The organism is Neochlamydia sp. AcF65, assembly GCF_018342435.1.
Lineage (GTDB): Bacteria > Chlamydiota > Chlamydiia > Chlamydiales > Parachlamydiaceae > Neochlamydia.
Genome location: NZ_JAEMUE010000056.1, coordinates 1 through 57,671 on the forward strand (window position 1 = coordinate 1; position 57,671 = coordinate 57,671).

44 protein-coding genes and 1 tRNA gene (1 of these 45 running past the window's edge) are annotated in these 57,671 nt (G+C 36.2%); 24 read left to right on the forward strand and 21 right to left on the reverse strand.

From position 1 onward, the window contains the following. Positions 1–401 (forward strand): integrase core domain-containing protein (locus tag NEOC65_RS06720; protein WP_213156097.1); only part of this gene is annotated, 401 nt, incomplete at its 5' end. Between the two features lie 687 nt (positions 402–1,088). On the opposite strand, the gene NEOC65_RS06725 is transcribed toward NEOC65_RS06720, so the two are convergent. Continuing rightward, positions 1,089–6,803 (reverse strand): hypothetical protein, encoded by a 5,715-nt coding sequence (locus NEOC65_RS06725; protein ID WP_213156098.1) that lies wholly within the window; start codon positions 6,801–6,803, stop codon positions 1,089–1,091. A 745-nt stretch (positions 6,804–7,548) separates the two neighbouring features. Here NEOC65_RS06725 and NEOC65_RS06730 point away from each other — a divergent pair. Next, on the forward strand, positions 7,549–10,311 hold the full coding sequence (locus NEOC65_RS06730) for a hypothetical protein (protein WP_213156099.1): 2,763 nt from the start codon (positions 7,549–7,551) through the stop codon (positions 10,309–10,311). Between the two features lie 655 nt (positions 10,312–10,966). On the opposite strand, the gene leuS is transcribed toward NEOC65_RS06730, so the two are convergent. Further along, positions 10,967–13,483: a leucine--tRNA ligase gene (gene leuS, locus NEOC65_RS06735; protein WP_213152327.1), complete on the reverse strand. Its 2,517-nt coding sequence runs from the start codon at positions 13,481–13,483 to the stop codon at positions 10,967–10,969. 56 nt (positions 13,484–13,539) lie between these two features. Between leuS and rnr the strand changes: the two genes are divergently transcribed. From rnr to NEOC65_RS06760, 5 genes are all read left to right on the forward strand, one after another. Next, positions 13,540–15,852 carry a ribonuclease R gene (gene rnr, locus NEOC65_RS06740; RefSeq protein ID WP_213156100.1) on the forward strand — a complete coding sequence of 771 codons (2,313 nt, stop codon included), beginning with the start codon at positions 13,540–13,542 and terminating at the stop codon, positions 15,850–15,852. Continuing rightward, entirely contained in the window at positions 15,852–16,436 is a 585-nt protein-coding gene (locus tag NEOC65_RS06745; protein ID WP_166155804.1) for a DNA-3-methyladenine glycosylase, read from the forward strand. The genes rnr and NEOC65_RS06745 overlap by 1 nt, the downstream gene beginning before the upstream one ends. A 110-nt stretch (positions 16,437–16,546) precedes the next feature. Further along, a complete protein-coding gene (locus tag NEOC65_RS06750) occupies positions 16,547–17,218 on the forward strand; it encodes a DUF502 domain-containing protein (protein WP_213151663.1) in 672 nt (223 codons plus the stop codon). Then, on the forward strand, positions 17,215–17,874 hold the full coding sequence (locus NEOC65_RS06755; protein ID WP_166155798.1) for a DUF502 domain-containing protein: 660 nt from the start codon (positions 17,215–17,217) through the stop codon (positions 17,872–17,874). The genes NEOC65_RS06750 and NEOC65_RS06755 overlap by 4 nt, the downstream gene beginning before the upstream one ends. After that, positions 17,861–18,289: a DNA polymerase III subunit chi gene (locus tag NEOC65_RS06760; protein WP_213151661.1), complete on the forward strand. Its 429-nt coding sequence runs from the start codon at positions 17,861–17,863 to the stop codon at positions 18,287–18,289. Before NEOC65_RS06755 ends, NEOC65_RS06760 begins: the two co-directional genes overlap by 14 nt. Positions 18,290–18,351: 62 nt before the next feature. Here the strand turns inward: NEOC65_RS06760 and NEOC65_RS06765 are convergent, their stop codons facing one another. Further along, positions 18,352–18,828, reverse strand: a complete 477-nt coding sequence (locus NEOC65_RS06765) for a hypothetical protein (RefSeq protein ID WP_166155792.1) — start codon at positions 18,826–18,828, stop codon at positions 18,352–18,354. A 1,371-nt stretch (positions 18,829–20,199) separates the two neighbouring features. Between NEOC65_RS06765 and NEOC65_RS06770 the strand changes: the two genes are divergently transcribed. Further along, positions 20,200–20,727, forward strand: coding sequence for an NADH-quinone oxidoreductase subunit C (locus tag NEOC65_RS06770; protein ID WP_166155789.1), 528 nt, complete (start codon positions 20,200–20,202; stop codon positions 20,725–20,727). 187 nt (positions 20,728–20,914) lie between these two features. On the opposite strand, the gene NEOC65_RS06775 is transcribed toward NEOC65_RS06770, so the two are convergent. Both NEOC65_RS06775 and NEOC65_RS06780 read right to left on the reverse strand, forming a co-directional pair. Further along, entirely contained in the window at positions 20,915–22,501 is a 1,587-nt protein-coding gene (locus NEOC65_RS06775) for a gamma-glutamyl-gamma-aminobutyrate hydrolase family protein (RefSeq protein ID WP_213156101.1), read from the reverse strand. A 458-nt stretch (positions 22,502–22,959) separates the two neighbouring features. Next, a complete protein-coding gene (locus NEOC65_RS06780) occupies positions 22,960–23,700 on the reverse strand; it encodes a hypothetical protein (protein WP_213151655.1) in 741 nt (246 codons plus the stop codon). A 1,796-nt stretch (positions 23,701–25,496) separates the two neighbouring features. Here NEOC65_RS06780 and NEOC65_RS06785 point away from each other — a divergent pair. The 4 genes from NEOC65_RS06785 (at position 25,497) to NEOC65_RS06800 (ending at position 27,052) form a co-directional block, all read left to right on the forward strand. Next, on the forward strand, positions 25,497–25,799 hold the full coding sequence (locus NEOC65_RS06785) for a type II toxin-antitoxin system RelE/ParE family toxin (RefSeq protein WP_213156102.1): 303 nt from the start codon (positions 25,497–25,499) through the stop codon (positions 25,797–25,799). After that, positions 25,792–26,058, forward strand: coding sequence for a helix-turn-helix domain-containing transcriptional regulator (locus NEOC65_RS06790; protein WP_166155777.1), 267 nt, complete (start codon positions 25,792–25,794; stop codon positions 26,056–26,058). The genes NEOC65_RS06785 and NEOC65_RS06790 overlap by 8 nt, the downstream gene beginning before the upstream one ends. Before the next feature lie 11 nt (positions 26,059–26,069). Then, complete coding sequence (locus NEOC65_RS06795) at positions 26,070–26,264, forward strand: helix-turn-helix domain-containing transcriptional regulator (protein WP_242678193.1); 195 nt, start codon at positions 26,070–26,072, stop codon at positions 26,262–26,264. 431 nt (positions 26,265–26,695) lie between these two features. Further along, positions 26,696–27,052, forward strand: coding sequence for a hypothetical protein (locus tag NEOC65_RS06800; RefSeq protein WP_166155774.1), 357 nt, complete (start codon positions 26,696–26,698; stop codon positions 27,050–27,052). A gap of 487 nt (positions 27,053–27,539) precedes the next feature. Here NEOC65_RS06800 and NEOC65_RS06805 read toward each other — a convergent pair. The 7 genes from NEOC65_RS06805 to NEOC65_RS06835 all read right to left on the reverse strand — a co-directional run bounded on the left by NEOC65_RS06805 (position 27,540) and on the right by NEOC65_RS06835 (position 36,889). Then, positions 27,540–27,611: transfer RNA gene (locus tag NEOC65_RS06805), tRNA-Asn, on the reverse strand. Positions 27,612–27,688: 77 nt separating this feature from the next. After that, positions 27,689–29,314 (reverse strand): chaperonin GroEL, encoded by a 1,626-nt coding sequence (gene groL, locus NEOC65_RS06810; protein ID WP_166155771.1) that lies wholly within the window; start codon positions 29,312–29,314, stop codon positions 27,689–27,691. Between the two features lie 24 nt (positions 29,315–29,338). Further along, complete coding sequence (locus NEOC65_RS06815; RefSeq protein ID WP_213156103.1) at positions 29,339–29,665, reverse strand: co-chaperone GroES; 327 nt, start codon at positions 29,663–29,665, stop codon at positions 29,339–29,341. A 124-nt stretch (positions 29,666–29,789) separates the two neighbouring features. Continuing rightward, positions 29,790–31,634 (reverse strand): oligoendopeptidase F, encoded by a 1,845-nt coding sequence (gene pepF / locus NEOC65_RS06820; RefSeq protein WP_213156104.1) that lies wholly within the window; start codon positions 31,632–31,634, stop codon positions 29,790–29,792. A 1,073-nt stretch (positions 31,635–32,707) separates the two neighbouring features. Next, complete coding sequence (locus NEOC65_RS06825) at positions 32,708–34,357, reverse strand: hypothetical protein (protein WP_213156105.1); 1,650 nt, start codon at positions 34,355–34,357, stop codon at positions 32,708–32,710. Positions 34,358–34,929: 572 nt separating this feature from the next. After that, positions 34,930–36,534 (reverse strand): hypothetical protein, encoded by a 1,605-nt coding sequence (locus NEOC65_RS06830; protein WP_213156106.1) that lies wholly within the window; start codon positions 36,532–36,534, stop codon positions 34,930–34,932. A gap of 112 nt (positions 36,535–36,646) precedes the next feature. After that, on the reverse strand, positions 36,647–36,889 hold the full coding sequence (locus tag NEOC65_RS06835; protein WP_213156107.1) for a hypothetical protein: 243 nt from the start codon (positions 36,887–36,889) through the stop codon (positions 36,647–36,649). 410 nt (positions 36,890–37,299) lie between these two features. Between NEOC65_RS06835 and NEOC65_RS06840 the strand changes: the two genes are divergently transcribed. Continuing rightward, complete coding sequence (locus tag NEOC65_RS06840; protein ID WP_166155753.1) at positions 37,300–37,593, forward strand: HPr family phosphocarrier protein; 294 nt, start codon at positions 37,300–37,302, stop codon at positions 37,591–37,593. Positions 37,594–37,605: 12 nt separating this feature from the next. Here NEOC65_RS06840 and NEOC65_RS06845 read toward each other — a convergent pair whose 3' ends face one another. Together NEOC65_RS06845 and rpiA are read right to left on the reverse strand one after the other, a co-directional pair. Further along, entirely contained in the window at positions 37,606–38,022 is a 417-nt protein-coding gene (locus NEOC65_RS06845; protein ID WP_166155750.1) for a bifunctional nuclease family protein, read from the reverse strand. 224 nt (positions 38,023–38,246) lie between these two features. Then, entirely contained in the window at positions 38,247–38,954 is a 708-nt protein-coding gene (gene rpiA, locus NEOC65_RS06850) for a ribose 5-phosphate isomerase A (protein ID WP_166155747.1), read from the reverse strand. A gap of 41 nt (positions 38,955–38,995) precedes the next feature. Between rpiA and NEOC65_RS06855 the strand changes: the two genes are divergently transcribed. Continuing rightward, entirely contained in the window at positions 38,996–39,751 is a 756-nt protein-coding gene (locus NEOC65_RS06855) for a Nif3-like dinuclear metal center hexameric protein (protein ID WP_166155744.1), read from the forward strand. 271 nt (positions 39,752–40,022) lie between these two features. Here NEOC65_RS06855 and NEOC65_RS06860 read toward each other — a convergent pair whose 3' ends face one another. Further along, the gene (locus NEOC65_RS06860) at positions 40,023–40,235 is read right to left on the reverse strand and encodes a hypothetical protein (protein ID WP_213156108.1); all 213 of its coding nucleotides are present in this window, start codon (positions 40,233–40,235) and stop codon (positions 40,023–40,025) included. Between the two features lie 105 nt (positions 40,236–40,340). On the opposite strand from NEOC65_RS06860, the gene tyrS reads away from it, so the two are divergent. From tyrS to queC, 6 genes are all read left to right on the forward strand, one after another. Next, on the forward strand, positions 40,341–41,615 hold the full coding sequence (gene tyrS, locus NEOC65_RS06865; protein WP_166155738.1) for a tyrosine--tRNA ligase: 1,275 nt from the start codon (positions 40,341–40,343) through the stop codon (positions 41,613–41,615). Positions 41,616–41,847: 232 nt separating this feature from the next. Further along, a complete protein-coding gene (locus NEOC65_RS06870) occupies positions 41,848–42,165 on the forward strand; it encodes an HU family DNA-binding protein (RefSeq protein ID WP_197725083.1) in 318 nt (105 codons plus the stop codon). Positions 42,166–42,454: 289 nt separating this feature from the next. Next, a complete protein-coding gene (locus NEOC65_RS06875) occupies positions 42,455–43,540 on the forward strand; it encodes a L,D-transpeptidase (protein WP_213156109.1) in 1,086 nt (361 codons plus the stop codon). Positions 43,541–43,616: 76 nt separating this feature from the next. Beyond that, positions 43,617–44,576: an acetyl-CoA carboxylase carboxyltransferase subunit alpha gene (locus tag NEOC65_RS06880; RefSeq protein ID WP_166155732.1), complete on the forward strand. Its 960-nt coding sequence runs from the start codon at positions 43,617–43,619 to the stop codon at positions 44,574–44,576. Positions 44,577–44,765: 189 nt separating this feature from the next. Beyond that, a complete protein-coding gene (locus tag NEOC65_RS06885) occupies positions 44,766–46,685 on the forward strand; it encodes an ABC transporter transmembrane domain-containing protein (RefSeq protein WP_166155729.1) in 1,920 nt (639 codons plus the stop codon). Positions 46,686–46,692: 7 nt separating this feature from the next. Continuing rightward, the gene (queC, locus tag NEOC65_RS06890) at positions 46,693–47,382 is read left to right on the forward strand and encodes a 7-cyano-7-deazaguanine synthase QueC (protein WP_166155726.1); all 690 of its coding nucleotides are present in this window, start codon (positions 46,693–46,695) and stop codon (positions 47,380–47,382) included. A gap of 45 nt (positions 47,383–47,427) precedes the next feature. Here the strand turns inward: queC and NEOC65_RS06895 are convergent, their stop codons facing one another. Then, entirely contained in the window at positions 47,428–47,595 is a 168-nt protein-coding gene (locus tag NEOC65_RS06895; protein WP_213156110.1) for a hypothetical protein, read from the reverse strand. Positions 47,596–48,322: 727 nt separating this feature from the next. Here NEOC65_RS06895 and NEOC65_RS06900 point away from each other — a divergent pair. After that, positions 48,323–50,251 carry a hypothetical protein gene (locus NEOC65_RS06900; RefSeq protein WP_213156111.1) on the forward strand — a complete coding sequence of 643 codons (1,929 nt, stop codon included), beginning with the start codon at positions 48,323–48,325 and terminating at the stop codon, positions 50,249–50,251. Positions 50,252–50,355: 104 nt separating this feature from the next. Here the strand turns inward: NEOC65_RS06900 and NEOC65_RS06905 are convergent, their stop codons facing one another. The 4 genes from NEOC65_RS06905 to NEOC65_RS06920 form a co-directional block, all read right to left on the reverse strand. After that, a complete protein-coding gene (locus NEOC65_RS06905; RefSeq protein ID WP_213156112.1) occupies positions 50,356–51,177 on the reverse strand; it encodes an SDR family oxidoreductase in 822 nt (273 codons plus the stop codon). Positions 51,178–51,191: 14 nt separating this feature from the next. Next, a complete protein-coding gene (locus tag NEOC65_RS06910; RefSeq protein WP_213152534.1) occupies positions 51,192–51,884 on the reverse strand; it encodes a putative quorum-sensing-regulated virulence factor in 693 nt (230 codons plus the stop codon). Positions 51,885–52,165: 281 nt separating this feature from the next. Further along, positions 52,166–52,636 carry a YbjN domain-containing protein gene (locus NEOC65_RS06915; RefSeq protein WP_213156113.1) on the reverse strand — a complete coding sequence of 157 codons (471 nt, stop codon included), beginning with the start codon at positions 52,634–52,636 and terminating at the stop codon, positions 52,166–52,168. A gap of 461 nt (positions 52,637–53,097) precedes the next feature. Further along, positions 53,098–53,637: a FliO/MopB family protein gene (locus NEOC65_RS06920; RefSeq protein ID WP_166155702.1), complete on the reverse strand. Its 540-nt coding sequence runs from the start codon at positions 53,635–53,637 to the stop codon at positions 53,098–53,100. Between the two features lie 122 nt (positions 53,638–53,759). On the opposite strand from NEOC65_RS06920, the gene NEOC65_RS06925 reads away from it, so the two are divergent. From NEOC65_RS06925 to priA, 3 genes are read left to right on the forward strand one after another with little or no spacing between them, the layout of a single operon-like run. Then, the gene (locus tag NEOC65_RS06925; RefSeq protein WP_166155699.1) at positions 53,760–54,440 is read left to right on the forward strand and encodes a hypothetical protein; all 681 of its coding nucleotides are present in this window, start codon (positions 53,760–53,762) and stop codon (positions 54,438–54,440) included. A 1-nt stretch (position 54,441) separates the two neighbouring features. Next, entirely contained in the window at positions 54,442–55,227 is a 786-nt protein-coding gene (locus tag NEOC65_RS06930) for a hypothetical protein (protein ID WP_213156114.1), read from the forward strand. Between the two features lie 6 nt (positions 55,228–55,233). Beyond that, on the forward strand, positions 55,234–57,462 hold the full coding sequence (priA, locus tag NEOC65_RS06935; protein ID WP_213156115.1) for a primosomal protein N': 2,229 nt from the start codon (positions 55,234–55,236) through the stop codon (positions 57,460–57,462). An 89-nt stretch (positions 57,463–57,551) separates the two neighbouring features. On the opposite strand, the gene NEOC65_RS06940 is transcribed toward priA, so the two are convergent. Next, a protein-coding gene (locus NEOC65_RS06940; RefSeq protein ID WP_213156116.1) for a hypothetical protein crosses the window boundary here: on the reverse strand, positions 57,552–57,671 show its 3' end. Its footprint extends 1,422 nt past the window's final position; only the last 120 of its 1,542 coding nucleotides appear in the window; the start codon falls outside the window, past its right edge — the gene reads right to left on this strand; the stop codon is at positions 57,552–57,554.

Genomic DNA, 57,671 nt, shown 5'->3' on the forward strand with positions numbered 1-57,671 from the left:
AGCAAGATATTCGTATCTTAAGAATATTGACCGATCGTGGTACAGAGTACTGCGGAGCAAGAGAGCATCATGAGTATGAACTTTATCTGGCCATTGAAGACATTGACCATTCTCGCACTAAAGCCAGGCATCCTCAAACCAATGGAATCTGCGAAAGGTTTCATCAGACCATCCAGAACGAATTTTATGCCACAGCTTTTAGGAAGAAAGTGTTTAAAAATGTTGAAGAATTACAAGGGGATGTGGATAAATGGATGAATGAGTATAATAATGAGAGAACACATACAGGAAAGTATTGTTTTGGCAAGACGCCTTTACAAACATTCTTAGATGCCAAACATCTTGCACAAGAAAAGATGTTAGATAAGTTACAACTGACAGAAATAGTACCTGCCAGGTAACTCATGTTTGTCAGGTCAAGTACTGTCCAGGACAGGTAATCTTTAAATGTTCTATAGCCACTTTTATGAAACGATAACACTACTCATCGCCTCGCTTAATGATAATTTTGGCCCTCTATTTCTTTTATTGTTTTTCCCACTAGCGATTCTTAAATAGCTTTCAAACCATATTGTGTGCCATTAACCTCTGATTGCTTACAAAAATCATCCTTATCGCAAAAAATGGAGATTAATCAATGGACATCTTTTTCAAACATTTCGACCTTCTAGCTTTAAGTTTTTTAAGTGCAAAATACTTTTAAAACCTGTGAAGGCCTTTTTTCCAACTATTTCCTTATTCGATAACTCGTGTTAACTTACCAAAAATTTCTTTTCGACGTTTTTAGCAGGTGGAGTAGGTAGTAGATGCAAATACAAAAATCAAACAACTGAGGGCTAATTTAAAGGGATGAAAAAGTTAAAAAAAGAAGGAAAGCTTCTAAAGCTTGTACGAATACAGCCTAGCTTATTCTTACTTCTATTAAAAATAAAAATGATCAAAATTAATTGCCCTAAATGAAAAAATTTTACCCTCTAAAGCTTTTTTTCTATTTCTTTCTCTAGTATTTTCATGAGCAAGATTATTGGAATAGAATCTTATTACTTTCTCATCCAAGGGATACAGGTTTATTTTTCCTTTAGTAGGAATTACCTTTCTAGCGCAAGGGCGCTTTTTTCTTCTATCCGTTTTAGAAGCATTTGCATAATTTCTAAAAATAATCCCTCATTTAAATCATCATTATGAAAAAATTTATCGTAAAAAGTTCTTAATACTTCTTGGAGATGAATTTCATCCACGCTTGCCATCCACAAACCCCATTTACCCAATTGATTAGCCCAAAAGCTTTGATTTTCATTAACAAAGAAATTAATTAAATCGTACAAGATGGTGGCAGTCAGTGATAAACCCTGCTGAAATTTTCCTTCCATCTTAGCTTCATTCTCTTTTATTTTTTCTGCGGAGGTGCCCATTTTTTTAAACTTTACCGCTCGCCGAATTTCTTCTAATTCCTCTTTCAGTCTTATAATTTTTTTGTTGTGCTGCTCAGCTTTATGATTATCCTCTGCCGCCTTCAGTAGATTTCTTTTATCTTCAATCTGACGCTTTAATTGTTGTTTTTTAACCTTTAAGGTATTCAAAGTTTCAGGATTTAATAAATTTTTTATAAATTGATCATTTAGATAATTTTTATTAAGAGCTTGAGCCATTAAATCAGTAATTCCTAAAATAGAAGCTCGAACAGGATGCATGGCTGGTACTAAAACAGCTGTTAACGCATTTCTAACTCGAGAAGTCTGTGTAATGTGCTGTATAAACGTCTCTAGGAACGTAATCTTAGATGCGGTGGGATCGCCTCCTAGCTTACCCATTTTGATAATATTAGCAATCATGTCTACGTAAACCGTTTGTTTATCGTTGGCTCCTATGAAGAAGTTGTTTAAAGTAGTATCAATATCCACAGCTTCCAAGGTCGCATCAGGAGAGATTTTACGCAGCACTTTTTGCTTTTCTCTAAGTTCTGTAACTATTTTTTCTAATAGGGGATTAAGATAAATGAGAAAGTATTCATGGCTTGCAGGGTCTAATTCCATTTCAGGATGTTTTTCGTAGATTTTCTGCAGCAGGATCTCAGCAATCCTTTTTACAGCTGCTCCGCTAGTTGGATCTTCAATTAAGAGCCTTAGTTGGGAGTGAGAAATGTCTCCAATATGATACTTTGCTAAAAATGCTAGGGTAAAATCAATTAAAATATTAGGTAGATGGTTTTCTAGAAAATCCACCTCGCTAATTTTAAGCGCCTTCCACGAACATTTAAGTCTATTTGAACAAGACTCCCATAATTCCTCAACAAGCCTTCCTTTAAGCCGGGGCTGCAAATGACTCTCAAGCATCATGGCGAAAAAGTAGGTGGAGTGTTGTTCATTGATAGTCATAGTATAAGAAACAAAAGATCTTATTATTTCTTTATGAATAAGAGAAAAAGTTTCTGCCAGGAACTCCATCCGTTTTTTTTCTTCGGATAAAATTGTAAAAATTCCTTTCAATTGCTGAGCTAAGACTTTGGTGGCATTTTGTCTAACTACATTAAGAATAAATTTTTTGCTAATCTTAACAACCGTGGTGTTTATGGTATCAATTTTGCTAGCAAATTTTGGTGGAAGCAAAGATTTAAGAAATTGGTGAAGCTCTTTCCCCATATTTTGAATTTCAGGCTCGATAATGATGTTGTCTAGTAGCTCTTCAAAAGCATCTAGTACTATAACCTTCCCTTCCACAAGTTCTTGATGGCCTGTTGGTAAAGCATAATTAAGAAGCTTTTCAACAAGGGGTAAGAAAAATTTATTTTCTTCTACAGCCTTATACCCTTCTATATCTTCTTTTTTTATATGAGAAGGAATATCAATTAAAGCGCGTGCTAAAGCAGGTAGATTGTATCGAGGCTCTCCCGTCGTATCCTTAGCTATTAGCTCTCTCGCTATATGCTTGCGCCAAACAGCTTCATTTTCTTTTCCTTTAACTAGGGATAAGCTGCCGCCAACAATTTTTTCTGCTTTAATTAAATTAACTAACTGGTTATTAATCATTTGCGCTGAATTATCAAAAAGGTTTTTATAGTCTTCGTCAGTAATAAGATTAATTAAAGTAGCTATACGATTAAAAAGCAGCGAAGATAAGCGCTGCATATTATTAGTTAAATGGCGCTCTACCATACCAGAGAGCTTATTTTCTAAAAAGTATTGAAATTCATCTATGTGACTTTCCAATTTATATCTAATAAGCCACTGAACGGCCGCAACATAAAATTTAGAAACCATAATATCATATTTTACATCACGAGGACCGGTATATTCTGCTAAAGAATGAATTTCTTCCGAATGGTTATACTTTTGGCTTGCCCATTGGCGAATGGGCTCCAAATAAAGCTGTAAATCATCATTCGTTGTTACGAGATTCATTTTTCGCACATAAGCTTCCATCTTATCGAACACGCCTTCTTTGAGGGCCCCATCTTTATCTTTTAGCTCTTTAAGTAAAATATTAAAAAAGCTTTTGGTGGAGGTATCAAGCTCAAACTTATAACCGTGCTTTATAACTTTTTTAAGAATAGTATTGACCCACGGAGAAATGATTTTGGTTATCCAATCTAATACTTGAGGGATGCTCTGCGGAAGATTTTGAGCATTCCTTTCTACGGTATGGGTAAGGGGTCGTATTTTCTCCTGAAAGATTTCTTGGCTAATTCGTGACATGAAATCATCAACAAACTTGCCTACTTTTTGTAAAGAAGGATTTAAATCATGAATGTCTTCCTTAAAAAAGAAGTTGTAGTTTAGTTGTCCCGTCTCTGGTTCATTCTCCACTATTTTTATCTCTTGGATGGCACTGACTGCTTCTACCGAAGGCGTAGAGGGAACAGTTAGAGCGGGGGCAGGAGTTGCTTCTTTGTCCTTATTTATGTATTCCATCAGTTTAATTTGTTTACCGCTTAAGCTTATTTTCTTTGTTCTAAATAAGTTAAATAAACGGGCAAATATTCCAACTATAAAACGGCGAATTTTTCCCCATGTAGATAATCTTTCCCCTGTCAGGGGAATTTCAATCTTTAGGGGTGGAGTTTGGCGAGATTGTGCGGTCACAGGCACAGTGATATGATCAATTTTCAGCTGATTGTTGGGATGCAATAAAGGCTTTACTTCGCGGTTGAGCGCCGTGGTCATATGGATAGCTGATAATGAGGTTAAAAGAATTTTATTGAGCAAATGCTCATTAAATGACTGGCGGCCAATAGTCTTAGCAATGACTCTGAGAGCTGTTTGTCCAATCTTATCAGCAGTATTTCCTACCAGGTAACGAAAAATAAATTTGCCAATTAGAGGCATTTTTTTCTTTGCTTTGTAAAGCATCATGTCGTAACCCAGTCTTGCGACTTTATCTACTTCTACAGAAAGATTTTTCTGAGCTTGGATTACTTCTTTTTGATGCTTATTATCTTCTGCTAATATTTCCTCTTTTAACTTCAAGTTATGTTGTAAAAGTTTTTTCATGCTTAGCAACTGATTAAGCAATCTGTCATCATTGCTATTAAAGCCAACTTTTTCTTCTACTTGCTTTATTCGTTCTTCTATAGCCTGTATATCTAATTCAAGCTCTTCCAAGGAAGGATATTGCTTGATCAATTTCTTCATAACCTCTCGATCAAGATATTTTTCTTCCATCAAAGGAATTAGGCGATTAAGACCAGGCCTGTAGGATTGACGAAGATTATGCAAAGAGCTAGTAATCAGCTTACTGGACATATTGCGTATGGTTTTTAGGTTAAACAAACGCGGAAGAAAATTGCCAAATTGGCCTACACGCAAACCTACGTCAATAAAATTGGCAAAATGAGGGTTATTGCCTTTTGCATTTTCTTCTTTGTAATAGGCTTTGATAATTGCAACAACTGATCTTATTCCATCTTTCTTAGGATCTCTTTTCTTTACTTTTTGGATCAGTTTGACGATTTCATCTAGACGTATTTTAACAATATTAAAAAAGGCCTCTTCTTTTTCTTTAGAAAATCCGTAAAGTTTTCCTTCTTCGTTAGCCAATTGAAACAAAAGCTGCAAAAGTTTTTTCTCCACTGCTGCATGGGGAAGCTTGTAAAAATAAGGAGCAAGCTTATTAAGATTATGGTAAATGAGATCATCTGCAAAAGATTGCACCATCATATCTACCGTAGCCGGTAATATGCTGCTTGTCATTACAAGATTAAGCTCTTCAGGATTCGACGTTTGTTTAATAAGGAGCTCTAATGCTTCGTTAAAGCCTATTTTGATTAATTCAGAGCACCCATCTAAAGCTAGCTCTTTAAAATCACTGGCGGTTTTACCTAAGTCAACCAATTCAGTGTATTGTTCAGGAGTTAAAACCATTTGAGCTATCTCTTTAGCTTCATTGAACAGCTCAGTAAATTCTTCAGGAAGTTTTATGGTAGATAATAGGTTTTCTAAGCCCTTGACATGCTTACCATTTTCGATAACATCAGGTAAAAGAGTATTTAAAAAAAGCTTAGAAATTTCTTCTGTCGTGTTATTTTCTATTACAAATTCTTTGCTGCCATTAAGCGCGAGGAAGGTTTTAAATAAAACATCTTCCTCAATTGCAGGTACTCCCCCCATTTCGTGAAGTTTTTGTAAATATTTTTTACAAAGATTATAGTCTCTAATCTCTTTTTGAGTTTCAGGCTTGCATGTAATAACCCGTTGAGCATACTTTTCAAGTTTTGCATGCTCGCTAGCAGCTTTTTCTGCTTCTTCATAGCTATCAGCCACATTTGTAAGGTGATTGCTTATGACCTCGACTATCTTATCGAATAGCACAGTAAATTGCTCATCGCCCATATTGTCTAAAATTTCAGCTAGGCGCCCAGAGACCAAATCAGTTATATTTCTAGCATTCTCTTTTAGGGAAGCTTCAACAATGAGAGGGAGCCTGTTTTGGAGAATGTGATTGGCTTTATTTTTGTAAAAAATAATTTTCTTTTCCACTAGCAAATGTAAAGCTTGTTGGAAAACATAATTAATCATCTCTTCTGAAGGCTTGTAAGGCTCATCATTAAACAAGCTAAGAAGTGATTGTGTATGATTAGATTCAAAAAGCCAATCTACAATTTTAGCACTGCAAACCTCTAAGTGTTCTTTAATATTTTTTTGAGGTAAACTTTCAGAAGCAGGTGGAAGCACAAAATCAACTTTACTATCCATCTTATTTAACAATTCTGCCTCGAAGGCCAGATGAAACTCTTTACGCTCCTTAAAATCTAGAGGTTGAACATCCTGCACTGCCCAGCCCAGCAATTTATCAATTTGCTCTATAGCCTTTTGATTAACTTCAAATTTTTGAATTAATTCAAAAATAGGCTTTACGGAAAGACTGCCAATCTTAATAGCTTGTTGGGCTAGATCGCTGACAATACGAGGTACTTCTTCCGATTTCTCATTTACCCATTTTACAGGGGAAGCGATGTACTGTTCATGGATGCATTCCATCGCTAGTTGAGCGAGTTGGCGGGAAAAATCCCTCATACCCTCCAATGACTCATTAAAATGTGAGGGAGCTTCTTTATTAGAACAAGCAACAACTTCAAGCTTATGGGGAAATTTATAAAGTTGAGTGTGTTTAAATTTCTCAATTATCCTTAAATCTCTTTTAGTTAAAGGAACGTTATATAATTTTCCACAGCTTAAAAAGCGCGTAGTGTGGCGCCATACTCTAGCAATCCCCTGAGAAAAAGAAGGGTGAAGGCGATCTTTTTGAGGATTAGAACTTGGCGCAGGTACAGCTAGCTTAGCAGGCTTGATAGAAGGAAGAGGATGCATAAATTCACTTAAATTTAAATTATAGTTTTACCATTGTAGTATATTAGATTTAACCTTTAAAGTAAATTAACAGTAGATTAAGTTCTTATAAATTTATGCCCGATTAAATGCCAACTAAGCATTTTTTAATATTTTTTAGACTTTTTTATTTTTAGGGCGGGGGTGAGGATTGACAAATCCGTAGAATTTTTTTCTGAACATTCGTTTAATTTATAGAACCGTTCTAAATGGGGAGGTGACCAGGAGCATTGCCCTACTTAAATCATTACTGCCAAACAGGTAATGCAAACAAAAATATTACAGTAAAATGAGTTGGGTGCAAGCGTGTTTGGCTAGCTGCAGGCCTATAGAATCCTCCCTCTACAGGTTAGCATTTTTCTGTGGCAGCTTACTTGCGTACATCCTCCTATTAAAGCCTTTCTTCCAATTGCAAAATATCAAAAGCTTATTTCTATAATTTCCTTTTTAGCAATAGAAAAAATTAACAATTAAAAAATATTTATAACTATATTCATTAAAACTTAAAAATCGCTACCCTTACTGATCGAAGAAAAATTAAAAAAATCTGTAAACTACTAAATCGACCTTTAAGGCATCAAGCATAAAAATATCACTCTTAAGTCCTTGTTTTTCTATCTTGTTATCTTAAAACTAGTCTATTGCCTGTAATATTTTCTTTATTTGCGTCGGGCGAATCTATATAAGGAAAAATTACTATAAAATTTAATTTATAAGGCCATCCTATATGTTAACTACCCATTTTAAAGCAGCACAGGAAGGAGCCCTTGCCTCTTCTTACATTAGCTTTGAAGACTTACAAGATGATGATAAAACTCCTCTTCAATATCAACGGATTTTTTTAAGAAAAATGGAAGAGCTTGCTGCTATTATTGAGAGATTTAATAATTTGGATTTGGATGTAGTGGAAGCATGGGATGCCATCCGCGGACAGATCATTCGTTTAAATTTATCGGTTAAAAATGAAAATAAAATTTACGAATTGTTTAAAGAAAAGTTGTCATTACACGCTGAGTTGGAATTAAGAAAAGAGCGTTTAGAAGTACATTTCTCAGATTTGGAATGGAAATTTAGGTTTAAACCGCATAGTGCTGAAAACAGCTTTAAAATAGCTTTCAAAAGGTTAAAATTTTTTACCCATTACTACTCTTCGCCTAAAGAGCAGGAACACCCCTTCAATACCGAATGGTTATATCAACGGATCACTACAATTCATTGCAGCCACGAACATCAAAAAGAGCTGCTAAGGCTTATCTTTAATATCTGGTCTAACAGAGAAGGAGATCCCCCACTAATATACCAATTACGCATTCAAATGGCAGCCCTTGAAAGTTATGTCAATACCTTATCTTCTTTATCTATTGAAGAACAAAAAAGTGAAGAAACTCACACTTATAAGACGCTCTATGATAAGATTATCCTTACTTGCCAACAGCTAATCTTAAAATATAAGCAAAAAAGTTTAAGGGATGAGGAATGGGACTTATTTTGTAGCGAAATCTGTAAAGTTCCTCTTAAATATTCGGATGAAAAAGAACTATGGGAATTTATCTCCGAGCAATTGAAGATGAGTGTTGCCGAAATAAGGTATCAACGCTATCTGTGGCAATATAACGCTTATTCTAATGGTAAATGCTTTAGAAAAGAAAAATTTGAGACCCTACTTTTTACTCTTGAAGATCTTTCTAGTTGCTATGCTCAAGGAACTTTAGAAAAAGCCAAATGGGATTTGTTATGCGAAAAAATAGTTCAGGAAAGCTTATTACCGCTAGGACAAAAGCAAGAATTAATTGAAGTATTTTTAAGAACGTGGAAGACCCCTTCAGACTCATGGCTATCTACTTTTTGGCATATTCCTAATTTTTTAGCAAGCTATTGGAAAGAGGAAAAAGACGAGGGAAAAGTCATTTGGAGGGACGAAAAGATTTTTACTCTTTTAAAATCTATGCATGAATGGGTAGTAAATAACGAAGCTTTCATCCATGACAAGCTCTCTAATAGGCCTAATCACTCCCCTCTTATCCAAGAAAAAGTAGAAGAATTGATAAAACTTTTAACGGATTTGCGGCTGCCGCTTTCGAACGATATTGGATCTAAGATTTGTAAATCCCCTGTCTATAATCAGATGAGGAAAGAATCTCATATAGCTTGCCTATCCAAATTGCGAGAGATATTGAAAGACGCTAAAGATGATTTTGAATTATACAAATCGCTAGGTGAAGAATCAGCTAGTGGTTATGCCTTGGTGCTAAAGCAGCTGTGTGATCACATGTTTACAGAGATTAATGGCGTGGCATTAATGAGAAAGGCCTTGAAAGAAATAATGCCTATAGGATTGGAAGAGTTAATTAAAAAAGAGACGCGCTTTATAGTTTATAGGCAAAGCAATCTTTTATTGTTACCTATAGAAGTCCAACACGCCGCTATAGTAGCTTTACCCCCCCACTATAAGCTTCCATTGCTCGATTTATTAGGATGGAAAACACTGAAATATAAAGATCATCATCAGCAGTGTAAGATTCCCTACAAGATTTTAAACCTCAAAGTTAGCCAAAAAGATGGCTCAGAAAAAATAGTAAATTTTCATCGCTTTGCTAGACCTACTTCGAAAACAGGCTTAAACCCTGAATTTGATACTTTTTCAGCAGGTTCGCGCCGCTTATTATTAATCAATTTGCAAAGCAAAACTTTTAATAAACATGAATCAGAAAGAGCTAAAACTGATGCATTGATAAGCCTTAACCGTGAAAAATGGCTATCAACTTTTGTGGCTATTTTCCCCTTAAACCATTCGGCCCTATTCTATCCTAAGGAAGAATACATGGATCCGGCCCCTCACATTCCTCGTTATAAAACAACGCAAGCCTTTATGGCTGCCCTGATGGAGAAAATTATTTCTCCAGGAATAGCAGAAGAATCAAGTAATCGGGCTGACTATGTATTTCCCAAAGCGTGGAAGATCAGCTTGGAATTCAAGGAATTGGCCACTAAATGTATGTATGAAGTAAAGGAAATTTTTTTTAAAGATGTGGATCCCTTGATGCAAAGCCATCGACGTATTTTTGTTAAATTGTTTAATGCTCGCCTTATATTAGCCCTTCTACCCTTTATGAAAGCCGATGCTTTTGCTTGCTTCTCTTCTGATGCGACAGATCGAACAGATATTGTAGTGAGCCTCTTGCTTAAAATGGTATTAATCATGTGCGATCTAGAAGATAAACCGATTTATCAAGAAGAGAAAGAATCTCCTTTATGGAAAGAAGTGCTGGCAATTTTTGAGGCTTCTACCCTGGTAACGGCTCCACGCCAGCTTCATAAAAATATTTTAGGCTTAATGCAAGCATTCGAAATATTCGATAAGCCAGGAGTTAGAGAAAGACTTCGCCATGCAAAAGAGCTAATAGGTGTTAAGGGTGCTGAGTTTCCTTTTATTTACAATAAAGAGGAATGGCAAATTGAAACTCTGCCACATGAGAAAAGGGAAGATTAGCTAAACCCCGAAAAGTGATTTAACTAAACTGAGAATGAGAAGAAAAGTTATTTGTAAAAATTTAATTATACACTCTCAAGCTACTTCTCAAGCTACTTCTTATGTAATCTCATGCTTTATAAAATTGCTCTCATTAAATAAAGAGGCAATTTTTAAAGGATTAGGTATGCAGACTTGGTTTTTTCAAAGCGTATTATTTTCTTAAAAATTATAAATATATCATCTAAAAAAGGTTTCATTCGTGGGAAGCTAGCTTGCTCCTTAAAAAGATCGCTTTTATTAAATATAGCAGGGATTAAAGAGCTGCTGCAAAATATAGGAGCTGCATTACAACGATAAAATTATAATAATATGGACAATAAAATAATTGAAAAAAAAGATATCAAATAAAAAATGAAACAATGCTTTTAATAAAAACTTAACAGATTTAAGGCTTTGCCTTTAAATTTAAAAAAATAATAAGCCTAGCCGATAAGATAGGAGGAATGCTTACACATCTCCTACCCTCTTAAAGGCTTAGGCCATGGTCGAAACTCTTTAATTTTAAGCCTTCCCCTATTTAGCTATCCATGAAAGATAGCTATTTAACATACAAGAAAACTTAACTTTATTAAACTCACCTATTTAGATAGGTATCCAATAAGCCTTTAAATTTTCAACCTATTACAATGTTTAATAGTTTATTAGGAACAAAAATAATCTTTTGTACAGTTTGACCTTCTAAATGTTTAGTAACCAAAGGATTTTTTTCCGCGGCTTCAAGGATTGCTTCTTGGGATATATCAATAGGTAGCGTTAATCTAGCCCTAAGCTTACCGTTAATTTGGACGATGTAAGTAACATGCGAATCCACTAAATAATTTTCATTAATTTGGGGAAACGGGGCAAAAGATAGAGCTTCTTTACAATCTAGTAACTCCCAAATTTCCTCTGCAAGATGAGGAGCAAACGGCATTAAAGCTTGCGTAGCCATCTTAACGACTGAACGAGGATATAAAGGCAATCTTGTAAAGTCATTTATAAATTCCATCATTTTGGCAATAGCGGTATTGAATTGTAAAGCTTCAATATCCTTTTCTACTCCATGCACTAGGCGATGGCCTAATTTAAAAGCTTCTTCGGAATCTTCATAGGTTAGCTTATCTGAGGTAGCCATTTCATAAAAACGAACAAGAAAACGTCGGCAACCGCTCACCGCTTCTGAACTCCATACCTTCTCTTTATCTAAGGGTCCTAAAAACATTTCGTATAATCGCAATGCATCGGTACCATATTCCTCAATCACGTCATCCGGTGAGACACCATTAAGCTTAGATTTAGACATCTTATCAATCTGGCTTTTAAGCTCTTCTCCTGATTGCCGATGAAAGTAATGGCCTTCTCTTTCGATCACATCTTCAGGTGCCACATAAGCTCCTAAACTATTTTGATAGGAACGTGCTACCATTAAACCTTGATTGCGCAAAGCCTTAAAAGGCTCACAAAAGCTGACATATCCGCAATCGAAAAGTACTTTATGCCAAAAACGAGCATACAAAAGATGCAAGACAGCATGCTCTACTCCTCCTACATACATATCCACAGGACCCCAATATTTTTCTGCTTCTTGGCCCCAGGCTTGTTGATCATTATGCGGATCACAAAATCGTAGATAATACCAACAAGATCCTGCCCAATTAGGCATCGTATTTGTCTCTCGTCGAGCCTTTTTACCTGTTTTACTATCATGGATATTTATCCAGTCTTCTACTTTACCTAAGGGGCTTTGGCCATCGCCTAAGGGTTTATAGTTAGACACGGCTGGCAACGTTAAAGGAAGCTCGTCTATTTCCAGGACACGCTTTGTCCCATCTTCAAAATGCAAAATAGGAAAAGGTTCGCCCCAATACCTTTGGCGCGAAAATAACCAGTCGCGCAATTTATAAGTAACCGTACTTTTACCTATCCCTTTTCTTTCTAGCCACTCGATAATTTTTTTTGTAGCCTCAGCTTGCTTCAAGCCATTTAAGGAAATTTCCTCATTTTCACTATGAATACATACGCTCTCCTCCGTTACAGCTTGATAGACCATCGAATCTTCTGGATGAACGTTGTAGACATATACCAGTGGAAGATCAAATTTTTTAGCAAACTCAAAATCGCGCTCGTCATGGGCAGGAACAGACATGATAGCGCCGGTACCATACCCCGGGATAACATAATCCGAAATCCATACCGGAATGTCTTTGCCATTGGCAGGGTTAATGGCATAAGCACCTATAAAAACGCCACTTTTATTCTTATTTAGATCTGTTCTTTCCAAATCTGTTTTAGAAGCTGCTGTTTTTTGATACTCTGCTGTGCAAGCTTGCTGAGTTTTTGAAGTAATCTTTGAAACCAAAGGATGCTCAGGAGCTAAAACCAGATAAGTTACGCCAAAAAGTGTCTCAGGACGTGTAGTATAAACTTCTAGGCAACAATCGCTATTTTTTATCGGAAAACGTATAGAAGCCCCCTCACTTTTTCCGATCCAATTAATTTGTAATTTTTTTAAGCTTTCTGGCCAATCGACTAATTCTAAGTCTTTAATTAAGCGTTCAGCATAGGCAGTGATTTTTAGTATCCATTGGCGTAAGGGCCTGCGCTCAACAGGATGACCTCCTTCTTTACTAAAGCCATTTTCAATCTCTTCATTTGCTAGCACTGTTCCTAAGGCAGGGCAATAGTTCACCATCATCTCTGCTTCGTAAGCTAATCCTCTTTCATATAAAAGGGTGAAAATCCATTGCGTCCATTTAAAATAAGATGGATCGCTAGTAGAAATTTCCCGATCCCAATCGTAGGAATAACCTACACGCGAAAGCTGGCGCTTAAAATTAAGCACATTATATTTTGTGGTTTCGGCTGGATGTGTGCCAGTACGTATAGCATATTGCTCTGCAGGCAATCCAAAACTGTCCCACCCCATTGGGTGTAGTACATTATAGCCCTTTTGCCTTTTATAGCGTGCCAAAATATCTGTAGCTGTGTATCCTATAAGATGTCCTACATGTAAGCCTGCTCCCGAAGGATAAGGAAACATGTCTAAAATATAATACTTAGGCTTAGAGGGATCAATTTCTGCTTTAAAAGTTTTATTATCAGACCAAAATTTTTGCCATTTTGCTTCAATTTTTTTATGATCATATTTCATTCTTTTATCCAAAGTAGTATACGTATAAATTTATGAGAAAGAACCGTTAGAACTTTATGCGAAAGAACAACAAAAAGTCAAAAAAAAAGGAGCTCGGCTCCATCCAAAGAAGTAAAGAAGATCGTCTGTATGAAAACTTGCTAAAAATTACTCAAGAATTTATGGCTGGTAAAGGGTACTTAGCTATGAATGAATCCGAGCTTTTTGAACGGTTGCATCTGCCCGAGCAGTATCGCGAAATTTTCGGCAGAGTCCTCACCCATTTGCATCAATCAGGCTTAGCTAGCCTAGAGCATAAACGTTACGCCCTGAAAAGCTCGACAACCGAAATTGTTAAAGGCACTTTAAGCGTCCATCCAAGAGGATTTGGATTTCTAAAAGTTGAAAATCCATCCATTTATTCGGAGGACATCTTTATTCCCAAGCATTTAATTCAGAATGCGGTAGATGGAGATATAGTTGAAGTACGTGTGGAAGCTCCCCCTTTTAAAGAAAAAGGACCTGAAGGTAAAGTTATAGCCATTCTAGAACGAGCACGCACTCATGTAGCCGGAATAATAAGAAAAGTAGATCGGTATGGTGAAATTCTAGCTTATGTTCCTCTACTAGGCCTCTCTCAAAGAGTGATTGTTGAGCCTTCAAAAGAAAGGAGCCTTCAGGAAGGCGATAGAATAGTTATGCAAGTCACAGACTGGGGCAGCAAAGATACGGAAACATATTGTAAATATTCTCACTACCTTGGACATATCTCTGATCCTTCTTGTGATGTTAAAGCAGCAATCGAAGAGTTCGGCTTACGCTCTGATTTTTCTGCACAGACTATAGATGAGGCGAAAAAAATAGGGACGCGAGTTTCTGCCAAAGATCTTCAAGGAAGAGAGGATTTTCGTAAGATTGAATGCTTTACTATTGACCCCGATACGGCTAAAGATTTTGATGATGCCATCCACCTTTCCAAAGATCAGCAGGGGCATTATCATCTAGGAGTTCATATTGCAGATGTATCTTATTACGTGACGCCTGGGACAGCTTTAGATAGAGAGGCTGCTATGCGGTGCAACTCTACTTATTTTCCCGGAACCTGTCTTCCCATGCTTCCTTCCATCTTATCTGATAATTTATGCAGCCTTAAACCTCAAGTAAATAGACTGACCGTTTCTGTTTTAATTACTTTTGATCGTAATGGGAACGAAATTGACTATCGCATTACCCGCAGTGTAATCAAAAGCAAGAAACGTTTTACCTACAAAGAAGCTAAGCAAATTTTAGAAGGTAAAAAGCTTTCTCCCCACGCTCCTACTCTCCATCTTATGGTGGAGTTATGCAGCTTATTGAAGAAAAAACGCTTTGAGAGAGGAAGTATTGAATTTGCTTTGCCAGAGCTGGTCATTTTAGTGGATGAAAAAGGTATGCCTCAGGGTACAGATTATATTACCTATGATATAACCCATCAATTGGTGGAAGAATTTATGCTGAAAGCCAATGAAACAGTCGCCAGGCATTTGACAGCGATAGGTAAAAATTTGACCTACCGCGTTCACGATGAGCCTGCTGAAGAAAGCATGAAAGAATTTGCCGCGTTAGCTAGAGCTTTTGGCTATAATTTATCTGATACGCCTAGTAATGCAGAAATTCAAAAGCTTTTTGAAGAAGCTATGAATTCTTCCTATGGACAGTATCTAGCTACAAGTTATATACGCCGCATGCGTTTAGCTATTTATTCACCGAACAATATAGGTCACTTTGGTTTAGGCTTAACTCATTATTGTCATTTTACAAGCCCTATACGCCGTTATATTGACTTAGTGATTCATCGCTCGCTTTTCCATGAAGAAGAAGCTTATGAAGCTTTAGAAATTGTAGCTAATAATTGCTCAGAAAAAGAAAGACAAAGTGCTCGAGCAGAAGCTAGTGTAAAAACTCTCAAGAAATTGCGCTTGCTATATTCCCGCCAGCAAATAGAGCCCTACCAACAGTATGAAGCTGTGGTCACCCGTATAAAAAATTTTGGAATAATCTTTGAGGTTTTAGATGTAATGCTTGAAAGCTATTTACATGTATCGGAGCTAGATGGGGATTACTATATATATGATGAAGGCAATTTGGCTTTAAAAGGACGCCATACTCATAAAACTTTTGTAGCAGGAGACAAAATTACTATCATGCTAAAAAAAGTTGATTTTATTACCTTGGAATGCTCCTGGACACTTATACCTGAGGTAAAATCTACGCTGCTAAAGTCAAAGAAAATGAGGAAACCTTTACCCTCTCGTCCCGTTTCTAAACCCAGGTTAAAAGATTTTCTATATACTGCCTCAAAAAGAAAAAGCTCAAAAAAATTCCCAAGCAAGAAAAAATCAAAAAAATAATGGAAAAACTTCCTTTAGATTTTTATTTAAGAGACGATGTTTTGCAGATTAGCCAAGAGCTATTAGGCAAAGTATTGATGACCTGTATCAATGGTGTTTATACGGGAGGAATTATCACTGAAACGGAAGCTTACAGAGGTCCCGAAGATCGAGCTTCTCACGCATATGGCGGCCGCCGTACCAAACGTAATGAAGTGATGTATCATGCTGGTGGGCATGCTTATGTGTATCGCATCTATGGAATTCATGCCATGTTTAATATTGTTACTAACAGTATTGAAATTCCCCATGCTATTTTGATTCGCGCTATTAAACCTACTATTGGCGTTGAGCAAATGATTAAACGGCGCTATAAAACTAAAAATAAAGCTAGCCTTGCGGGCGGGCCAGGAACATTAACGCAAGCTTTAGGCATCGATACTATCCATAATGGTTTACTATTGACAGGGCCTCTTATCTGGCTAGAGGATCATCATATTTGTTGCGAAAAAAAGAATTTAATAATAGGACCACGTGTAGGCATCGACTATGCAGGTGAACATGCTCACCTCCCTTGGCGTTTCATCTATGCATTAGAAATGTAACTGAATTAAAAATTTTAATATTTGAGCTTTAAACCCTCTTTCTCTATTTACAAGAGCGCTTTATCATCACATCTTTTGAATAATTAATTCTCTTCTGTTATAGTGGCTTTATGAAAAAACATTTCATTACAGGTCTTGCCGTTCTTTTGCCTTTAACTTTGACTATCGTTATCGTAGTTTTTGTTTTTAATAAGCTCACTGACCCTTTTGCAGGCATCACTAAAGAAATCCTTCGACAAAACCATTTTCTTGAAAAAACTCCACCTCAACTGCAACATTTAATCAGCCAAGTTATTATTTTGGTCTTTATCTTTTTCTCTACTGTCTTCGTGGGAATGATTGGACGTTGGCTTATAGTGAGATATATTCTCCGATTTACAGAAAAAATTTTACGACGCATTCCTTTTATTCGCTCCGTTTACAATACTTGTAAAGATGTAATCAAAACATTATTTATTTCAGAAGGCAAATCTTTTAAGCAAGTTGTCATGGTGCCCTATCCAAATGCGACCACTTATTGTATAGGTCTGATTACCCGAGAGAATATGGTAGGTTTAGGCAGTCATTCAGATGAAGAGCTAATGGCTATTTTTGTTCCCTGCACTCCCAATCCGACTTCTGGTTTTTTAATGATGTTTAAAAAAAATGAACTTATTTATTTGGATATGAGTGTGGAAGAAGCTTTTAAATATATCATTTCTTGTGGAGTAATTTCTGTCCCATTTCATCCTTTATTACCCCCTACAGATATTTTATCTACATCCCCGAGCGTACCCTTATGAAAAAATATTTTTTAACGGGATTGGCACTCCTTTTGCCTGTTATCTTTACATTAGCTATCGTAGCTTTTATAGTAAATCTATTGACCGATCCCTTTATTCATCTCCTTAAAGAAGTTTTTCATTACTATCAACCTGCGGATGATTATCTGTGGAATTTAGACAAAACGCTAGGACTGCTCATCATTATTCGTCTATTTATTTTGATCATGGTCGTTATATTTATTATTTTTATAGGATTTTTAACTCGTACATTTTTTATGTATTCTCTCCTTAGCTTTACTGATAATTTGATTCGTCATATTCCAATTATCAATAAAGTGTATAAGTCTCTCCAAGATGTTATTCATCCTCTTTTTTCTTCTACCAGCTCATCTTTTAAACAAGTTGTGCTTGTCCCTTATCCTCATGAAAACTCTTTGTCTATTGGCTTTTTAACTTCAAATACCCTTAAGGAGACCTCTGAGAGCAAATTAAAAGGTAAAATAGCAATTTTTGTACCAGGGACCCCTAATCCTACTTTCGGGTTCATTCTGATGTTTCCTCCCGATAAAGTCAGGTTAATTGACATGAAAGTTGAGGACGCTTTCAAGCTTTTAGTGTCTTGCGGTATTATGCTTCCTTCCATGCCAGGGGTTTCTGATCATGCAAAAACCTAATATCATTTTCATTCCTGTAGGCTCTAACCAGCAAAAACTAAGAGCTATTTGTCATTATATCCAGCATCATTTTGAATTAGGAGATAACATTTTAATCGTCGCTCCCAATGAACAAGCTACACGTTATCTCGATGAATTGCTGTGGAAATTTTTCCCAGAGAGCTTTCTTCCTCATATAGCTTCGAATACTCCTTCATCAGAGAAAGTGGTTATCACTTCTGCTGCTCAAAATTTAAATCAGGCGCTTGTTTTGATAAATCTATGCGCCGAAGTAAGCCCTATTGCAGATCAATTTAATGTTGTTTATGAGCTGTATGATCAAACTCACCCTGAAAAGCTAGCGCAATCGCAACGCCGTCAGCAGATTTACACTTCCAAGCAGTTTACTATCGTCCAATCGGCAGCTTTGGAGTAAAGGGTAGATAAAAAGAAGAAATTAAAGAGTGTTTTTGCTAAGAAGTGAGTCAAACAGTTTTATTAAGAAATTCTTTCACTATTAGGGAAAATGAAAGCCACATTATCTTCTTTGTTTCTAATTTCTTCCATTAAATAGCGCGCTTGCCTAGCTTGGTCTTGATAAGCCTGTGATAATTTAGGAAGATTATTATTAGCCATAACATAAGCGATGAAAATAGTACCTACAGCAACTATCACGCTCCTAAGATAGGTAGAAGTAAGCAAAGTGAGGGAAGCGGCAGCATTAGGTAGAAAAAGACCACTTGCCACTATAACACTCGTTGTGGTGATTACTACTACTCGTTTAGTAAGAAAAGCTTTGATATTTGACTCTCTTTCAATATTCTTTAATGTTCTTACTGCAAGAGATTTCGTTACCGGTCGATCTACCACAATTTTAAGCTTCTCTTGAAGGGTATCTATCAGATTTAAACGAAATTTATACCCAAATATTTCAAAATTAGCCCTGGATTGGCTATACACATATGCATATTGCATAAAAAACCTCAGAATAAATTATCAAGTCATCAAGAGCAAATATATCAAAGAATTAATCATGCATTAATCAAAGCAAAAATTAATAGATGCTTTCTTTTATCAATGAAGAGGGGGAAATTTAAAAATTAAGATGGAAAAGCTCTCGTATAGATCTTATCTAGCAGCTTTGCATATTAACTAAAATAGCCTATGCCTATATTCTCTTAAGTTTCCATACTCTATTCCTTTCAAGATACCATGATCTTTAAACGTTTATAAAGCATCTTTTATGAAGGAAAAACCTAGAGCATAAAGAGCTAACATAGGGCGACAGCTAAGCGATAAAAAAATAAGGTCTAAAATTTTCTAGTTTATACAAATAAGCAAACTTAAAACTTTAGCTTGTTTCCGTTTTAAACTTTTATCCATTAGGATGAAGCTAATATTGTTTAAAAAGTTTATTGCTTTAAATTAAAAAATTGCTTGCTTTATCATGTCACTAATAATTTGCATTTTTATCTTATTTTTCACACTGTTTCTTTTTAAAGTTTTTCAAAATAATTTTCACACTTCTTCATCTTAGCTTAAAATTTTATTTAATATATAAAAATTTTTTATAATTTCTCCCTTTTTCTTATCATAATTATTAGCACGGGATTTTTTTTCAATAAATATTCGAGCTTCCTTGGATATTAAAAATTGTTATTTAATAATTAAATTATTTAGATCCTTATTTTAGCTCTCGAATAATGCCTAGCACTCCTCCACAATCGAAAACATTGACAAAATGCCGGGAGTGTTGATATGAAAATTTTCAGGTGAGGTTAAAGCGTTTATGAGGTTTCTAGGCTTTTTAGAGTCATGCTCTTTTCGTTGGCTGCAAAACAGCATCTAAAGGTTGAAGGATTTCTATAAAGAATTTTTCAACTTAAATATTTGACCGAAAAGGCCTAAAGGTAAAGGCCATTTTTTTAATGGATGCTTTTTTATCAAGTAACGTGTCCTAGCAATAATCTTGGTCATTGATCAAATTTTTAACTAAATCAATTATGTATTGCAAAACCGCAGGACTGCGTAGCTTTTCATATGGTGGCTGGCTTTTTAGTTTTCCCTTCAGTAAGTCTTGCTTCACCTGGCAAGATCTTAAAAAAAAAGCTGATCAAGCAGTAATGGGTCAATTTACAAACCTTAAGTAGAATAGCAGCCTATGAGAATAATGTTGAGCAATTTAAGAGTTTTACCCGGCCTGTGCTTAAGACAAAAAGCTTTTTTTTCTTTAAGATAGTTTTTACCCAACAAATCTAATTGCCTTATTTAAGATAAGCTTGGCGTGATAGGAAAGATAGGCGCACCCATTAGCCAAAAAGTCCATTTTAACAGGAGAGTAGCCCTATGAATATTTCTGAAACATTGGAAAATTTAAAAGTTCAGCTAGGAAAGGGAATTATTAATAAAACTTATTTCCTTGGAGAAGCAATCATAGAAGTAAGCAAAGAAGATATAAAAAAAACTCTTTCATTCTTAAAGCAGGTAGGTTACGAGGTCTTGATAGATCTCACAGCAGCCCACTATCTAGTGCCCACAAAAAGAATAAAAATTGCTTACTGGCTATATAACCCTATTCATTGTGAGCGTATGCGAATAATCAGCTATACCGAAGGTGACATGCTACTTCCTTCAGTAACCGATATATGGGAAGAGGCAAAGGGGTATGAGTGCCAGCTTTTTAATTTATTTAAAGTTCGATTTACGGAGCATTACACGCCTAACAGAATTTTGGTAGCCAAGGAACGGGAAAAGCCTCCTTCATCACAAGGATATGTACAACCTGAAGAGTTTATGGAATTTAAAACTCTCCTTAGCAACCAGAATCCTTCTGTAATCATCCCTTGTGTCCATGCTAATCCTCCTGTAAATTGAAGAATTTTAAATAATAGGATAAGATTTATAAACTTTAAGTGGGTAGAGGTAACGGCTTATTGACGAGCAGCTTCTCTTACATGATCTAGGCGAGGTTATCGATAAAAATATTTTTATTAAGTTTTTGATTTTTATATTTATCTATGCAAGCCTTAAAAGATAATGCTAACCTTGATATAATTCTATTTTATATCAACTGCTCCTTTACAATTTCCTTAATACATTCCACCCTCTTTTTTCTCTTCTTGATTAGTTTTACAGTTTCTAGGAAGGATTTAAATATTTTTTTGTTTTCTTTGGATATTTTTACTTTAGCAGCAGCCTCTACTTTTCTTTCAGCATCCACAAAATATTCAGGATGAAATTGAAGAAAAATTTTAGGACTTCCTCCCCCATCATTCTCTAAAGCTTTAGGAATTTCCTCTTTTTCGTTTGGATAAACAATGATTTCTTTTAAGTTATCACCGATCCTATCTAAAGCTTGATGATGGGCAGAAATACTACTAAATTTGCAATTGACCACTTTTCTTAATAGGCTGTGAGATTGATCCACAGAAAGTTCTTCCGTGTGGTATATTTGGCGGCTTACTTGCCCTTCAATATGCTGTTTTAGGGTGCCTCCATAAAAAACATTGCCTACATGCGCGCCTCTACAAATGCCCATTAATGGAATATCTTTTATTATGGCTTGTTGGACCAATGCAAACTCTAATAAGCTTCGTCTATAATCAGAGTCCGTATGGGTGTGAGGGCCTTTTTTATCTCCATAAAATTCTGGTTCTAGATCAGCTCCTCCAGGTAAAATGATAGCATCGACATAAGAAGAAAGCTTAACAGCTATCAAGTAGATCTTGTAAATTTCCGAATTTTCTATTTGCTTTAGTTGATCATCTCTTATCTCATTCAAAATTTGTTCTGGGATGCTTGTGCAGAGAGAGGCATTTTTCTGAATTAATCTAATTTGATTTTTTACCTGCCGATCTAAGAGGAGAAGATTAACATTATTCATCAAATAATTATACTTTATAGGGATACCATCTACCTTTTTTATAGCTAAGTTTACTTTAGTAGCGGTCAACCCAGGCTGATAAAAATTCCACGGCAGGAGAATGATAGGTTTAGTAACCTCATATTTTTTTCCTCCTATCCTATTAAATTTGTGTTTAGCATCAAATAGTAAGCAGTCCGTTAGCTCGCAATTTATAAAATTACAGCTGCGACTCTCGTCAATTTCAACTTCTAGGAAATTGCTACCGATCAAGATAGAAGAATTAAAATCCACCGATTTGAGATTGCTTTCATAAAAATCTGCATATTTTAAATCACAATTACTAAATTTTATGTTGTTTAAGCTACTACCATCCAAACACATCTCCCTCATTGTACAGCCCTCGAAAGATGTGTTTATCATTTTAATTTTAAGTCCCCCTGCATGATGGAGATTGCAATTTATGAAGCAACAATCTTTAAATAAAGAACCTGTTAAATTTATGTATTCAAAGTTACAATTTTTGAAGGTAATCCTGTTAAAATCTACGTGTGTTAAAATATCAGTGCCCCAATAAGGTTTTAATCCCATTCCTTCTATAGGATTTACAGTTATTCCAATTTCTTTTAAGTCAAGAGAGGCCACTTCTAAAGAAAAATTTCCTTTCTTTAAATAATCCGTAAAATTGATTGAGCAGGCCGGATCATTTTTTCTTCTATCTTTTATTTCTCTTAAGAGCTGTAAATACTGATTTTTATTAATATCCTCTCTATTGATATTACTCATTCTATCTCCCTACATTAGTTAAGCTGTAATATCTAAAAATATTATTAATGAGTACTCTTTAGCCTTCTTAAAGCTTAAGCGTTCACGAAAGATACCGAAATTTAAGTGCAATTATGTGGGCATCTGCAAAGCCAAAAGCAGGTGTAAATAGCTTTTATTTCCATTTGCTGTGCTTTTAGATCCCTATCATCCCCTCAGCCTCAGCAATTTAATCAACCATGCACGCTTACTTTTAGGAGATTTTCTCCTCCCTCTCAAAATTTTTAGGATAGCAAGCCAGTTAACAATCTATAGAGTTAATCTTGATGATTAATTAAATAAAAATTATTTAATATCGTAAGGATTAAATAAAAATATTCATTATAAATTCTACTTTATAACAGGTTCAAAAGACATTCATTCTTTAAAATTTCTTCCTTTTATAGAGGGCTTTTTCCACACCCCTTTCCCCGAGACTTTTATTTATTAAGTAGAAAAGGCCATTTCTTTTCCATTAAACGTGCAATCGGCCGACAATCACGAGCTATGGTATACAAGTTGGTCAGATCCTCATAAAGCATCCTATTTTCTTTTTTAGTAACATCTTGAGTAAAATTATGAGTAATTACATTGATAATATTTCTCGCATCACTGACTCGCCCTTGTTTGATTGCCTTATATACACATTCAAAAAGCTCTAGCCAGGTTTCTTCTGTCGATTCCTCTCCTTTAAGCTCCTTAATATGATTATAAACGACGTAAGGTTGGTAAAGATGTCGAATTACCCAACAATGGTGAAATATAATAGCAAAAATAATGGACACGGTCAGCGCCAAAAACAATTCACTTAAATACTTTTCTATAACGGGTATTTGCTGAAGAGCTATTACAAGAAAACAAATAATAGCTGAAGTGATCAAGATATATAAGCCAAAATGGGCTCTCGGATTACTGGAGATGCGTGAGAAAAAACCAGGTGATAGCCTTTCCTGTACTGCTTGAAAGGGAATCATGGTTAAAAATATGATAAGGCCGAAAATCGAGACTGAAAAAAAGCCAAGATCAAAAAACTTCTCTACCTTTATTTCGGCAAAAGGAAAGCCGGTATAAGCGAGCGCGATAAAAAAACACCATACTCCTCCTATAGTAAAAAGAGAAGATAGAGAAAGTTTAATAAAATTAGAAAATCTAAAACGCAACACTTTTTGAAAAGGCGACATTTTATCCTCCTTAAAGGGGGTGTTTATTTGGATATCTCTTATCTAAACAAGATAATTACTCACAAAATTATTTGCTATTTGGGAAGTAAAACGCTTAAGGTGTAAGCGAGATTCTTACCAGCAAGCCTTAAAAGAAAGCCTATTTAGCAAATAGACAACTTACCTAGTATAGTCTGCGCTAGTTCAAAACAAAAGCTTAAATCTCTATTAATAGGCATATTTACTCCTCAATAGCCCCTCCTTACAGAGGAAAAAAAGAAACCAACAACTTTTTTTAGAATTTCACTAGTTTTACTTCTCGCGGTTTGTAAATGTAAGCCGGCTTATCGGATTTACTCAGAATGACTTAGCATTATCAAAAAATTATGTCCTTCCCAAATATTCTAGCCTAATTTGAATGCCGATATTTCAAATCCTCAGTGCCCTATCTTTCGCTTTTTTAACAGACTCTCCCTCCCGATAATTTAAGATACATCCTCCTTCAGTAAATTGATTTCAATCATTAAAACTTTGAAATGAAGAAATATAGCTGTTTTAAGTCATTTCCTTAAGGTTGACATCGACCTTAAGGAATAGGCTGGCGTTTCTTATTCCATGGGTACTTTATAATACGCTTTATAAAAACTTCGTCTGCATACCCAATCCTCCGAAAGATGTCCCTCTGCTTAACAAAAGGGATTTTATAAATTACGTGATTGCGTAAGGAATAGACTAAAAGCGTATAATTTAATTCGTTTTTAAGAAATTTCTTTTTAAATTCTTAATCTATGAATATTTGCCAAGATAACACCGGCAAAAGGCTTTAATACTGATATCTGGAGGTCTTTAGTCAGCCAAGCGAAAGTCTTTGAATAGTTGCCCTCATTCTATGGATAACATAGAAAAATTTTCATAGTATAAATATCTCTCCCTCCTTTTTAAAACCATTCCATATCTCCGAATCAACTTTTTATCATTTAGGGGAAACTAAATATACAATGGTGAAAGGTTACCGAGCCCTTGATTCATACCTATTTCAATTCTCTTTCTTCAGTAAGCAACCTACTTTAAGACTATTCTGTTAAGACTGAGCACTCTCATACGGCGCTGTGTAAGACACCCTCATTCCATCAAAAGCTTTGCTTAGTGCGGATAATTTAATTTTTAAAAAATTGAAAATGAAATAAGGAACGTAAAGCTCTCAGCCCTACAGATTGTTCATGAAAGTTGAGCTTAATGCAAGATAGGTTGAATACCTTAATTTCTCCAAATTTCTTCGCTCTCTCGTTAGTAGCTCGTTTGAGAAATTGGCGATGCAGGATCTTCAATCTATTGTAGGCTATTTCGCAGCGAGGCAACATGACAAATATTACTCCTTGCAAAATTTTAACAGAAAAGAAGACGTAATGATAAGCTAGATTTTTAAGTAGGCTTCGCATTTTAAGCAAAAAATACAATCTTGCCAAGTCATTCTTAATTATTTAATGACTTTCTTGCTTGGCATTACCTAAAAAAGGTAGACCTTAAATTTTGACTTTTTGAATTTAAAATTGGATGAAAGCAAGATGCTTGTAAGACTGCTTGAGCCGTTTTTTTAAGTCACTTGCAGTTTATATACATTAACAAATCTCCAGGTACTGGGTACACTTCGAACTTTTGGCTGGATTGCTCTTAAAAAACCTTATCTCTTATTCATTTGTAGAAGCTTAGGATTTGCTTGAAAACAAAGGTATCTTAAAGGATACTTTTTTATTCAGAAAATGGAGAGAGTTGGAAGTAACTTTTCTTGGTAGATTAATTGTTCAATATATGGTACAATGAAGAGAAAATACAAAATACTCGTAACAGATGAGTTTGAAGAATGGCTTGAGGGTGAACCCGCAAAATCTCGAGTTCAAATTGCTAAACGAATCGATAATATCAAAGAAGAAGGGCATTTTGGAGATCACAAACAAGTAAGAGACCATGTTTGGGAACTTCGATGGGATAATGGACGAAGAATCTATTACTGTTTGATCCCAGTAAGCCAGGTATTACTACTGTTAGGAGGAAATAAAAATGGCCAAACTAAAGACATCAAACAGGCAGAAAAAATTTACAGAGAGTGGGTTTATGACTAAATTTAAGAAAACGCCTCGGGAATACAATCCAATGAAAGATCTTTTAGATGAAGAGCTTATTGCAAAAGCTGTTTGGGAGTGCTTAAAAGAAAATGATCCTGATGGTGTGATTGAAATTCTGGAAGCTCATATCAGTGCCAAGAATAAAAGCCAGCTTGCTAAAGAGCATGGTTTACCTAGAACGACCCTCTATCATGCCTTTAAAAGCAAAAATCCTACCCTTCACACACTGGCTAAACTGGTAAATGCAACCCTTTAAAAGAGCATTTTATGAGAAGAAATACGAAATATCAAGATTGGCTTCTTGAAAAGCTCAAAGATCATGAGGAAGCCGTTGCGTATCTAAACAATGCTTTGGAAGAGAGCCTTAAAGGCGATGAAGAGTCCCAGCAACTCTTTCTTATTGCTCTCCGCAATGTCGCAGAAGCTCAAGGTGGTATTGGTGCTCTCGCTAAAAAGGCTTAAAGTAGGGCGCGAAAGTTTTTATAAAACCCTTTCAAGCACAAGTAACCACTCAATGGCATAGTAAGGCGGCTTCGAGCATGCTTTCAATAGATAAGATCTTTTTTTGGATAGCTGAAACTTCAGTTAGATTTTGCTCATCAAGCAAGTATACCACTTTGAGAAAGCATTTCCTATTTCTTTAATCCTCTTTTTCTCAGTAACTTTATATTCTTTTTTGAATATTCCTTTTTTACTTATCCATTCTAGACATAGAGGTTCAAAGCGTACGAAAGGGTGAATGGATCACAAAGGCAACTTTTGGGTACAAGAACGTTACCCTACCTACCGGCAAGAAGATGATCGAGGTTGATCCTCAGAATACTACTTTCGTTATTAAAATTTTTGAACTTTATGTCACTCACATTCACTCGTTTTAAACAATTGCTGATGAAATGAATAAGCTAGGATTGCCAAACGCTCAAGGAAATCTGTTAGGATCTAGCCGAATTAAAATCACTCTTAAGAATCCTTTTTACTTTGGTGTTATGCGCATAAAAGGAGAGCTATATCCGCATCGATACCCGCTTTTAATATCTGAAGGCCTACTTGGCCAAGTACAGGATATTATGGCAGGTCACAATAAAGCTCCTATTCACTATGCAGGTCATCCCATTCTTTTTAGGGAATTGATTACGTGCGAGCCTAGTGGATGCGCTGCCACTGGAGATATAAAAAAGCAAAAATATATTTACTATAGCTGCAATAACTCCAAGCGAACATGCCAAAAGATTTGGGTTAGAGAGGAGTAAGCTTTAACTCCTCTAATGGAATATCTTGACCAGCTTCAGCTACCCGATGTAGCAATTGAAGAGATTGTAACCTATCTTAAAAAATCTTATGCGCATGAACAAGAATTTTTTAAACATTTCTAAGACACACTTTGCAAAGAGCTAGATCATATTCAAAGCCGTCTAAGCTCATTGATATGCATCTGGATAGAGCGCTTGATTCTGACACCTATCATTCCAAGCTCGAAGAATATAAGAGACAACAGTGCGAGATAATTTCAAAGATGAAAGTACATGCCAATACCCATAGAAGATGTCTAATCACGGCGAGAATAGAGTTGGATTTGGCAAAACGAGCAAAGAACCTCTTCAGGAGGTGGAAGATGAACAAAAACAACAATTGTTAAATTTAGTTTTTTCGAACTTGAAATTGAAAGAAAAAAGATTGCTTGTGACGCTGCGTGAGCCATTTTTGCTGCTCCTGGCAACATCACTTCAACCAAAGAATCTCCGGAAGTAGGATTCGAACCTACGACCAATGGATTAACAGTCCACTGCTCTACCGCTGAGCTATTCCGGATCAGAAAGCGGTATATTACATAATAAGCTTAATATTTGGCAAGAAAAAGCGGCAATTTATTTTGCCGCTTTTATTTTTTAGTAGTCCATCCCTCCAGGAGGCATGGCAGGAGCAGCTTTTTCATCTACAACATCGGCAATGAGAGCTTCTGTAGTAATTAACAAGCCAGCTACTGAGGCTGCATTCTCTAATGCGCATCGAGCAACTTTGGTAGGATCTAAAATTCCCGCTTTGATCATATCGGTAAATTCGCCCGTTAAAGCGTTATATCCTTGGGTATCCGATAATTTTTCTACTTGTTGAAGAATGATAGGACCCTCTTGGCCTGCATTCTCTGCTAGCTGGCGAAGTGGCGCACTTAATGCTTTGGCAATAATTTTAGCGCCAGTTTTTTCGTCACCCTCTAAACTTTCTGCTAAGCTTAGCACTGAAGGTACGCAGCGTATGTAAGCTACACCTCCACCAGGCAAGTAACCTTCCGCTACTGCAGCTGCAGTGGCATGATGAGCATCATCGACACGATCTTTCATTTCTTTCATTTCCACTTCAGTAGCCGCACCCACACGGATGACAGCAACGCCACCAGATATCTTAGCTAATCGTTCTTGTAGCTTTTCACGATCGTAATCAGAATCCGTTTCTTCAATTTGACGTTTAATAAGCGATGCACGTTCCTCTATCTTTTTCTTATCACCCATGCCTTCAACGATCGTTGTTTCGTCTTTATTAACAATAATTTTCTTAGCACGTCCTAGCATCTCTAGTGTTGTACTTTCGAGCTTCATTCCAAGTTCTTCGCTGATCACTTGAGCCCCTGTTAAAATCGCAATATCTTCTAACATAGCCTTACGGCGATCGCCAAATCCTGGAGCTTTTACTGCACAAAACTTTAGGCCCGTGCGCAGACGATTTACTACTAAGGTAGCCAATGCCTCTCCTTCCACATCCTCAGCAATAACAAGCAATGGCTTTCCACTTTCAGCGCAAGCTTGCAGGATAGGAATGAATTCTTTTAAAACGGAAATCTTTTTTTCATAGACTAACACAAAAGCATCTTCTAATATACACTCTTGGGTTTCCGGATTGGTCATAAAATAAGCAGAAAGATAGCCTCGATCAAAATTCATTCCTTCGACTACATCAAGCGTCATCTCAAAACCTTTAGCTTCTTCGACCGTGATGGTTCCATCTTTCCCCACCCTTTCCATGGCTTTAGCTATGATTTCTCCAATCTGTTGATCATTATTGGCAGATATAGTGGCTATTTGAACAATCTCTTTAGAATCTTGAACTTTTTTGCTGCGGGATTGTAATTCTTTAACGACTGCTTTGACAGCTTTTTCAATACCACGGCGTAAACTAAGCGGATTTGCTCCAGCGGCCACATTACGAAGACCTTCGGCATAAATGAATTCAGCGAGCACTGTAGCTGTAGTTGTACCATCTCCAGCTTTATCAGCTGTCTTACTAGCTACTTCTTTCACCATTTGAGCGCCCATATTCTCATGCTTGTCTTCCAACTCAATTTCTTTAGCTACAGTCACACCATCTTTGGTAATGTGAGGTGTTCCATAGGCTTTATCAATAATCACATTGCGTCCTTTGGGACCTAGTGTGACTTTTACGGCATCAGCAAGAATGCGTACACCTTTAAGAATTTTTTGACGAGCATCTTCTTTAAATTTAATATCTTTCGCAGTCATAATCTGTTTCTCCTTGAACCTATGTTATTCTACAATACCAATAATATCATCTGCTTTTAAGATGACATACTCTTCATCTTCTAGTTTGATATCTTGGCCTGAATATTTCTCCATAATAATGATATCGCCTATATTTACAGGGATAGGGATCAACTGTCCCTTTTTGTCTTTTCTACCAGTACCAATCGCTACAACTTTGGCTTGCTCCTGCTTTTTCTTTGCGCTGTCCGGCAAAATGATGCCACCTTTCAACTTTTCTTCCTGCTCAAGACGACGAACAAGCACTCTGTTACCTAGAGGCTTAAATTTGACGTTCAAGATTTGTTGTTCTTTTGTTTGTGTCTGTTCCATAAAAACTCCCTACTTTGCAAGATTTAAATACATGTTCCAGAGGATAGAAGCCTCACTATATTTTAAGAGATTAAATTTTCGCAAGCTAAATTTAGCAATCATCAATAGAAAGTGCTAAAAATCTCTAATTTTTATTTCTGGCAGTTTTTTTGGCTACGCTCTTTTTTTTGCCTAGTAAAAAAGCTAATTCTTGTACCAGCTCTTGAAATTTATGAATGGCTGCTTCAACAGGTGCAGACGAGCGCATATCCACTCCAGCTTTTATTAACAACTCGATCGGATACTGACTAGAGCCGCTTTTCAAAAAAGATAGATAAGCCTCTCGTTCTTTTTTACCCCCGTGGGATACTTTTTCTGAAAGGGCCAGAGCGGCACTGATGCCTGTAGCATATTGATAGACATAAAAATTGTAGTAAAAATGGGGAATCCTTGCCCACTCGTACTCTATTAAACGATCGATTACTGCAGGGCCAAAATAATGAGCATTAAGTTTGAAGAATTGCTCTTTAAGCATTTGTGGGGTAAGGGGAATGTTCTTTTCGGCTTTTTCATGAATAAAAAGCTCAAATTCCGCAAACATGGTTTGACGGAATAAAGTAGCACGAATATCTTCAATTTGCTGATTAAGCAAAAATATTTTCTCTTCCTTAGATTGAGCTTTTTTGAGCAGATAACGCATTAATAAGTCCTCATTAAATGTAGAAGCTACCTCTGCTAAAAAAATAGGATAATCGGCATATTGATAAGGTTGATTTTTACGACTTAGGTAGCTATGCATACTATGACCTGCTTCATGAGCAAGCGTGAAAACATCCCTTATAAGTCCTTTATAATTCATCAAAATATAAGGCATACTATCGTAGCAACCACTTGAGTAGGCTCCAGAGCGCTTATTTATATTTTCATATCGATCTACCCATCGTTCTTCTAAAAGCCCCCTTTTTAAAATATTCTGATACTCTGTACCTAAAGGTGCAACCGATTCTATTACAGCCTCTTCTGCTTCTTCATAACTCATTTTTATATCTAGGTGACTAGCTAAAGGAACATACATATCATACAAATGAAGAGGTCCTAAATTTAAAACTTCTTCTCGCAAACGAATATATTGATGGAGAACACCTATATTTGCATTTACGGCAGCGATCAAGGAATGATAAACCTTTACGTCGATGTTTTTTGGCAAAAGTGAAGCCTCTAAGCATGATTGGAAATTATGGGCCCGAGCATTAAAAATATGAGCTTGCACATTTCCATTTAATAATTCACACATGGTATTTTCATGCTGCATATATTTATTATGCATCTGCTCAAAAGCATTTTTCCGCAAAGTGCGATCTGAATTTCGTATGAATACTCCGTAGGAAGATTGCGTCAATTCATGCTTTTTTCTTTTACTATCGCTCACTTTTTCGAATTTAAAATCCGCATCATTGATCGCAGAAAAAGCTTTAACTCCTGTAGACATTGCCTCCCCCGATAAAGCGACAAGCTCTTCTTTTTCTGCCGATAAGGTATATTTTTTTAGCCGAACTATTTTCTCTAGGTAAAAACGATAGCTTTTCAAAAACTCGGCTGTCATTAACTTTTTTAACTCTATACCTGGCAAAGCAAGAAGTTCTGGCTCAAACCAGGCGCTTTCCTGGTTAAAAGCATGGTGTAAGTGAGTGATTTTAGCCAAAGCTGCTTTATATTCATCATTAGTAATATCTTCATCATGACGCAAGTGTGCATAGGTATATAGCTTAGAAAGCTTTCTAGAAATATCAAAAAGCACTTCCAAAGCTTTTTTAAGAGTTTGCGCACCTTTTCCTAGCTTACCTTTAAAGCGAGCCAATTGAGGCCAATGCGGAGATTTATCTATTTCAGCTACTGAGCTGAAATCTTTTTGCCAATCGGCTAAAGAATAATAAAGAGATTCTACATTCCAACAGTCCTTCTTAGCTACTTGTGAACGTTTTTTTAGCATATTGTACCTTTTGTAATGAAAGGTTTGAATATACATATTCGCGAATTGTATGTACAGCATGATGGGAAGCGATTATAAATAGGATGAAAGTAGACATAAGAATGAAATAACGAAATCGGCCTCAGCTTTAACTAACTTAATTGGGTTTAAAGCTACTCTTATCATTTGTTGATAACTTTGAGGATTAAGTCAATCTTTTTAGAAAAAAAACTGTGGGATTTTTTTTTCAAAATGCTGGCTGAAAGTATTCATCGGCCATCATTATTAGCTAAATAAATTGATCAAAGTCTATTCCTATTTTGGTAAGAAGGCGCTAATTCTTGCATTCTCTTAAGAGTCCAAGCAATTTAAATTTTCGATGCTATTTATTAACGATAGAAGGAAAAATTTTTAGGCCTCTATAATTTGAGGGGGGCTAGCAAAATGCAATTTACCGATTGAAAATTGGCTTTTTCCAACTCTTTGAAAATCCTTATTTAAAAGATACCTTCCCTCAAAAACCATTAATTTTCGATAAGGCATGATTGTTTAATGTTCTAAAATATATTTTATAAATTTAAAAAACGGCTGTTGAAATTTTGGCGCCATACTAACGCTTTACGTTGCACTTTATCTATATTTAAGCTTGCTGCTAAGCTCTCCCAATTTTAACCACCCCTATCCTCAGATCCTTTTTTCCCCAGAAAAAGTTATCACCGTTAAACTTTATAGATATTTATCTCGGATATGAAGCTACTTAGATAAAATCTGCAAGTGCATAGGAATGAAAATATTAGAGAGCATTCCACCTGCTATTCAAGCAAAACTTTGTTTACACGCTTCTGAGCAACTTTTTATGTAGTCATACACTTGATAAAAAACTTGTTTTTACGGGAAGAGTCAGCTTAGAAAAAGGTTAATTTTTTTTGGCTAAACAGACGTAGTTGCTTTAAAAGGTGTTATTAAAAAAATTATCAGTCACTTTGCCACTTAAAAAGATATCTATTTAAATGGCAAAGTGTTCCTCAACCCTTATGCTTTCAAAGGGAATAAGACTTTAAAAAGCATTTCTTTCACTTCTCAGCTTAAACGCTTTATTTAAGAGCATATTCCATGCTATTATTAGCTAATTGCGTTAAGGCAAAAGGTGAAGCATTTTCTGGATTAAGATTCCGTATGCTGTCAAATCTAGCACGATTATTTCCTAGATTAAATCCTAGTAGCCCATACATAGAAAGCAATAGCATATATTCAAACCCACTTGAAACAGCAACATCAGAATTCAAAAGCATAAATTTTGTATGAAGAAAGAGATACAAGAATAAAATTCCATAACTATTGACGTTTAATTCAAAATCAAGTTGATTGATTAGTCGATTATCCCACTTTAGCTGGCTAATTAAGAGCTCGACAGCTTTGCTTGTTACATATCCACCTGCAGAAGTTAAACCAAGTGTAAGCATGGCTGAACCTGTATGCCAATCATTTGTCATGATGCAAGCAATTGTAAAAGCTAAAAGTGCCAGCGATAAAACACCTGTTTTAACATACTCTGTTTTTCGAGCAGTAATTTCTAAACGACTTGCACCTGTTTGGCTATCTAATCTTTCATAATCTCTTTCTTGCAAAACGCGGGTAACGGCTCCTAAACAACCTAAAGTACTATAGGAAAGAGTAGCGTTAAAGGGAAATAGAATACCTGGTAAAACTTTACCTACTGTATCAAGCGTCCTTCTTCCAACACTCAGAAGTCTATTTTTGAGTGTCTTGGGATGATCCTCTATTTCGCGTAAATACTCTTTATATTTATAGCGGTTTTCCATCATCCAATCGTGAGCCTTTAAGCCATATCTACAAATGAAATTAGCTACTGTATAGCTTAAAGTTAAAATTCCTGCATGAAAATCCACGTGAAGAATCTTTTTAGAATTTTCTGGCATTTGTTGGCTAGCAATGATAAGTGCCGATCCAAAAGAAGCTAGAGCTAAATAGTGGACGGTTAAAGCCCATTTATTGGCTTTTCCTCCCAACATAAGCTGCCTTTTACGATTTTCTCTTGCCCAAGGGTATTCATTTTTAGGAAGCTTTCTGGGTTTGTTTAAAATATTATGAGCCACAAAGAAAGCCATGGAAGCGTAGGTGATCACACGTATACTCGTTTTCATGTGGTAGGCATCCTTGGAAGAAATATTTAAAGCTTCACAAATGTCGTCCAAATTAAGGTAGAGATTGGTAAAGGCAAATAAGCCTTCCGCTGCAAGACTGGCAAAAAAAGGATTTACCCATTGAGCGACTTTCTTGGGCGTACAATAATGTGAATAAAGACGTACGGTAGCTCCCAATCCAGCAGCACTTAAGACTTCTACAGGGGAGTTGCCCCAGGTTGTAGCATTTAATGCAGTCAATGTGGTGGAACTGATAAGCAGAAAAGGGAGAGTCGTCTGCCATGTTAATTTACACATACTAGATAGCTTAGTCACTTTAGACCGCTTAATGGCTTTTTTCTTTATCGAACGAGAAGCAACACGCCCTACAGAAATTTCTTCATCCGAAGAAGAAAAACGTTCTATGTCACTATTGATGGCAGGAGGATGGGGAGACAAAAAATCTTCTGTCTCACTCCCTCCTTCCAATGAAGTATAAGGAAAAGCAGCCCTTTCGGCATCACTGTTCTCCAAGTCAGAATCAAAATGATTTTCAAGAGGCCTTTGCCTATAACGATTAATAAATGAACTGATGCTCATAAATATAAAAACCTAATTTTTAAATATTATTGAAATTATCCCTGTTGTCAGAAGAGATTATAATTAGCAGAATGTCTTTACCTTTTAACCTTAAAAAACCTTTAGTCAAGTTTGTTATAACATCTAGCTTTTTGCTCTCACCCCTTTTTATGAACTTCAGGAAAGAGAGAAAAATTTGGCTCTATTACATGCTTTGATTCCTATTTCCCTCTTTGCAAAGCATAGAAACAAACAACACATCGCCGGAAGCGAGGTATAGATGTTTAAACTTCTTAAAAACTTTAAATAGATCAGGCAAAAAAACTTACAAACTTAAAATACCATCCGACCATCTCGCTCTAAAGCTTACTCCTCCAGGTATTCTTAAAGCTTTAAAATAAAAATTACAAGTAAAAAAAGTTATGTTATCCTATAGTTAAATATAAAAAGCTCAGATTTAAACCAATATGTAAAAAAAATCTTTTACTTATCTATTTATTGATTAGATAAGTAAAAGATTTTGTTTTTTATTTAGGGTTAAACGAAGAAAAAGAGTGGCAAACTTTTGTAAGCTCTGACGAAAAAACATTTTCTCAATGAGAATTTCTATATTCCATGCAATTATTAGCGGCCTGCGCTAGCGCAAAGCTTGAAGCATTTTCGGGATTTAAATTGTGCACACTACCAAATCTTGCACGATTATTTCCTAGGTTGAATCCTAGCAATCCATACATAGAAAGTAATAGAGCATATTTAAAACCACTAGATACATCCACATCAGAATTTAGAAGCATAAACTTGGTATGGAGAAAAAGATATAAGAACAAGATCCCGTAGCTATTAACGTTTAATTCAAAATCAAGTTGATTGATCACTCGATTGTCCAAATTTCGCTGGCTAATCAAAAGTTCCACAGCCTTACTTGATAAGTATCCTCCTACAGAAGTTAAACCAAGCGTAAGCATTGCTGAACCCGTATGCCAATCATTGGTCATCATGCATGCGATTGTAAAAGCTAAAAGCGCGATAGACAAAACGCCCGTCTTAACATATTCAGCCTTTCTAGCTGTGATTTCTAAAGGTGTAACTCTCGTGTAGCTATGCAACCTTTCATAGCTTCTCTCTTGAAGAACACGTGTAGCAGCTCCTAGACATCCAAGAGCACCATAAGAAAGAGAGGCATTCAAGGGAAATAAAAATCCTGGCAAAACTCCGCTAAAAGTTTCAAGAGTTCTTCTGGCAAGGATCAAAATCCTATTCTTAAGTGCTGTGGGTTCTCTGTCAAGGCCTTGAAAATATCCTCGGTAGGAACTATTATTTTCTAACGACCAATCATGAGCCTTTAAGCCACACCTGAAAATGAAATTAGCTGCCGTATAACTTAAAGTTAAAATGCCTGCATCAAAATCTAAATGAAGAATTTTTCTAGAATTTTCTGGCATTTGTTGGCTAGTCACTATGAGAGCTGCCCCCAAGGAAAACAAAGCTAAATAATGAACAGCCAAAATCACTTTATTAGCTGATCTTCCTAAAATAAGAAGCCTAGTACGTAGATCAGAATCCTGGGAAGGTAATTCTTTAGGTTTTGCTAAAATATTATGAGTGACAAAAAAAGCAGTGGAAGCATAGGTGATCGATCGAACAAGAGTTTTAAGAGCCTCTTCATAGCCGGACAATAATCTTCCCTCTTGGCTTATATCATCCAAATTAAGATAGAAATTGGTCAGCGCAAATAAGCCTTCTGCCGCTACACTGGCGAAAAAAGGAGGGGCCCATCGTGCAATCTTTCCAGAAGAGCAATAGTGTGAATAGATACGTAAAGTAGCACCTAATCCGGCAGCACTCAGCATTTCAACTTGCCGATTATCCCATTTTGCTGCATTTGCACCTATAATGCCGGCAGACAATCCATACAGTAAAGGTAAGACTGTTGTCCAGGCCGATTTACAGCTATTTGCATAATCATTCTCTCTTAAAGGAGCAATACCATTATTTGCCCTTTCAGATTCACTCTCATTTTCTTCATTAGAAATTGGATAGTAGGGATTGCCAAGAGCCTGATTTAAGCTTCCAGCCTCTATCCTTCTGTACGGTTGGGCACTATCCTCGTCGCTACCCTCTTCGAATGAAAGATCATCATTTATACGTGCGAAAGATCGCTCACTACAATAATTGCCCATCCGTGAAATAATGCCCATCAATCTATCAACCTAATTTTTATTTGTTATAATTATTTTTAATGGATGCAAAGTAAAGTTCTTATCTTCTCAATTTTAGTATTGATCTGTAGAAAAATAATAAAGCTATTCCTTAAACAATCTCATCCGCATTTTTATCCTTCTCTACCTCTTGGTCTCCATCAGGCCCCGGGCCAAAATTAATGGCATAAAGATTTTGCCGCTTCTCCTCCTCTACCTCTTGCCCTTGATCGCCTGTGGGCCCAGGGCCAAAATGGATGGCATGTAAGCGATGGCTAATCTTTAATCCTGCACCCAACATGGGCGTTAGACTTAAGCAAGCTACTCCGAGAAAAAAACATATAGACTTTAGCATAACCTTACTCCTTTAAACTTGTTCTTAATCTCTTTTTTAATGGCTAGCAACTAAAAATACTATTAAAAATTTATTTAAAATTTCTTTTTAAACATAAAATATTCATGGCTAAACGAATATGCTAAAATATTTTTTAATTTTTTTATGAAGGTTCTTAAAACTTTTAATTGTCTTTCTCTTTAGAATGTGACGACAAAAAAAAGACGATATTTTTTTCCCTCTAAGTTATTAATCAATAAACGCTTATGTTAAAACAAGCCCTTGAGAAAAAAATTTTATTTGCAGAATATTTAATTAGGGCGTATCCATTTTTGGGAGGCAGGAATATTTTTAATTAAATTAAGGGCAGCTTGAAAAGCTTAAGGTGATAGCATGACAATCAAGCTAATTGTAAAACAAGGTTAATGAATATGGCCAAACTTACGAATAATAAGAGATATACAGGAATTTTTGTCGTGCAAAATGATCGAGGCTTGCATACACGGCCTTCAACAGAAATTGTCAAATGCGCTACAAGTTTTAGATCGGAAGTCCATCTCATTTACCAAAAAAGTTATGTGAATGCTAAGTCTTTACTAGGTATTCTGATGCTGGCCGCTACTAAAGGCTCTAAAATTCAAATAGAAGCCGAGGGTGAAGATGCCCAAGAGGCTGTTGCTAGCCTAATTGCTTTAGCTAAAAACAATTTTAATATTAAATATTGATTGATTAAACGTTCATTCTTCCTCAATTGCCAAGGTCTTTTCCAAAACTTCGCGTGTGCAAAAAACAGGAGCATTATTCATTAATGCAAGAGTTATGCAATCGCTAGGCCTAGCATCAATTTCTACAATATGGCGTCTTACCCCTGCATCTTGTTCTAAAAATAGGCGTGCAAAATATGTGGTATCCTGGATGTCATTGATAACGACTTGTTTAATTCTAATTTCATACCCTCGGAAAATATAACTAATAAGATCATGAGTAAGGGGTCTAGCTTTCTCCGCGCCTGTTAAAAAAATTTGAAGATTACGGCCAATAGCAGGATCAGTATAGATAGCAAATTTTTTTCCCTGCCCTTTCAAGATTACTACCGTATAAGAGCGAGTTTGCATGATTTTATCAAAGGAAAGTTGAATAAGTTCAGAAAGCATAAATAATAAATCCTGAGTAAAAGAGGAGATTCCCTCGTTGATCTAAAAACTAACCGTTATTAACCTTAAGCTGTAAATCTATTAAGTTGGTATTCTAAAGATTTTCTCTTTTATCTGTCTTTCTTTTCTTCTGGAAAAAGGCTTGCTATCCCTTCCTCCCATATGGCCAACCGATGCAAAAAGCCTTCATCTTCACTAAAGAGGGTAAAATCCTAAAATATCGATTATTTTAATTCCGTAAAAATTTTCACTTTTCCATCATTATAGCCCACAATAATTCTTCCCGCTAGACCAATGAAAAGGCCAGATTCTACCACACCTACAATTTCGCTCAGTCGTTGGTGCACTTGCTCAGCTTTTTCTAACTTTTCTTTGAAATAAATATCGTAAATATAATTTCCATTATCGGTGCAATACAGCTTTTTTTCATCATGCGTCCTTATTTTACCTTGATAACCTAGCTGTTCAAGGCGATAAATAGTTGCCGGATAAGCGAAGGGAACAATTTCAACGGGCAAAGGAACTTGTCCAAGCTTTTTAACAAGTTTAGCTTGATCCACAATAATAACCATTTCCTTACTCATGCTAGCCACAATTTTTTCTCTTAGTAGCGCGCCACCCCCACCTTTAATCATTGTTTTGTTAGCATCAATTTCATCAGCTCCATCCACCGTTAGATCGATAGAAAAAAGAGTATTGATATCAATTAAAGGAATGCCTTTTTCTAATGCTAACTTTTGAGATTGAGAGGAAGTAGCCACCGCTTGAATTTTAAGGCCCTCCTCACATCGCTGAGCAAGCTTTTCAATGAAAAAAGCTGTGGTAGAACCAGTACCTAATCCTACTGTCATTCCGTTTTCTACCAAATTTGCCGCCGCAAAGCCGGCCGATTTTTTCGCAATTTGCTGGCCGATAAAATTATTATCTGACATTATAATCTCTTTTAAAGTTTATTCGCATTATTAGTAGGCCTATGATTACATTACAAGAACTTTGTGTTTACTTAGATAAACTTTTAGAGCCTAGCTCCATCAAGGATTATGGTTTAAATGGCTTACAGGTCGAAGGAAAAAAAGAAATTTTAAAATTAGCTACCGCTGTATCGGCAAATTTGGAAACCCTTCAAGCTGCTGTTCACTGGAAAGCAGATGCTTTATTAGTCCACCATGGCCTATTTTGGAATCAGGATAGCTATCAAATCCGAGGAATAAAAAAAAATAAAATAGCTTTGCTATGCCAGCATAATCTTTCTCTAATCGCCTATCACCTTCCCTTAGACATCCATTGTAAATGGGGCAATAATTGGAGAGCTGCCACAGAAATGGGATGGGATAATCTTCAACCCTTTGGTTTAGCTAACGGCCTATGTTTAGGAGTTAAGGGCCGTTTGAAAAAAATGAGCCGTCTAGATTTTCGAAAAAAGCTAGAAGATTATTATGACCATGTTGCTCATCTAGCTCTAGGAGGGAAAGAAGAAATTGAAACTGTAGGCCTAATAGCAGGAGGCGGTTATAAATTCCTATCCTACGCTGCGGATGAAAAATTAGATTGCTTTATCTCAGGCAATTTTGATGAACCTGCCTGGAGCCAAGCCTATGAGGAAAAGATTAATTTCTTTGCTATGGGACATTCTGCGACTGAAAAAATTGGACCTAGAGCTTTAGCTACCCATTTACACGAAAAGTTTCAGATTGATTGCAAGTTTCTAGACATATATAATCCATTTTAAGGAAACCGGGTTATGTAAAATTATTTTGTCTTTGCTTAGTGAGATTTACAAGCGTCCTTTTCCTGCTTTAAAGATCCTATTTGTTTTCATCTTTATTCTTTAAATTTTTTAATGGCTTTTTGAGATTAGGCCTCCTTTTATGGAGTTTAAGGTAGCTACCACCACCGTTATGAGAGGAGGAAGAGATCCTGAATTTGCTTCTAGCTAATGAAATTATTTTCTCTTATCACTTATTTCTTTTTACAGCTATTTAAGCGCATGATAGGGAATTTCAAGCTTTTTTATCATTTCTATTAAGCTTGCTCTCTTTTCTTCTTAATCTGCTTTGTAGGTATCTCTCCTCTACCCTTTCATCAATAGTGGCTAGCTCTTTGCTCGCTATCCATCCTCTTTTTAAGCTAAATAACCCACCTTCCCCTGATTTATTTAGCTTTACATAATGGGGAGTAGCGATGTAAGAAAAATGGCGCTCATTATAAATCATCTTGCCATGCAAGAATAAATTTTTTCATACACTCATCTAGTTCATTGACAGAAAAATACTTAAAATTCAAAATAGCATCCATTCTTACCCTTTTTAAGGACTTACATGCCCAGCTTAATAGAAACTCTAGCCGAACGTGGCTTTATTGAAGCTTGCACAAGTGATGAGCTGAAAGATATATTAGCACAGCCTACAAAAGTTTATTGTGGATTTGATCCTACTGCCGATAGCTTGCATTTGGGCCACCTGATCTGCATGATGGGGCTTGCCTGGTTTCAACGTTTTGGGCACACTCCTTTCGTTATATTAGGAGGGGCAACAGGCATGATTGGCGATCCTTCAGGTAAAATTTCTGAGCGGCAAATCTTAGATGAAGAGACATTACTAAAAAACCTTATTGGCATTCATAAAAATTTTGAAAAAATCCTTGAGGCGCATGGTCGTCCTAATGCAACGGTTTTTTTAAACAATTATGATTGGTTCAAAAATTTTTCGCTTGTAAGTTTCTTGCGCCAGGTTGGCAAGTATTTTAGAATGGGTCCTATGCTTTCTAAAGATTCTGTTAAAGGACGTATGACTTCCGAAGAAGGCATGAGCTTTACAGAATTTGCCTATCAAGTCTTGCAAGGCTATGATTTTCTTCATTTATTTCAGAATTATGGGGTAAAAGTTCAAATAGGTGGAAGTGACCAATGGGGCAATATTACAGCAGGAACAGAGCTCATTCGAAAGGCAGTTGGTCAATCCTCTTATGGTTTAACCTTTCCTCTATTAACCCGCAGTGATGGACAAAAATTTGGAAAATCTGAAAAGGGAGCTATATGGCTTTCAGCGGATAAGCTTTCTCCTTATGAGTTTTATCAATATTTAGTACGTGTTTCTGATGCCGATGTCATTAAAATGATGCGCATGCTGACCTTTATGGATATGGATGAAATCAGAAAATATCAAGAGCAAATGCAGCAACCCGATTACGTACCCAATACGGCTCAAAAACGCCTAGCTAAAGAAGTAACGCGTATCGTGCATGGAGAGGAAAACTTTAAAATAGCTTTAGGGGTTACCGAAGCAGCAGCTCCGGGAGCCAAAGCTAATTTGGATGCTCCAGCACTTGAATTAATGGCGCAAAATATGCCGTCCCGTATCCTTAAAAATAATACGGTCGTCAATGCTAAATTGCTTGAACTGATATGCCAAGTAGGACTCCTGCCTAGTAAAAGTGAAGCAAGACGCTTGGCTCGAAATGGAGGAATATATTTAAATAACAATAAAGTGGAAGATGAGCATTACATTATACGACCTGATGATTTAATAGCAAATCGCCTGCTGTTGTTAGCCGTTGGTAAAAAGAATAAGATATTAATAAGTATTGAAAATTAACATTTTTCTAGACTAATAGCCCTATTCCCAAAAATATAATTCCTAAAGTAAAGAATCTTCTTGAAACGAAAAGTTGATTGATTATCATAAGGTTTAAATATTTTTAGCTGCGTTCTACAATTTTTCCAAGAAAGCAAGGCTAGAAAAAATAAAAAAGCTTGCTAGTAATAAAGTAAATACAAAAAATTAGCCCATAAACTCATCGCATATTCAATTAAGGAGTTCTAAAATTATGACAACTATGACCAAGAAAAGTACTATGACAAAAAAGAAATTGATCAATTCGATTTCGCAAGACAAAGGGATTCATCCTAATGATGTACGCCATGTCATACAATCTTTTCTAGATAAAATGACTGAATGCCTCTCGGATGGGGATCGCCTTGAATTCCGTGATTTTGGTGTCTTTGAAGTGGTCGAACGGAAACAAAAAATTGGTCGTAATCCTAAAAAAGCTGAGGAACCTATCGTTATTCCTGCACGCAATGCCGTTAAGTTTACTCCCGGTAAGAAAATGCGTAAGCTAATTGAACGGCCTCGTTCTATCTAATCATCCAATCGTTTAAGGATATAGGATAAGGAATAGAGGATTGTACATCCTTAATTCCGTCCTTATCCACTTATTGTAAGCTTTTAGAATATAAATAGCTAAGCATCTGTTTTCCAGCTTCTTTGTCAGTGTATAAAAATCCTAAGACTTTCATTGCTTTATCTAGCAGATGAAATAATCTTTTGGAATATAGAGTTTATCTTTTTAGCTACCTTAAGAAGTTTTAGTGGCCAAATTGCGCTTTGCTATATTATACTCTACCTACAATTAAGCAAAGGCAGTCATTATCATGACCTTACCCAAATTATTAATCATTTCGGCAATTATTTTATTTAGCATCATTGGTGTGGCAGCTTTATTCAAAAATAAGCCTCCTCACTCAGACTTTATTAGTGAGCCCGTCTCTTCTCCTCCTCCCATTGAAATTGAGATAAATAGTGATTCTTTTTCCAGCTCTGCCCTTTCCTCTCTTTCTCAAACATCATCCTCTCCTCTTCCAGCCCCCTCTCTAAAAGCTAAGGATGGAGAATTTTCTGATAAAGATTCTAATGACCCGTTTAACTCTCCTGAAAAGGTATTAGAATTTAAAGCCCAGCTTCCTGAAGAAAACAGGGTGATGGAATTTTTTAATACCACTAGTCCAAAATTTCCTATTGTAGAGACCATCACTTATAAGAGCCGCGTCAATTGGCAAAAAGGCAGACCTGCTTGGCTATCAGATTATGCAAATCACTATAAAACCTCGCGTCATTTTATCGCTCGTAGTCTCAATGGAAAGCCTGATTATCTTAAGCAAGATGTAAATGAAGGTGCACGCTTCAACATTTTACACCCTCACAAAATGATTCATTTCCATCTTTTGATTGACTTATCGCGCTGCCAGATGTGGTTCTACTATTATGATATAAATACTAAGGAAAAAGTATTAGTGAAAACCTATAAAGTAGGATTAGGACGTTTGGATCCTTCCGCACGTTCCGGTTTATTGACTCCTCTCGGAATATATTCTTTAGGTTCGCGAGTAGCAGTCTATAGCCCTAAGATAATGGGAATCCATCAAGGCGCCAAAGTAGAAATGATACGCATATTTGGGACACGCTGGATTCCTTTTGAAAAAGAACTTCACGGAACAACAGCACCAGCTAAAGGCTTGGGCATCCATGGCATGCCATGGCTAGTAAAAAATGGCACACTGATGGAAGATACAAATAGTCTAAGTAAATATGAAAGCGATGGCTGTATCCGTATGGCTGCTGAAGATATAGAAGAACTTTATTCTATCATTATTTCTCGTCCTACCACTCTTGAACTTACAAAGGATTTTTTTAAGGCCGAAAATAGCATTGAAACGATCATTGAGATTGCCAACAAGTAGTGTCAAATTAAGTTTCTTTTTTCTATACTTTGTTCGAATAAATTTGAAAAAAATCCTTTAACTAGGGAGCGACTGTTTGGACATTTTACCCCACGAAAGACAAATTCAAGAATATGTTAAAACTATAGAGCATCTTAAAAAGCAAAATAATGATAATCCAATCTTTAATACAGAAATTAAAAAACTTGAGCAGAAACTAGAAAAGCTTAAAGAAAAAATATATTCCGAGCTAACTCCCTGGCAGCGCGTTCAGATCTGCCGCCACCCTTCCCGCCCTCAATCTAGCGACTATATTAAAAATATTTGTCAGAATTTTTATGAACTTTGTGGAGACCGCACCTACGGAGATGATCCCTCGATTATAGGGGGATTAGCTAAAATCGGCCCCATGAAATGTATGGTGATGGGCCAGGAAAAAGGCTGCGATACGGAAAGTAGAGTCCGCAGAAACTTTGGGATGTTAAACCCTGAGGGCTTTAGAAAAGCCTTAAGGCTTATGCAACTAGCTGAGAAATTTAACCTTCCTATCGTAACATTTTTAGATACACCTGGCGCTTATGCTGGCTTAGAGGCGGAGGAAAGAGGACAAGGATGGGCAATCGCTTTAAATATACGCACCATGGCACGTATAAATACGCCTATCATTGTCACTATCATAGGCGAAGGTTGTTCAGGAGGCGCATTAGGCATGGGAGTAGGCGACGTAGTAGGCATGATGGAACATGCTTATTATTCGGTAATTTCTCCAGAAGCGTGTGCTTCCATTTTATGGAAAGATGCCAAGAAAAATACAGAAGCTGCTAGCATTCTTAAATTGAATGCTGAAGATATGCTGCCTTTAAATATTATTGATGCCATCATCAATGAGCCTTTAGGAGGAGCGCATCACGATCCGCAAAAAGCTTATATGAATATGCAGCAATTCATTCTAGAGCAATGGCAAACACTTCGTCACATTCCCAAAGACATTTTGCTTGAACAGCGTTATCTTAAATTTCGCAAAATGGGCCAGTTCACTAGCCATGCTAACAGCTAAACTAGCCTCAACCTACACCTCTGATAAAAAGATAGAATCATAGGAAAGAAAGAGAATTATTTTTATGGGCTCATTATTTAACAATAAGAAAAGACTCCTTAATTTATAACCTTTAATCTCTTCTCGTTTTTCACTTTATATCGCATGTAGCCCTAATATAACAACTTGGATTTTAGGTTTAATATTAACATGATAAAAATTTTTAAAATTTCTTTTGATAAATATGTGCATGCTACCCTCATAGTATTTATTATATTAGCTATGTTATTACTCACGGTGGCCTCGCAATTAGAAATATTAGCTTTAGGAATAATCACTAAGAAAGGGCCAGACGTATTTGAGCTTTTTGCTCCCTTAAAAGAGGGTTCTTTGCAAAAAGTTGATAAAATAAGCGCGGTAGAGCTGCATCAACGCTTCGCTCAGCTAGATAGCAATCATAAAGGCTATATTACCTCTGCTGAGATCGACCATTTTATGGCTAAGCTTAAAAATAAAAATCTTCTGGAAGAAGCTACCCGCCGCATCAATCGTATATTGCCTATTAAAGAAAATCTATCTAGCCTTGCTTTATTTTTAGTATTTGTTGCTTTTTTTAAAGCCCTTACACTGTTTGCTCATCGCTTCTCGACACGAGTCTTAGCTATTCGGGTTAGTAGTAAATTGCGCCAGCAATATTTTGAACATATTCAAACTCTACCATTAAAATTTTACCATGATCATCATATTGGCAGCTTGTCCGCACGTGTAGTGAGTGATTCCTCAACCATCGCTGAAGCTATCAATGCTTGCCTTGTTAACTACCTTCAAACGCCTTTTACTGTATTAACTACCCTCTTTATGTGCTTTCTCACCTCCTGGAAACTATCTTTGATTATATTCATTGGCTTTCCTCTGATTGTATTTCCTATTATTTTTCTAGCCAAACGTGTTAAACGCATTTCAAGGCAAATCCAACAAAATCAAGAACGCTTTGCTTCCGTTATAATTGATTTTCTAGCTGGTATTCAAACTGTAAAGCTGTTTGGAATGGAGGAATTTTCCTTAAAAAAATACAAAGATCAAAATCAAAAAATGGCTGCACTTGAAAAAAAAAGTGCATGTTATGATCTTGCTTCTCGCCCAATTATCCATACCATCGGAATGTTTTTCTTAGCGACTGCTCTTATGTATGGTTTGTATGTGCTCCATATGAGCATACCTGAAGTGCTATTTTATTGTGGCTTGTTATATATATTTTATGAGCCCATTAAAAAATTTGCTGAAGAAAACAGCCATATTCAACGCGGAATCGCCGCTGCTGAACGGATGTGCGAAGTGCTAGAGCTAGTTCCCTGCATCCGGGATGTCGATGGGGCAGAAACGATGGCTACATTTGAAGATTCTATTGAATTTGACAATGTGTGGTTTCGCTATGATCAGGATTGGGTTTTAAAAGGATTAAGTTTCAAAGTAGAAAAAGGCACCACAGTAGCCATTGTAGGGCCTACCGGAGCAGGTAAATCTACTATTGTTCATCTTCTTCCTCGTTTGTATAACATTCAGCAAGGAACAATACGTATTAACAATAAGCCAATCACAACTTTTACTCAGAAATCCCTAAGAGAACAGATTGCTTTCGTTCCTCAAAAACCCTTTCTTTTCCTTGATACAGTAGCTGAAAATATTTCTTATGGAAAAAACTTATCTATCCAGCAAATTGAAAATGCCGCTAAAAAAGCTTACGCTGAAGAATTTATCCTTCAATTACCTAATGGGTATGACACAGAATTAGCTGAAACAGGAAAAAATTTATCAGGCGGCCAGCAACAACGCCTAGCTATAGCGCGGGCTTTAGCTAAAAATGCTCCTATCCTTATTATGGACGAGGCCACCTCCGCTTTAGATGCTATTAGTGAAATACATATTAAAAATGCAATTCATCAACTACGAGGGCAAGTCACTCAAATCATTATTGCTCATCGTCTCTCTACCATTGAAGACGCTGATAAGATTATCTATCTAGAAAAAGGAGAAAAACTAGCCGAAGGTACTAAAGAGGAATTGCTACAAAATTGCCCTGGCTTTAAAAAAATGTGGGAGCATATGTATCATGCCAACCAAACATCCTAAGGGGGAAATGAGAAAAAAGAAGGCAGTTGTTATTCATTCAGGGGGTATGGATTCTTCTATCTGTTTAGCGCTTGCCATACAAGAGCTTGGAAAAGACGCAGTGACTAGCCTCTCTTTTTGCTACGGCCAACGGCATGCTTCTGAAATTATACAAGCCGAAAAAATTTGCAAAGATTGGAATGTCGAGCATGCCACTCTTAACTTAAGCTGCTTAAGTCAAATTACCGCCAATGCGCTAATTAACCAAGCGATAGCCATCGAAAAAGATCCGCCAACTACTCCCAATACGTTAGTAGTAGGCCGAAATGGATTAATGGCACGCCTGGGAGCCATTTATGCGGATTATCTTGGAGCTTCCTCTATCTATTTAGGGGTGATCGGCGTGGAAGGTAACTATTCAGGCTATCGAGATTGTTCTCGAGAATATTTTGACCTTAAGCAGAAAATTTTGCGTATAGACCTAGCCAATCCGCACTTTAAAATTTTAACTCCTTTAGTATCTATGACTAAAAAGGAAACCTTGGAAATAGCTTATCGATTAGGTATTCTTGAATACCTCTTAAATACCACGATTACCTGCTATGAAGGGATTTCCAAAGCAGGCTGCCAACAATGTCCTGCTTGTAGGCTCCGTAATCAAGGCCTGCAAGAGTTTAAAGAAGCTAATCCGAGTGTTTTATTAAATGTTAAATCTTAAATCACAGCCAATTAAAAAATTTTAATGAAAGGAGGCTGCTTAACCTCAATCAGGGACTTTGTGCTTTACTTCAGCTTCACTCAACCATCTTCGTACACTTCGCTCGGCATAACCGCTGCCTAGTTTTTCAAGCAAAAGAGGTAAGCTAATAGGTTCTACCTCTTGGCTTAACTGCTGGAGTAGGGCCAGCTTTTTATCTTGAGTGTTTTTCATTGTCTTTAACTTTGCCCTGTTTTCGTAACTTAAAAGGATGTTAAATTAAATACGGCCATTTTTCAAGAAGTATGGCCGTATTAATTTAAATACGGCCATACTGACTTTTATTCGGCAGCATGCTTTTTGGATGGGGCAGCAAGCAGCTTGAGAAAATAGAAGGGAAAGCAAAAAAGGGCGAAATTTGCACTCTTTAATAGGATTATTGTTTACCTTGCTTATCAAATACCCTTATAATCCTCGTTAGCTTCTAGATGTTTTTAAATTAACAATCCTATTCTTCCTCTATTGGACACACCTATTTACCATGCTTTTAAATGACTCCAGCTAAGTTCAAAAAAAGCGCATTTTTAATTAAACTCTTAAAATCTGAAACTTCTCTTGATTAGGTTTAAACTTGTTAGATAGCCAAATTTTGCATAGGTTAAAGGATGTTTGGGGAGGTAATCTGCATGGGTAGGCTTTTTGGAACTTATTTTATTATTCCTCGCATTTATATATAGCTTTTATCTATTGTCCCCCTTAAAATCATAAAAAAAAAGGTTCAATTTTTTGAATAAATTTTATAAACTTTTAAATTTATTAAAATAATTAGTTTATAAATAAATAGGCGATAAAAATTTTGCCATCTATTTTGTAATCCTAAGTTTACAGAGATGCTCTCCTAAAATTTATTAATATTTATTTAAATTAAGAGAACAATTACCCTTAAAAAAGGGAGTAAACAATGAAAATTAATGAAGCTTACAGAGCTGTTTATAAAGCAAGAAACTATTGCGATCATAATCAAAAAAAAAGCTTAACTCAGCAAGAACGCAAGCTACTTTTAATATGTTGTGCTACCTTGCAAAACCCTACGAAAGGCACACTTACCCTTCAACAAAGCCATCAGCTTAAATATTTACTTAAACGTTTAGATGCTCTTCCTACTAAGCCTTGTGATACCATGCATCCTTTATGTAGGTGGTTTTACATCCTTTTAAAAAAGATTGCTAATCTGTGTCATCTGAGAATAAGTCTTAGTAGATTAGAAAACACACTGGAAGACACTTTTTATACCTATATGAAAATTGAACCCAATTTGTTAGAGAAGTTTATCCACATAAAAGCTGAATTAGACGCTAATGAAAATGAATTGCAAACTTATAAAATTTTAAAAAGCATCGAATCTTTTTGCTTACTATCTGCCTGTTTTTCCCCTATTAATAAGATATTTTTGCAAGGAGAACCCCCACATACAATACGCCGTTTGATCTATGATAAAACGGGCCTTAAGCTTGAAAAACAACCTCTCAATGCTAAGACAATTGAAGCCATCTCAAAGGCTCCCCAGATTCTTTATAAAAAATATTGTTATGCTCACCGGAAGGGAATAACTGATCTTTTCTTTAAAAAAGCATTTAACGAAAAAGATAAAAATTTTCAAACAAAATTGAACCGTCTTCATGCTTTTAAAGCGAAGAAAGAAAAAAAATTAAGGGGAAAAGAGGAGCTTATATGGAAAACATTTGAAAAGTTTATTAAAGAAGTGGAAATGTATACCACAAGCAATCGTAAGGAAAATAATTTTTACGTGGATTTTGCCAGCCGCGCAAAATTTAACGATTATTTAAGGAGAGAACAGTTTATAGGCAAAAAATATGGCAAGAATAATATAAAAAAGAAAATGACTTACGAAAAAATGATAAAATTGGAAAAATATTTAGCCGGCTTATTAAATATTTGGGAAGGGCAAGTAAACCCCAATATTCCTCTTAAACCTCTTTTAAACAGGCCTAATTTTAATCATATTAACTTCTTTAATCCGATTGCTAAACCTCTTAATTTTTTACCTATAATTGCTAATAATAAACCTACAGCAATTGCTCCCCCTCCCCAGGAAAAGATCCTGGTATCAAATAAGCTCAATGCCCTCTATCTAGAAATGCTAAAAGACCTCGATCACATTCATGATACCGGCAACCTAAGAGCTTATGATCATATCAAACAAACCATTCACGGATTCTTCAAGATCTACTCTAAACGCTTCCAGCTGTGGGATTATTATCTTAAACATTCTTCTTATGATTCTGGAACCTATATCTACGATCTAACAGGCGTCTACTTACATACCGAACAGTCTAAAGAGACCATAAAGTTTTTAATTAAAACTTCTGCAAAACTATTTTTCACCACTTATCAAAAAGCCAAGGCTAATGATCGTTTAAAGGAATTCTTCAACCAAGCATTTTCACCCTATAATTATTGCTTAGAAGCTCGCTATACATATCTGTGCGATAATTGGGTAGCCTCGGAATCACAAAGCGAATGCATAGGGAAAGAACCGCTGGCAGAAATAATGAAAATTAATCCACATCTCAGTAAGGAAAAAAATATTGAAAAGCTTGTTGAAATCTTTGAAGATTTACAAGCCAGGGAATATGCTAAAGATCATGGAATAAAGATAGATAAAGTTTGGAACAAGCCTGAAGGGCCTAAGCATCAAAAGATTTTCAAAGATAAAAAATTTAATCGTTATTACAACGTCCACAACTTCGAACAAGCTTTATTAAGAGGGATGAAAATAGTAGGACAAAAATGTGCTAATGGTATTTATACAGAAAAAGAAGTTAAAGAACTTATTCAGAAAATGGTAGACGCTGATATCATTGATTAATAAGAATTTTAATACGCTTACTTTCAGCTCTAAAAACGCCTCCTTACTTTTGTTTGGCTTTCTCTCCTTTCTCCTCATTTATCGCTAAGCGCAAAAACACACTTTTAAAGAAGAATGCTGCGCAAACCACTATTTTCCTTGTTGATTTGCCAGCCTGCCGCCTTTATCTTTCTATTAGAAACTCTTTTATTCCCATGGAAAGAACTTTGCAATGAAGGATTCCATTGTATATCAGGCCAGCCATAGAATTTACTAATCTTCTTATACAGCTCTTTACGAGGAATATGAAAATCATCGCAAAGGTTATAGATTCCTGCTAGCTTATTTTGCTTGGCATAAGCCATAGCGGAAACAATCTCATCAAGATAGATAAGATTAGTAAAATTATCCCCTGTACCTGCGCAAGCAGTGCCTAACAGACGTTTAACGCGCTCTACGATTGAACGTCCTGGCCCATAAATCTCTCCTAAACGGAATACACATATTTGGCGGTAGGAAGTAGTGGCTTGAAATAGTATTTCTTCGGTAGACAACAAAATTTTGCTATTTGTTTGAGTAGGTTGAGGTTTAGTCTCTTCATCTACCCATAACCCTCCTTGCTCACCATAAACCGAAGAGCTGCCTGTATAGATCACATGAGAGACATGCGTATTTTTAAGAGCCTTCACTAACTTCTCAGCTGTACATAGATAAGTTAACTTATAATCTGCAGGGCTATCAGGAGCTACAGCCAAGATAACAACATCTTGTTTTTCTAGCAATTTTTGCCAATCCCCATCCAAAATATAAACATGATCTATCCACTTTCTTAATTCCGACGCTTTTTTTAAGCAGCGTGTGGTTACGGTAATCTCATGTCCCTCCTTTTTCCATTTTATAGCTGCCGATCTTCCTACATAGCCACATCCTATGATACAAATCTTCATACATATACAAATGGTTAAAGGTAGCCAAGTTTTTCAAAGCAATTTTTTAATTCTGTATTTTCGGCTTTATCAAAAGCTCCTGAGCTAGCAAGCCATTTAATATAATCACGCGGTACATCTTTCAATGGAACCCCTTGATGCTTACCGAAAGGCATATGATGAAGTTCGCGAGGTTTATTGATTAATTTAAAGATGGTTTCCATATCTAAATCATCCGTCATTAAAGAGAAGACTTGATGCAAGACAATAACATCATCAAGGGCTCGGTGGGCTTTGTTTGCTTCTATTTGATAAATTTCTCTTAAAAATTGTAAAGTATGTTTAGGAAGATCGGGACGATAACGTCTTGCCCATTTTAAAGAATCTAGAAATGACCATGCGGGCATTTGAATTTGATGACGCCCAAACTCTTGACGAAGAAAATGAAGATCAAAAGCATCATTATTATGGGCAATCAAAACGACATCGCCTTCACAAAAGTCTATAAACTCTTGCCCCACCTGTGCAAAGCTGGCGCATTCGGCAACCATCTCATCCGTAATATTGTGAACTGCAGTAGCTTCAGCAGGAATAGGGCATCCTGGATTAATCAGCTTCTCAAAAGAAATATTATTTACAGGATCAAAAGCTGCAATCTCGATAATACGATCCCTATCAGCTTTAATACCTGTCGTTTCAGTGTCATAAAAAATAGCACGTCTTGGCATAATGAGGCAGTATCCTTTTAACGTTATTATTTTACCTTAAAATCTTTCTGTATTTTTCTTAACTACTTTCCATTTTGAAAAATTTAAAGATATTATATCAACTGATCATGGTAATTAGCTTAACATGTTTTAAGAGAAGGAAAATAGAGCCTTCGGCTCTTTTTAAAAAAATACCGAGCTTAGCACCACTTAAATAAAAAGATTAGAGCAGTTGAAGCTAAGAGTTTACTTCGGTTGAGAACAAGTACTTATATCCACCTTTAAATACTTTTATACATTTTTTATTTTCTTATTTTAGCAGCTTCCCCTTGTTTGACTACATCTATAAAGCGAGCTTTACCAGCGACCACAGCGGCGATTATAGGAAAGAATGTTTCTATCAAAAGAGGAATAGTATGAATATAATTACTAAGGATTTCCCCTGCTACCTTTTTATCGCTAGCCGGTAAGATGGTCCGGTAAAAAACGATTTTAGCTCGTTCATCTAAACCGAAACCAGGAACATCGATTTCTTTATTGAATAAATGTAAAACACGTGCAACTTCACTAATCGTTTGACCCTCAAGAGCGATAGGAATAGGAGCGAATAATTGAAGAAGTTCCTCATCATTTAATAAGCCGATAAAAAGAGGAAAAGCTTCATTTTGCACTTTAAAAAGAGTATATATTTGCTTGGTCTCTGGCTGATGTTTTACATCTACAGATTTATTAATTAGGTATTCGTAAAGACTATCAATAGTGAGGGGAATCATAAACTTTTAAAAACCTACATTGGGCGTAAAATTATTTGGTTGCTTTTCTCTAATAATCTCAGGATTATTAGTAGAAGGAACAACAGAGTATTCATCTTCTCTTGGCAAGCGATAACAAGCACAAAGAAAGCAAGTACAAATTAGATAGAACATTGAGAAAATAAAAATTTGTCTGTTTTGCATATCTCCCCTTCTTCAGGCATTTGTAAATTCAACAATACTATCCTATTCGCTAATATTTAGGAAATCGAAAGCCTTATTTTTTGCATTTTACCTCTGCCTTTTGTGTAAACCTCTTTCTCGGCAGTAAAATATAAACTTAATGGTTAGAGTAGGAGAAAATAAGTTTTCAATAACATCAAGACACAGTAAAGTAGTTGAAATTAAAAAAGTAAGTTTTTATTTCTTGTTTTTTGGTCTTTTTCCAAGGAAACAAATTAAGCTAAAGCTTGTGTGACTCATCATAAAATATTTTTGCTCTCTATCTTCTCTTTAAATGATAAAGGTAGACTTTCCTCCAATTCATTACTTTCAAATCCCCCTACATGGGTAACTCCATTAACAGATTCAGCTAAGATAATTTCTTTTCCTTTTATTTTTAAAAGATAAATGGCTGTTTTCGGGCTTAACGAGCGATAGTCGATTACTTTAATTAAACTGCTAGCGTTCAATTGATGAATTTTCCCTCTGAGCAGCTTTTTAACGATCCAGGAAGCTATTAAAACTACTGCCACAATTAATCCCAACGTGGTTAACATATTGACAAGCTCATGAAAAAATCGAGCTCCTTCATTATCGTCCATTTGTGGAGGAAATTCAATTTTTGAAGTAGGATGGGTAGAATGAGTAGGAGCTTGAAAACCTTCCGAGAGACCTTCTTCAAGGGCAGGAGAAAAGTGGGTGAGAGGTTTTTGATGATCAAGAGCTTGCTCACTATACCCTTGCTTACAAAGCATGTAGGTCATGCAAACAATGACAAAACAAAGAAAATTTTTTTTCATAAGATCTGATGGGTTAGAAATTAATAAGCGCAATTCTAGCATTTCAATATATTTTTGCGCATTTTCTTATTGCCTTTTGTGAGTTTTTTGATAAGCTCAGATCTTTAAAGAGCAAGTCAGGTATGCGATCCCCTTATCACCTTCAAAACAACAATAGCCTTGTATTTCAATTCATGGTTAGTGAATACCTAGCAGCTTGTCAAGCATTTAAAGGCTTTGAGATGGCAGTTCAGAACAACAACTATGAGGCCGCTAACATAGCACTCATTAGGCTACTAGGCTATCAGGATAAAAATCTTTTTCCCTCCTTTTTTGGCTATGCGGATAAAGGCCTACTCCAGCAGCTGCAAAGTAGTTGCCAAACTTTTAACCTTAATGATGAGGACAAAAAGCATCCCGCGCAAACATTAAATTTACATGCCCAAAAAGCTTATTCACTCTGCTATCAAGTTTGGAAAATTGTTGAAAACAAGCCTTTATCACCAGCCTCTCCCTTATCTGAACTGGTATCTCCCTTTATTCCAAAAATTCAAACTATTTTTAATAAGATAGGACGCTTAATTGCTAAATTATTCTTGCAATTTGAAGATGATGAAACCATACTGTTTTTTCTATTAGAGAATCATCAAATTGTGGATGAAGTCTACAAAGCACCGTTTGTGAAAAGAGTTTTTGCAAAAATGTTTCCACAAGGGTTAAAAACAGCAGAAAAATATATAATTAAACAGTACAGTAAGCGAGGCTATTATCATCTTCTGCCTCAAGTTTTAGAAGCTGCGAAAGAACTTCAACAAAAAAAATAAAATGGCGTCTTTAAAAAGTGAATATTTATCCCTAATAGCGCAAATGCAAAGCTACCTTATCCAAGAATTTCCTTCGAAGACATTCTTAGAAGTTAGCCGCTCTAGCTATATGGATTATCGCCTATTTGCAGCTTCTTGCTTACCTCAAACCATTAAAAAGGTATTACCGCCTCAATTTTCGGAAGCATCTAAGGTGGAAGATTCATCTGTAGTTGCAGCTCCTCTCTCTTCTACAGTAGTTACCCATGCTTCTACAGTAGTTACCCATGAAAAACATCCAAAAGATACGCTTGAAGTGTTATCTGCCAATAGTAAAAGCAACTTGGCAAGCGAGCAAGCTCTTTCTTCCTCCTCGCCAGACAGCGCAGGATTTGTGCCTAAAGCTATTAATTTGGAATTTTTAGCACCTGCTCTCCCCCCTTCAGATTTTTCAGATTTTCATAAAATTTTTGCCGAGCGCTTTCCCGAGCAAATGATTTTAACGGAGATTCCAAACGATGAAGCTGCGAAAAATGTTAGACAAATGTGGAAAAACGGCCCGCAAGCTTGTCTATTATTAGTTTTAAAAAACGCATCTTCCGAGCCTCGCCACGTCTTATTCTTAGCTAACCTACGTAAAGCTATTCAGATAGTTTATGGTGTTGCTGTAAAAATTATAGAGAAAAATTGCTTAGACTCCAGCCAAAAAACTTGTATAATTGAGCTTGCCCCTTTAGATATATATCTTCAAGAGCCTCACCGCAAAGTCGAGCTCTGGAATTCTATTTCTTTGCAACTTTCCAAGTAGGTTAGAATGTCGCAATATGCCTCGGTTATCCTCGATAGTGCCCTTGACAAGCCTTTGGAATATAGCATTCCCCCTGAGTTTACTTTGCACGCTAAACCAGGTGTACGTGTTGAAGTACCCTTACGCCGCCAATTTCAAAAAGGATATATCCTAAAGGTACAAAGCCAGGCCACTTTTCCTTCCGTAAAGCCCATAGCTAAAATTTTATCTGACGGAGAGCTTATCACTCCCCCTTTATTTGAACTTGCTTTATGGCTAGCCAAATATTATTGCACCCCTCTCCACCAAGTTTTCAAAATCTTGCTTCCTTCCAGTGTACGCAAGGATATCCAGCATAAGCAGCAATTTTATGTCCTACGTAAAAAAACGCGTGAGGAATTAAAAATTTATTGCGAAAAAATACGTAAAAGATTTCCCGCGCAAGCTGAAGTCATTGATATAATGCTTCAAGTAAAAAAAGGAATTTTACTCAGTGAACTGCTGGAAATATCAAAATGTTCTCGTAGCTCTATAGATACGCTTATTAATAAAAATTATTTACAGATGGATATTGTGCGGATTGATCGTTCGCCCCTTATCGATGAAGAATATTTTAAGACCAAAGCTAAACAGCTTAATGCAGAACAATCTCAAGCTTTTGAAAAAGTAAAGCACAGCCTTAGCAAAAATCAATTTGAAACCCACCTAATTTTCGGGGTCACAGGAAGTGGTAAAACTGAAATTTATTTACAGGCGATAGAGCAAGCTTTAATGCAGAACAAAGGAACAATCATGTTAGTTCCGGAAATCTCTTTAACAGCCCAAACTATCGAACGCTTTCGCAGCCGTTTTGATCACAAAATTGCCATTCTTCATCATCAATTAAGCCAAGGAGAACGCTTTGATGAATGGCACAAAATTCGCCGGGGCGAATCCTCTATTGTGATTGGAGCTCGCTCAGCCATCTTTAGTCCAGTTCCTAATTTAGGACTTATTATCGTAGATGAAGAACATGAGCAATCCTATAAGCAATCTGAGGAACAACCTTGCTACAATGCCCGCGATGTAGCGGTCATGCGAGGAAAAATGAGTAATAGCACAGTCATTCTGGGGAGTGCAACGCCAAGCTTAGAAAGCTACTATAATGCCTCGATTAGCAAATATACTTTAAGCAAACTTACCACACGGGCTGCTACAGCAAATATGCCTCGCATGCATATTGTTGACATGGCAAAAGAATTTGAAAAAGCTAAAGGATATACAAATTTTTCAGAAAAGCTCATCGGGGGAATAAAGCAGCGCTTTGAACAAGGCGAGCAAACCATCTTATTTCTTAACCGCCGTGGTTACCATACTACCCTACTCTGCCAACAATGCCGGCAAGCAGTCAAATGTGAACATTGCGATGTCACTATGACTTTTCATTTAGGTGACAACGCTTTAGCTTGCCATCTATGTGGCTATACACTCACCCCTCCTCCCAAGCAGTGCCCTAATTGCCATCATGATCACCCCATGAAATATAAAGGGGTTGGGACTGAACTGATTGAAAAAAATTTACATGCTTTATTCCCTGGCATTCGTACAGTACGCATGGATGCAGATACTACCAAGCATAAAGGTAGCCATCAGAAGCTTTTAAAAACTTTTAGCAGTGGCAAAGCGGACGTATTGATCGGCACCCAAATGATAGCTAAAGGTCTTCACTTTCCTTCCGTTACCCTTGTAGGAATATTAAATTGTGATTCTACCCTTAATCTCCCCGATTTTCGTGCTTCAGAGACAGTTTTCCAATTAATTACACAAGTTTCTGGGCGAGCAGGACGAGGTCAAATAGCAGGTGAAGTGATTCTACAAACAAGCTTACCCGATAATTCAACGATTAGTTTAGCGGCAGCTAACGATTATGAAAAATTTTTTGAAGAAGAACTAAATGCAAGGCAAGCTTTTAACTACCCTCCTTTTTCTAATCTAATTAAAATTACCTTTTCTGGCCCTGACCAAAAAAAGGCCTTTGATTATGCTCATTATACCCGCTCATGGCTTATGGATCATTCAAATGAAATTTGTAAATGGCATGAAATTATTCCTGCCGGATATGCGAAAGTTAAAGGACATTATCGTTATCAATTTCTTATTTGTTGCACGAATGTTTATGCTTTGAATCGGGTCTTAGAAAATTTCCGTCATACCCATCCCTCTCTGCAGGCAGTAAAAATGCGAGTAGATGTAAATCCTATCTCTACATTCTTTTAAAACCTTAGTAGCTATATTAAAAAAGTTTTTAGAAATAGCGTTCTTTAGAAGAAAAGAGCTAGGCATTCGGATGATAAAAAACATTCCCTTTAGGCTTGAGTTTTCCCACAACCTTCCACCTCTGCTAAGGCTTTTAACGTAATCTCATTTAAATCTTTTCTATAATGGAGATGATCAGCAAGTACTGTAATGTTGCGAAAAACTTTTTG

Excerpts from the sequence above, each read along its gene's own strand:
- NEOC65_RS06725 (WP_213156098.1), bottom strand. The coding sequence starts at position 6,803 with ATGCATCCTCTTCCTTCTATCAAGCCTGCTAAGCTAGCTGTACCTGCG.
- NEOC65_RS06730 (WP_213156099.1), top strand. The coding sequence starts at position 7,549 with ATGTTAACTACCCATTTTAAAGCAGCACAGGAAGGAGCCCTTGCCTCT.
- leuS (WP_213152327.1), bottom strand. The coding sequence starts at position 13,483 with ATGAAATATGATCATAAAAAAATTGAAGCAAAATGGCAAAAATTTTGG.
- rnr (WP_213156100.1), top strand. The coding sequence starts at position 13,540 with ATGCGAAAGAACAACAAAAAGTCAAAAAAAAAGGAGCTCGGCTCCATC.
- NEOC65_RS06745 (WP_166155804.1), top strand. The coding sequence starts at position 15,852 with ATGGAAAAACTTCCTTTAGATTTTTATTTAAGAGACGATGTTTTGCAG.
- NEOC65_RS06750 (WP_213151663.1), top strand. The coding sequence starts at position 16,547 with ATGAAAAAACATTTCATTACAGGTCTTGCCGTTCTTTTGCCTTTAACT.
- NEOC65_RS06755 (WP_166155798.1), top strand. The coding sequence starts at position 17,215 with ATGAAAAAATATTTTTTAACGGGATTGGCACTCCTTTTGCCTGTTATC.
- NEOC65_RS06760 (WP_213151661.1), top strand. The coding sequence starts at position 17,861 with ATGCAAAAACCTAATATCATTTTCATTCCTGTAGGCTCTAACCAGCAA.
- NEOC65_RS06765 (WP_166155792.1), bottom strand. The coding sequence starts at position 18,828 with ATGCAATATGCATATGTGTATAGCCAATCCAGGGCTAATTTTGAAATA.
- NEOC65_RS06770 (WP_166155789.1), top strand. The coding sequence starts at position 20,200 with ATGAATATTTCTGAAACATTGGAAAATTTAAAAGTTCAGCTAGGAAAG.
- NEOC65_RS06775 (WP_213156101.1), bottom strand. The coding sequence starts at position 22,501 with ATGAGTAATATCAATAGAGAGGATATTAATAAAAATCAGTATTTACAG.
- NEOC65_RS06780 (WP_213151655.1), bottom strand. The coding sequence starts at position 23,700 with ATGTCGCCTTTTCAAAAAGTGTTGCGTTTTAGATTTTCTAATTTTATT.
- NEOC65_RS06785 (WP_213156102.1), top strand. The coding sequence starts at position 25,497 with ATGAAGAGAAAATACAAAATACTCGTAACAGATGAGTTTGAAGAATGG.
- NEOC65_RS06790 (WP_166155777.1), top strand. The coding sequence starts at position 25,792 with ATGACTAAATTTAAGAAAACGCCTCGGGAATACAATCCAATGAAAGAT.
- NEOC65_RS06795 (WP_242678193.1), top strand. The coding sequence starts at position 26,070 with ATGAGAAGAAATACGAAATATCAAGATTGGCTTCTTGAAAAGCTCAAA.
- NEOC65_RS06800 (WP_166155774.1), top strand. The coding sequence starts at position 26,696 with ATGAATAAGCTAGGATTGCCAAACGCTCAAGGAAATCTGTTAGGATCT.
- groL (WP_166155771.1), bottom strand. The coding sequence starts at position 29,314 with ATGACTGCGAAAGATATTAAATTTAAAGAAGATGCTCGTCAAAAAATT.
- NEOC65_RS06815 (WP_213156103.1), bottom strand. The coding sequence starts at position 29,665 with ATGGAACAGACACAAACAAAAGAACAACAAATCTTGAACGTCAAATTT.
- pepF (WP_213156104.1), bottom strand. The coding sequence starts at position 31,634 with ATGCTAAAAAAACGTTCACAAGTAGCTAAGAAGGACTGTTGGAATGTA.
- NEOC65_RS06825 (WP_213156105.1), bottom strand. The coding sequence starts at position 34,357 with ATGAGCATCAGTTCATTTATTAATCGTTATAGGCAAAGGCCTCTTGAA.
- NEOC65_RS06830 (WP_213156106.1), bottom strand. The coding sequence starts at position 36,534 with ATGGGCATTATTTCACGGATGGGCAATTATTGTAGTGAGCGATCTTTC.
- NEOC65_RS06835 (WP_213156107.1), bottom strand. The coding sequence starts at position 36,889 with ATGCTAAAGTCTATATGTTTTTTTCTCGGAGTAGCTTGCTTAAGTCTA.
- NEOC65_RS06840 (WP_166155753.1), top strand. The coding sequence starts at position 37,300 with ATGGCCAAACTTACGAATAATAAGAGATATACAGGAATTTTTGTCGTG.
- NEOC65_RS06845 (WP_166155750.1), bottom strand. The coding sequence starts at position 38,022 with ATGCTTTCTGAACTTATTCAACTTTCCTTTGATAAAATCATGCAAACT.
- rpiA (WP_166155747.1), bottom strand. The coding sequence starts at position 38,954 with ATGTCAGATAATAATTTTATCGGCCAGCAAATTGCGAAAAAATCGGCC.
- NEOC65_RS06855 (WP_166155744.1), top strand. The coding sequence starts at position 38,996 with ATGATTACATTACAAGAACTTTGTGTTTACTTAGATAAACTTTTAGAG.
- NEOC65_RS06860 (WP_213156108.1), bottom strand. The coding sequence starts at position 40,235 with ATGATTTATAATGAGCGCCATTTTTCTTACATCGCTACTCCCCATTAT.
- tyrS (WP_166155738.1), top strand. The coding sequence starts at position 40,341 with ATGCCCAGCTTAATAGAAACTCTAGCCGAACGTGGCTTTATTGAAGCT.
- NEOC65_RS06870 (WP_197725083.1), top strand. The coding sequence starts at position 41,848 with ATGACAACTATGACCAAGAAAAGTACTATGACAAAAAAGAAATTGATC.
- NEOC65_RS06875 (WP_213156109.1), top strand. The coding sequence starts at position 42,455 with ATGACCTTACCCAAATTATTAATCATTTCGGCAATTATTTTATTTAGC.
- NEOC65_RS06885 (WP_166155729.1), top strand. The coding sequence starts at position 44,766 with ATGATAAAAATTTTTAAAATTTCTTTTGATAAATATGTGCATGCTACC.
- queC (WP_166155726.1), top strand. The coding sequence starts at position 46,693 with ATGAGAAAAAAGAAGGCAGTTGTTATTCATTCAGGGGGTATGGATTCT.
- NEOC65_RS06895 (WP_213156110.1), bottom strand. The coding sequence starts at position 47,595 with ATGAAAAACACTCAAGATAAAAAGCTGGCCCTACTCCAGCAGTTAAGC.
- NEOC65_RS06900 (WP_213156111.1), top strand. The coding sequence starts at position 48,323 with ATGAAAATTAATGAAGCTTACAGAGCTGTTTATAAAGCAAGAAACTAT.
- NEOC65_RS06905 (WP_213156112.1), bottom strand. The coding sequence starts at position 51,177 with ATGAAGATTTGTATCATAGGATGTGGCTATGTAGGAAGATCGGCAGCT.
- NEOC65_RS06910 (WP_213152534.1), bottom strand. The coding sequence starts at position 51,884 with ATGCCAAGACGTGCTATTTTTTATGACACTGAAACGACAGGTATTAAA.
- NEOC65_RS06915 (WP_213156113.1), bottom strand. The coding sequence starts at position 52,636 with ATGATTCCCCTCACTATTGATAGTCTTTACGAATACCTAATTAATAAA.
- NEOC65_RS06920 (WP_166155702.1), bottom strand. The coding sequence starts at position 53,637 with ATGAAAAAAAATTTTCTTTGTTTTGTCATTGTTTGCATGACCTACATG.
- NEOC65_RS06925 (WP_166155699.1), top strand. The coding sequence starts at position 53,760 with ATGCGATCCCCTTATCACCTTCAAAACAACAATAGCCTTGTATTTCAA.
- NEOC65_RS06930 (WP_213156114.1), top strand. The coding sequence starts at position 54,442 with ATGGCGTCTTTAAAAAGTGAATATTTATCCCTAATAGCGCAAATGCAA.
- priA (WP_213156115.1), top strand. The coding sequence starts at position 55,234 with ATGTCGCAATATGCCTCGGTTATCCTCGATAGTGCCCTTGACAAGCCT.